Consider the following 40,945-nt stretch of genomic DNA (forward strand, 5'->3'; position numbering starts at 1 on the left):
TCAAGCGCGTGATGATCGCGGGCGGCGCCCAGATCGCCCGCGAGTTCTACTTCTCGGTGCTGCTCGACCGCGCCAACCGCTCGTACCTCTCGCTCTGCAGCGTCGAGGGCGGCATGGAGATCGAGCAGCTCGCCGTGGAGAAGCCCGACGCGCTCGCCCGCATCGAGGTCGACCCCCGCGCGGGCATCGACCTGGCGAAGGCCACCGAGATCGCGAAGGCCGGCGGGTTCCCCGACGAGCTGATCGACAAGGTCGCCCCCGTGCTGGTGAAGCTCTACGCCGTCTACGAGGGCGAGGACGCGACGCTCGTCGAGGTCAACCCGCTCGTGCTCACCGAGCAGGGCGACATCGTCGCCCTCGACGGCAAGGTCTCGATCGACGAGAACGCCGAGTTCCGTCACCCCGGTCACGCCGAACTCGAGGACGCCGACGCGGCGGACCCGCTCGAGGCGAAGGCCAAGGCCGCCGGCCTCAACTACGTGAAGCTCGACGGCGAGGTCGGCATCATCGGCAACGGTGCAGGGCTCGTCATGTCGACGCTCGACGTCGTCGCCTACGCCGGCGAGGCGCACGGCGGCGTGAAGCCCGCCAACTTCCTCGACATCGGCGGCGGAGCGAGCGCCGAGGTCATGGCGGCGGGGCTCGACGTGATCCTGGGCGACGCCCAGGTCAAGAGCGTCTTCGTCAACGTCTTCGGCGGCATCACCGCCTGCGACGCCGTCGCCAACGGCATCGTCGCCGCGCTCGGCATCCTCGGCGACGCGGCCACCAAGCCGCTCGTCGTGCGCCTCGACGGCAACAACGTCGACGAGGGTCGACGCATCCTGGCGGAGGCGGCGCACCCGCTGGTCACCGTCGTCGCGACCATGGACGAGGCTGCCGACAAGGCCGCCGAGCTGGCTTCGAAGTAAGGACTGCACAGAACAATGTCGATCTTCCTCAACAAGGACAGCAAGGTCATCGTCCAGGGCATCACCGGCGGCGAGGGCACCAAGCACACGGCCCTCATGCTCAAGGCCGGCACGCAGGTCGTGGGTGGCGTCAACGCCCGCAAGGCCGGCACGACCGTCACCCACGGTGACGTCGAGCTGCCCGTCTTCGGCACCGTGACCGAGGCCGTCGCCGAGACCGGCGCGGACGTCTCGATCGTCTTCGTGCCGCCGGCGTTCGCCAAGGACGCCGTCGTCGAGGCCATCGAGGCCGAGGTGCCGCTCGTCGTCGTCATCACCGAGGGCATCCCGGTGCAGGACAGCGCCGAGTTCTGGGCGCTCGCCAAGGCCAAGGGCGGAACGACCCGCATCATCGGCCCGAACTGCCCCGGCATCATCACGCCCGGCGAGTCGCTGGTCGGCATCACGCCCGCCTCGATCTCGGGCTCGGGCCCCATCGGGCTCGTCTCGAAGTCGGGCACCCTGACGTACCAGATGATGTTCGAGCTGCGCGACCTCGGCTTCTCGACCGCCATCGGCATCGGCGGCGACCCGGTCATCGGCACGACCCACATCGACGCCCTCGAGGCGTTCGAGGCCGACCCCGACACCAAGGCGATCGTCATGATCGGCGAGATCGGCGGCGACGCCGAAGAGCGTGCCGCCGACTACATCAAGGCACACGTCACCAAGCCCGTCGTCGGCTACGTCGCGGGCTTCACCGCCCCCGAGGGCAAGACGATGGGCCACGCCGGAGCGATCGTGTCCGGCTCGGCCGGCACCGCGCAGGCCAAGAAAGAGGCGCTCGAGGCCGCCGGCGTCAAGGTCGGCAAGACGCCGAGCGAGACCGCGGCGCTGCTCCGCGAGGTCTACGCCTCCCTGTAGGAGCTGACCCGCGCCTCCTCGACGGGCGTGTTCGTCACGGCCGGTCGTCCTCGGACGCCCGGTCACGACGGACACGCCCGTCGTCGTGCGCGCGTCCCTGCGTGCGTGCGGGGGAGCGGTGCCGGTGCCGAGCGGCGTCGTCGTCGCGGGCGGCGGGGCAGCAGGCCGGCCCCGGTCGGCACCGGTACAGTCGCTCGCGATGAACCGCCCAGTCACCGCTCTCTTCTCCGCGCTCGAAGCCCTGCTCGTCGTGGCCATCGGCGTCGGCATCCCCCTCGTCGTGCTGACCTCGCTCTGGGCGTTCCAGTACGGCCTGCAGATCGACTGGGTCGTCTTCTGGCGCGCAGCCGTCGACTCGTGGCTCGTCGGGCACGGCGCCGACCTGACCGTCCAGCTCAGCGCGGACGCGGCCGCGGCGACCGGCATCCCCGGAGCGTACGCCCCCATCGTCGTCTCGATCGCCGCGCTCGGCTTCGCCCTCCTCACGGTGCTCATGGGCATCCGTGCCGGCCGCGCCGCCGCCGAGACGGCCCACCGTGTGACCGGCGTGCTCGTCACCATCGGCACCTTCGCCCTGTTGTCCCTCGCCCTGGCGGCCTCCGCGCAGCACGAGCTCGCACGCCCGTCGTTGTGGCAGGGCACGCTGCTGCCCGCGCTCGTCTACGCCGTGCCCGTCGTGGCCATGGCCGAGGTGACGCGTCGTCGTCGGGGCGAGTCCGCCGACCCGGTCACCGGTGCCGTCATCGGTCTGCTGTCACGACTGCCCGGGCAGGTGACCGGCATCGCGGCCGCCGGGTTGCGTCTCGGCGCCGTGGCCGCGTCGACCGTGCTCGCCGCGTCGTCCGTGATCGTCTCGGTGCTGATCGTGGCGAACTACGCCGAGATCATCACCCTGTACGAAGGCGCGCACGGCGGGTTCCTCGGCGGGCTCGCGCTGACGATCGGGCAGCTCGCCCTGCTGCCCGACGTCGTCGTCTGGGCGGCGTCGTGGCTGGTCGGCCCCGGCTTCGCCATCGGCACCGGGTCGTCGATCTCGCCCCTGGGCACCGCCGTCGGCCCGATGCCCGCGATCCCCTTCCTCGGCGCCCTGCCCACGGCAGACCTGACGTTCGGCTTCGTCGGGCTGCTGGTCCCGGTCGTCGCCGCGTACGTCTGCGCGACGTTGCTGAGGCCGCGGCTGCAGCGCATGCTCGCCGGGCACGGGGTCGACGACCTGGTCCGTCGCCTCGTCGTCGCGGTCGTCGGCGGGCTCGTCGGGGGAGTGCTGTTCGGCCTGCTCGCCTGGGCGGCCTCGGGCTCGGCCGGGCCCGGACGCCTGACCGACGTCGGACCCGACCCGCTGCTGGTCGGCGGGTTCGCGGCGCTCGAGTTCGCCGTCGCCGGCGTGCTGGCGATGGTCGTGAGCCCGCCGAGGTTCGCGGGTGATCGGGCCGTGACGACCAGGGACGGCTCCGATGCGAAGCGGCACGACGACCCGGTCGTCGACGACACCGCGCCGACGGGCCCTGTGCCCGTGACCACCCTGCGGCGCGACGGCGACGACACCGAGCGCATCGAGGGCATCACGCGCTGACGCCGTCGTCCGACGGGCCGCCCCCCACCGCCCCCGGCGCGCGCGCCCGGCCCGCTAGGCTTGCCGGGTGCTGAAGCTCGTGGTGCTCATCTCCGGTGGCGGCTCGAACCTCCGGGCGCTGCTCGAGGCCGCGAGCGACGCCGAGTACCCGGCCCGGGTGGTCGCCGTCGGTGCCGACCGCGAGGCCGACGGCTTCGAGCACGCCGAGCACTTCGGGGTGCCGACCTTCTCGGTCGCCTTCTCGAACTTCGCCGACCGTGCCGCCTGGGGTGACGAGCTGCTGGCCCGGATCGAGCAGTGGCAGCCCGACCTCGTGGTGCTCAGCGGGTTCATGCGGCTCGTGCCGCCGCGGGTCGTCGCCGCCCTCGCCCCGAACCTGATCAACACGCACCCCGCCTACCTGCCCGAGTTCCCCGGGGCGCACGGCGTCCGCGACGCCCTCGCGGCCGGGGTCGACCAGACCGGCGCCAGCGTGATCGTCGTCGACGAGGGCGTCGACAGCGGCCCGATCCTCGCGCAACGCCGCATCCCGGTGCTGCCCGGCGACGACGAGTCGTCGCTGCACGACCGCATCAAGGTCGTCGAGCGCGAACTGCTCGTCCAGACCGTGCTCGACATCGCCAACGGAACGACCACCCTCGAACAGGAGCCCACCGCATGAGCGGCCACGCCATCGACCCCAGCCTCTACCGCGACCGTGACGCCGTGCCCGTGCGACGGGCGCTGATCAGCGTCAGCGACAAGACGGGCCTGCTCGACCTGGCCGCCGCCCTGTCGGCCTCCGGCGTCGAGATCGTGTCGACCGGCTCGACCGCCCAGACCATCCGCGACGCCGGCCACGCCGTCACCGACGTCAGCAGCGTCACCGGCTTCCCCGAGTCGCTCGACGGCCGCGTGAAGACCCTGCACCCCGCCGTGCACGCCGGCATCCTCGCCGACCTGCGGCTCGAGTCGCACGAGGCGCAGCTGGCCGAGCTCGACATCGCCGCGTTCGAGCTCGTCGTCGTCAACCTCTACCCGTTCGTCGAGACCGTCGCATCGGGTGCCGACGTGCCGACCGTCATCGAGAACGTCGACATCGGCGGGCCCGCCATGGTGCGGGCCGCCGCGAAGAACCACGCCAACGTCGCCATCGTGGTCTCGCCGACGAACTACCCGCAGGTCGCGAAGGCGCTCACGCTCGGTGGCACGACCCTGGCCCAACGTCAGCGCCTGGCCGGCGAGGCCTTCGCCCACACGGCGGCGTACGACACGGCAGTCGCGGCGTACTTCGCCGCACACGTGGGTGTGCGCGCCGAGGCCGACGCGTCCGCCGCGGCGACCCGCGCCTCCTCGTTCGTCGTCGACGAGCAGGAGGCGCGGGCCGGCTTCGAGCCCACGGCCACCGTCTCGGCCGACTTGCAGCACACCCTCCGCTACGGTGAGAACTCCCACCAGGCCGCCGCGATCTACGCGACGCCCGGGGCGCACGGCATCGCGCAGGCGACGCAGCTGCACGGCAAAGAGATGTCGTACAACAACTACGTCGACGCGGACGCGGCCCTGCGTGCCGCGTACGACTTCGACGAGCCCGCCGTCGCGATCATCAAGCACGCGAACCCGTGCGGCATCGCCGTCGCCTCGCCCGACGCCGTCGACGCCATCGCAGACGCGCACCAGCGGGCGCACGCCTGCGACCCCGTCTCCGCCTTCGGCGGCGTCATCGCGGCCAACCGCCCGGTGACCCGCGCCATGGCCGAGACCGTCGCGGACATCTTCACCGAGGTCGTCATCGCCCCCGCGTTCGACCCCGAGGCCGTCGAGATCCTCAGCGCGAAGAAGAACATCCGCCTGCTGACCCTGCCTTCCGACTTCACCCGCGACGTCCGCGAGGTCAAGCAGATCTCGGGCGGCCTGCTGGTCCAGGACGCCGACCGGTTCGACGGGTTCACGTCCGACGGCTGGACGCTCGTCGCCGGCGACGAGGCCGACGCCGCGACGCGGGCCGACCTCGAGTTCGCCTGGAAGGCCTCGCGCGCCGTCAAGTCGAACGCCATCCTGCTCGCCTCGGGCGGAGCCTCGGTCGGTGTCGGCATGGGCCAGGTCAACCGCGTCGACTCGTGCCACCTGGCCGTCGACCGCGCCGGTGCCCGCGCCACCGGGTCGGTCGCCGCGTCCGACGCGTTCTTCCCGTTCGCCGACGGCCTGCAGGTGCTGCTCGACGCCGGCGTGGCCGCGGTGGTGCAGCCCGGCGGGTCGATCCGCGACGACGAGGTCGTCGCCGCGGCGAAGGCCGCCGGCGTGACCATGTACTTCACGGGCGAGCGCCACTTCTTCCACTAGGTCGTCGTCGACGAGGTCCCGGAGGCGCGGGTCGCGTCGTCCATGATTCCGAACGATTCCGTCTTGCGGCGGAGTCGACGGCACGCATATCCTGTAAGGCTGCTCACAGCCGGTCGGACACGACCGCACGGACGGACGACGACACTCAGGAGGACATGATGACGACGACGACACTGACCACGGTGGGCACGGCCACCGACGGTGCTCGCGTGGGTCGCGCCTCCTCGGCGTCTCCGAGCCCGGCGCCGATCAGCTAGACGAGACGGCCCGCCGCCCACCGGCACCACTTCGACACCTCCGCCCGGCGACGTCCCGGGCGCGACCGCGCGACCATGCGTCCTCCCGGACGGTCGCCGCACCACCTTTCTCCACAACGGGTCACCGCTCTGCGTTGTCGCCTGTGCCAGATCACGACACTTGGATCACCCATGTCTCAGAAGTCCTCGTCCGCCCGTCCGCCCGACACCGCGAAGCGTCCCTCGACGGTGCAGTCGCTCACCCGGCTGTACCCCTACGTCAAGCCGGCCCTGCCCCGCATCGTGCTGGGCATGGTCGCGGCCCTGCTCGCCGCCGTCGTCGCCCTGCTGATCCCCCTCGTCCTGCAGCTGCTCGTCGACGGCCCCCTGTCGAGTGGCGACCGGTCGCAGGTGTGGCCCGCCTTCGCCGTCGTGCTGGGTCTCGGCGTCGCCGAGGCGATCATGATCGGTGCTCGCCGCCGGCTGGTGCTCACACCGAGCACGCACGTCGAGGCGACCATGCGCAACGCCCTGTACGCCAAGCTCCAAGACCTGCCGGTGGCGTTCCACGACCGGTGGCAGAGCGGTCAGCTGCTCAGCCGGTCGGTCAGCGACCTGAGCCTCATCCGTCGCTGGCTCGCGTTCGGCGTCGTGCTGCTCGTGGTCAACGTGCTCACCATCGTCGTCGGATTCGTCGTGCTGTTCTGGTACAGCTGGGTGCTCGGCCTCGTCTTCCTCGTCGCGTCGCTGCCCGTGTTCTTCGTCAGTTTCGCCTTCGAGAAGCGGTACTCGATCGTCGCCCGTCGGTCCCAGGACCAGGTCGGCGACCTGGCGACCAGCGTGGAGGAGAGCGTGCACGGCATCCGGGTCCTCAAGGCCTTCGGTCGTGGCAAGCACTCGTTGCGCGAGTTCGCCAAGCAGGCCGAAGACCTCCGCGGGACCGAGATCGAGAAAGCCAAGGCCATCTCGAAGCTGTGGCTCTGGCTGCTGCTCGTCCCCGACGTGGCCTTCGCGCTGTGTCTGCTGGGCGGCGTCTGGCTCGCCGCCGACGGTCAGCTGACCGTCGGTCAGCTGTTCGCCTTCTTCGCGACCGCGACCGTGCTGCGTTGGCCGGTCGAGTCGATCGGCTTCCTGCTGTCGATGACCTTCGACACCCGCACGGCCGTCGACCGCTACTTCGAGGTGATGGACAGCGAGAACACGGTGACCGACCCCGAGAACCCGTCGACGATCGCCGAGCCCCACGGTCGTCTCGAGTTCAAGGGAACGCACTTCCGCTACCAGGACTCGCCGGCCCAGTTCTCCGACCTCGTCAACGGGGTCGACCTGGTCGTCGAGCCCGGCGAGACGATGGCCCTGGTCGGCCTCACCGGCTCGGGCAAGACCACGCTCCTGTCTCTCGTGTCGCGGCTCTACGACGTGACCGGTGGGCAGGTCCTGATCGACGGCGTCGACGTCCGTGACCTCAGCCGCGAAGAGCTCCGCCGTCACATCGGCATGGCGTTCGAGGACGCGACGCTGTTCAGCGCGTCCGTGCGTGACAACGTGCTGCTCGGCCGCCCCGACCTCGCCGACGACCCCGACGAGGCCGACCGGGTGATGCGCGAGGCCCTCGAGATCGCCCAGGCCGACTTCGTCGAGCGGCTGCCCGAGGGCGTCGACACCCGCGTGGGTGAAGAGGGCCTCAGCCTGTCCGGCGGCCAGCGTCAGCGCCTCGCGCTGGCACGCGCCATCGCCGCGCGCCCGGCCGTGCTGGTGCTCGACGACCCGTTGTCGGCCCTCGACGTCGACACCGAGGCGCGGGTCGAGGCCGGTCTGCGACGCGTGCTCGCGTCGACGACGTCCCTGATCGTCGCCCACCGACCGTCGACGGTCACCCTGGCCGACCGGGTCGCGCTGCTCGAGAACGGCACGGTCACCGCGGTGGGGCGGCACTCCGACCTCATCGCGAGCAACGAGCACTACCGCTACGTCATCTCGTCGCTCGACGACGACTCCACCACCAGCCGAGAGGAGGTGCTCGCATGACCGACACGACACTCGAGGACGACCGTCCCGACCGTCCGGCAGTCGCCGACGGCCCCGTCGAGCGCGAGGCGCTCGACGGACGAACCCCCGCCGAGAAGCGCGCCGAGCAGGGCTCGACGACGCAGGGCGTCCGCGGCGAGGAGCGCGAGAACTTCACCAAGGACGAGAGCAAGAGGCTGCGCCGTCGTTCGCTGCGCCTCCTCGGCTCGCTCGTGCACCCGCTGCGGTGGCGTCTCGCCCTGATGGGTGTCGTCGTCGTGATCAGCACGGCCTCGCAGGTCGCGGGGCCGGCCCTGATCGCGATCGGCATCGACACCGCCCTGCCGGCCCTGATGGACGACCAGGACTGGGCACCGGCGATCCTCGTCGTGGTCGCCTACCTGGTGACCGGCGTGATCGGTGCGGTGCTGATGGCGCAGTACACGGTGCTGTCGGCGCGCATCAGCCAAGCGATCCTGTTCGACCTGCGCAAGCGGCTGTTCCTGCACACGCAGCGGCTCAGCCTCGAGTTCCACGAGACGTACACGTCGGGCCGGATCATCTCGCGCCAGACGAGCGACCTGGACTCGATCCGCGAGCTGCTCGACTCGGGCATCAACCAGCTCGTGTCGGGCCTGCTGTACATGGTCTTCACCGCCGTCGCCCTGGTCGCGCTCGACCCGCAGAGCGGCCTCGTCCTCGCCGTGGCCCTCGTGCCGCTCGTGGCGTTGACCCGGTGGTTCCAGGTGCGTTCGCAGAAGCTGTTCCGGGCCACCCGCGTCACGAGCGCCCGCGTCATCGTGCACTTCGTCGAGACGATGACGGGCATGCGCGCGGTGCAGGCCTTCCGCAAGGAGGCGCGCAACGAGAAGGAGTACGCCGGTCACGTCGAGGACTACCGGCAGGCCAACTCGAAGGTGTTCACGCTGTTCGGCACCTTCGACCCGGGCCTGGTGCTCATCGGCAACGCGACCCTAGCGGCGGTCGTGCTGTTCGGCGGCTTCCGGGTGATCGACGGCTCGCTCGAGATCGGCGCCCTGCTGGCGGTGGCGCTCTACGCGAAGCGGTTCTTCGACCCGGCCGAAGAGATGGCCATGTTCTACAACGGCTACCAGTCGGCGTCCGCCGCGCTCGAGAAGATCTCGGGCGTGCTCGAGGAGCAGCCCAGCGTGCCCGACCCGACGCGCCCGGTCGACCTGTGGGACGCCAAGGGGCAGGTGCACTTCGACGACGTCGAGTTCGCCTACAACGCCGACACGGTCGTCCTGCCCGGCTTCGACCTCCACGTGCCCGCGGGGCAGACCATCGCCCTCGTCGGGTCGACGGGGGCGGGCAAGTCGACGTTGGCGAAGCTCATCTCGCGCTTCTACGACCCGACGCGCGGAGCGGTGACGCTCGACGGCGTCGACCTGCGCGACCTGCACCCGAAAGACCTCCGCCGGGCGATCGTCATGGTCACGCAAGAGGCGTACCTCTTCTCGGGTTCGGTGGCCGACAACATCTCGCTCGGCAAGCCCGACGCGACGCGTGACGAGATCGTGCGCGCGGCGAAGGCGGTCGGGGCGCACGAGTTCATCGAGGCCCTGCCCGACGGATACGACACCGACGTGAACAAGCGCGGCGGCCGTGTGTCGGCCGGGCAACGCCAGTTGCTCTCGTTCGCCCGGGCGTTCATCGCGGACCCGAGCGTGCTGATCCTGGACGAGGCGACGGCGTCGCTCGACATCCCGTCCGAGCGCATGGTGCAGGAGGCGTTGCAGACCCTGCTCGCCGACCGCACCGCGGTCATCATCGCGCACCGCCTGTCGACGGTCGCGATCGCCGACCGGGTCCTCGTCATGGAGCACGGCAAGATCGTCGAGGACGGCACCCCCGACGACCTGATCGCGGGCACCGGCCGCTTCGCGCAGCTGCACGCCGCCTGGCGTGACTCGCTCGTGTGAGATCGCGGCTCGGCCGACGTGGTCCCGCTAGCGTGGCCCCGATGACCGACGCGACGAGCTACCTGCAGGCCTACGACGAGCAACTCCGCACCGACGCCGAGACGCCGAGCGCGCTCGCCGTGACCCGGCACGGTCCGCTGCGGCTCGTCACCTTCGCCGGTGGCCGCGGGTTCGTCACCTACCGTGACCTCGGCGGAGCGGACGCCGAGGCGGTGCGCGCGCTCGTGGCCGCCGCCGTCGAGCACTTCGACGCCGACGCCGAGATCACCCGGGTCGAATGGAAGACCCGGGGGCACGATCGGGCGCCCGGGTTGCACGACGCGCTCGTGGCCTCGGGCTTCGAGCCGGGCGAGCCCGAGTCGATCATGATCGGGCCGCTCACGGCGTTGGCGGGGCTCGGCGACGCGCCCGAGGGAGTGACGGTCCGTCGGGTCACCACCGAGGCGGACGTGCGGGCGATGAGCGCGATGGTCGACGAGGCGTTCGGCGAAGCGGTCGACGCACGGATGGCCGACGCGCTGCTCTCGCGACTTGCCCGCGGCGACGGCATGGAGCTCTGGGTCGCCGAGGTCGACGGCCGGATGGTCTGCGGTGGTCGACTCGAGCCCGTCCCCGGCACGGACTTCGTCGGCATCTGGGGCGGCGCCACCCTCGAGGCGTATCGTCACCGGGGCATCTACCGGGCGCTGACCGCGGCGCGGGCGCGCTCCGCCCTCGCGCAGGGCAAGACCCTCGTTCACAGCGACTCGACCGACGACTCGCGTCCGATCCTCGAACGGTCGGGCCTGGTCGCCGTGTCGACGACGACCCCGTACGACCGGACGCGCTGAGGCCACCGAGTCACGGCGGGCGAGTCCGGGGGAGTCGGGCGGTCGTGGCCGACCGTCTCCGACGAACTCGCCCGTTCCGGCCACAAGCCGTCGGCCCGGCCCGGCGCGGCCCGGGCAGCACCCGGTCAGGGACGGTGGGAGGCGCGCTCCAGATCGACACGGAAGCCACCCGACCGGCTCCACAGCAGAGGCGTGCCCTCGACGCGGTACTGCTCGAGGGCGCGCTGCTCGTGGTCGCGCGGGGCATGGCCCGAGGCGCGGATCACGCGCCACCAGGGCAGGTCGGCCCCAGCGTACGCCATCACCTGGCCGACGGCGCGGGAGGCCCGCGACCCGAGGGCAGCCGCGACCGATCCGTAGGTCATCACCTGGCCCGGCGGGATCGACTCGACCACGGCGATCACCCGCGAGGCGAAGTCGTCGGGGTGGGGCCCGGAGTCGAGCCCGGGCGCGGGGTCGTCACCGGCCGCGGGGACATCACCGGGGGTGGACGCGTCCGGCGTCACGACCTCGGCCTCACGTGGTGCCGACTCAGACCTGCGACGACGCCAGCGTCAGCCCCGCGACGTGCTCGCCGTAGGGCGTCTCGCCGATGACCTCGAAGCCGATGTGGTGGAAGAAGTCCTCGGGCCCGTCGTCGCCCGGCTCGTAGATGACGGTGACCCGGTCGAAGCCGCGGCTGCGGGCCTCGTCGGCGAGGGCGTGCACGGCGAACCGTCCGATGCCCCGGCCCTGGGCGTCGGCCTCGACGTTGATGCGCCAGATGCAGCTGCGCAGCGCCTCGTCGTCGGCCTCGGCGTCGAAGTTGCCCATGATGAAGCCGACGACCGTGTCGTCGTCGTCCACGACGACGCGGGGCCAGGCGGTGGTCGGGTTGACGTAGGCCTCGGCGATCGAGTGCGAGACGGGTGCGACGAACTGCTCTTGCCCCGGCTTCAGGGTGAGGTTGTTGGCCGCGACGACGGTGGCGGCGGACAGTTCTTCGAGGCGCAGTCCAGACATGGGTTCAGGGTAACGGGGCGTCCCGACGGGCACCACCGCCGGGCGGATGACGGGCTGCGGTGCGCGCGCGACCCCCGACGTCGTGGATGATGACGAGAATGAACCGCGGGACGAACCTGCCGGCGATCGGCGGCTACAACCGGTCGGTGGTGCTCGACGCCATCCGGCGGGAGGCGGCGGGCCTCAGCCGGACCGAGATCGCCGGGCGCACCGGACTCAGCCCCCAGGCGGTGACGAACGTCTCGCGCCGGCTGATCGAGGCGGGTCTCATCCGCGAGAGCGGCACCGTGATCAGCGGCCCCGGCAAGCCGCGCACCATGCTGCAGCTCGAGTCCCGGGGGCGCTTCGCGGTCGGCGTGCACGTCGACCCCGCCGTGTTGACGTTCGTGCTGCTCGACCTCGTCGGCACGGTCGTCGCCCACGCACGCGAGCTGACCCCGTCCGCCAGCGAACCCGACGAGGTGGTGGCCTTGATGGCGCGGGCCATCGACGGGCTGGTCGTCACGAGCGGCGTCGACCGCGAGCTGCTGCTCGGGGTCGGCATCGCGTCGCCGGGCCCGGTCGACATCGGGCCCGGCCTCGTGCTCGATCCGCCGATGATGCCGCTCTGGCGGCACGTGCCGCTGCGTCGGGCGCTCAGCGAGGCGACCGGTCTGCCGGTGCTGCTCGAGAAGGACGTCACGGCCTGCGCGGTCGCCGAGCTGTGGCTCAGCGACGGAGGCGCGGGTGAGCGCAGCGACTTCGCCTTCGTCTACTACGGCACCGGTTACGGCACCGGACTCGTGCTGGGCGGCGACGTGCTGCGCGGGGCCAGTGCGAACGCGGGGGACTCGGGGCACGTGATGGTCGACGACCACGGTCACCGCTGCACCTGCGGGCGCATCGGCTGCGTGGGCGAACTGATCACGCCGCACGCCCTCGTGCGCGAGGCCGTCGACGCGGGCGTGCTGGCCGAGGGGGACGTCTCGGACGAGGCGCTCGCCGAGGCGGCGCGCAGCGGGGACGACGTCGACATGCGCCGCATCGACGAGGCGTTCGGCGCCCTGGTCGGCAAGGCCGACCTGGGTGACGCCGGCGCCCTCGGGGTGCTGCACGGCGCGGGCCGGCACCTCGCGCGGGCCCTCGTGACCATCGTCAACCTGCTCGACCTCGACGAGGTCGTCTTCGGCGGCCCGTTCTGGGCGCCGCTGTCGCGGCACGTCCTCGCGGTGCTGCCGGCCGCGCTCCGCGACGACCCGGCGCTCATCCCGAAACACCCGATCCGGCTCGTCGAGTCGTCGATCGGCATCGACGTCGCGGCTGTCGGAGCCGCCTGCCTGGTGCTCGACCAGACGTTCTCGCCGCGACCGTCCGCCCTGCTGATCCGCGCCTGACGGGGCCGACCCGCGCCTCCTCGGGGGCCGACCCGCGCCTGACGGGGCCGACCCACGCCTCCTCGGAAGCCGACCCGCGCCTCCTCGGCTCGGCTGCCGTTACCGGACCGATGCCGTCCGGCGTCTTGACACGAGTTACTCCATACGATGTAGTAATCGAATCGCGGTCGGGCAGAGCAGCCCGACGCCGACGCGACTGGAGCAAAGGAGCACCATGTCACGCACGTTCACCTCGGCCCGGGGGCGCAAGCGCGCACTGGCCGTCGCCGCCGCGGCTGTCGCCACGGCCCTGCTGGCCTCGGGTTGCTCGGGGGGTGCCGGCAGCGGCGACTCCGACACGATCAAGGTCGCGTACCAGAAGTTCGGGACGTTCACCCAGATGGACGCCCACATGAAGGAGACCGCGAAGACCTTCGAGGCGGCCAACCCCGGCATGAAGGTCGAGTTCGTGCCCATCGCGGCGCAGAACGACGACTACTTCACCAAGCTCGCGCTGATGAACCGGTCGGCGGCCACCGCGCCCGACGTCATGTACGAGGACACCTTCAAGGTCAAGAGCGACGCGGCGGCCGGCTACCTGCTGCCGCTCGACGAGTACACCGACGCGTGGGAGGACTGGGACGCGTTCTACGACAACGCCAAAGAGGCCGGCGTCGGCGAGGACGGCAAGACCTACGGCATCCCGATGGGCACCGACACCCGGGCGCTCTGGTACAACAAGGACCTCTTCGCGCAGGCCGGCCTGCCCGTGCCGTGGGAGCCGAAGACCTGGCAGGACGTGCTCGACGCGGCCGAGACGGTCAAGGCGAAGGTGCCCGACGTGGTCCCGCTGAACGTCTACTCGGGCAAGCCGCAGGGTGAGGGCGCGACGATGCAGGGCTTCGAGATGCTGCTCTACGGCACGCCGACCGGCACCCTCTACGACGACGAGACCGGCAAGTGGCTCACCGACTCGCAGGGCTTCGTCGACTCGCTCGGCTTCATCCAGGACGTGTACCAGGGCGGCATCGGACCGAAACCCGAGGAGGCGCTGGACACCAACATCGCCACCATCGTCGGTGGGGAATGGCTCCCGCAGGGCAAGCTCGCGATCGCCCTCGACGGATCGTGGATGAGCGGCACCTGGCTCGAGACCGGCACCAACCCGTGGCCCGAGTGGAACGACGTGATGGGCCAGGCGCCCATGCCCACCCAGGACGGCGCGAAGCCGGGTGCGACGAGCATGTCGGGCGGCTGGACGCTGGCCGTCGGCTCGAAGACCAAGAACCCCGACAAGGCGTTCGAGTTCATCGCCGACGCCCTCGACAAGGACGGTTCGCAGAGCTACGACATCGCCGCCAGCCAGATCGCGGTGCGCAGCGACGTCGCGGAGGACCCCGAGTACGTCGGCAGCAACCCGACCTTCGAGTTCTTCTCGTCGATCGTGCCGGTGACGCACTTCCGTCCGGCGACCACCGACTACAGCCGCATCTCGAACGAGATCACGGTCGCGATGGAGGCCGTCATGACCGGGCAGCAGACGCCCGAGGAGGCGGCGGCCGCGTTCGACGACCAACTGGTCGGCATCGTCGGTGAGGACCAGACGCAGAAGGCGGGGGATTAGCCACATGGCGACCATCGCCCCCACCCCGGTCGGCCGCGAGAGCGGCCGACCGGGGGCCTCCGGGCCCGGCCCCGGGCCCCACGGCGAGAAGCCGGGTCGCCGGGCGGGGGCCTCGAAGGCGCGCGCCCTGCGCACCGGCGCCCGCACCCTGCCGCTCGTCCCGGCCTTCGTCCTGCTGGCCCTGTTCCTGCTGGGGCCCGTCATCTCGAGCTTCTACGGCTCGTTCACCGACGCCTCGCTGACCGGCTACGCCGCCGGCGGCTCGGAGTTCATCGGGTTCCGCAACTACACCGAGCTGTTCGCCGACCCGGACTTCCCGAAGTCGGTGCTGCTGACGCTCGCCTTCGTCTTCTTCTCGGCCGTGGTGGGCCAGAACGTCGTCGGTCTGGGGCTCGCGCTGCTGATGCGGAACGGCCACAAGGTCGTGCGCTCGATCGTCGGCACGTTCGTGATCGCCGCGTGGGTGCTGCCCGAGATCGTCGCCGCCTTCGCGGCGTACGCATTCTTCAACGACGCGGGCACGCTCAACACGGTCCTGTCGTGGTTCGGCATCACGGGCGCCAACTGGCTCTACGCGATGCCGATGCTCTCGGTGATCCTCGCCAACATCTGGCGCGGCGCCGCGTTCTCGATGCTCGTCTACTCGGCGGCGGTGCAGGAGGTGCCCCCCGAGATCACCGAGTCGGCGGAGGTCGACGGCGCCACCGGCTGGCAACGCCTGGTCTACATCACGCTGCCGGTGATCCGACGCAGCATCTCGACCAACCTCATGCTGACCACGTTGCAGACGCTCTCGGTCTTCACCCTGATCTACGTGATGACGGGCGGCGGGCCCGGCGTGAACAGCACGACCCTGCCGATCCTGGCCTACCAAGAGGCCTTCCAGTTCTCGCAGCTGGGCTTCGGCACGGCCATCGCCACGATCATGCTGCTCGTCGGCGCAGTCTTCTCGATCATCTACATCAGGGCCCTGAAACCGGAGGTCGACTGACCATGGCCATGACCTCACCCAGCGGCCGCAGCATGAAGGCCGTCTCGAACGCCGTGCTGATCGTCATCGCGATCTGCTTCGCCGTCCCGCTCGCCTGGCTGCTGCTGGCATCGTTCGACCCGTCGGCCACGCTGTCGGCGAAGGTGCCGTCGCAGTTCACGCTCGACAACTTCACCGCCGTGCTGACGCCCGAGATCTCGTTCGTCCCGCTCGCCAACAGCCTCATCGTGTCGGGCGGCTGCGCCCTCGTGACCGTCGTCGTCGCGATCCTCGCGGCGTACCCGCTCTCGCGCTACCGGATGCGCATCAACAAGCCGTTCCTCTACGGCATCCTGTTCGGCACCGGCCTGCCCATCACCGCGATGATGGTGCCGGTCTACAGCCTGTTCGTCTCGCTGAACCTGATCGACTCGATCGGCGGCACGGTGTTCTTCCTGGCCGCGACCAGCCTGCCGATGGCGATCTGGATGGCGAAGAACTTCATGGACTCGGTGCCGATCTCGCTCGAGGAAGCCGCGTGGACCGACGGGGCCTCGATGTTCTCGACCCTGACGCGCATCGTCGTGCCGCTCATGCGGCCGGGCATCGCCGTGGTGTTCATCTTCGTGTTCATCCAGGCGTGGGGGAACTTCTTCGTGCCGTTCGTGCTGCTGCTCAGCCCCGACAAGCAGCCCGCAGCGGTCAGCATCTTCAACTTCTTCGGGCAGTACGGCTCGGTGGCCTACGGCCAGCTCGCGGCGTTCTCGATCGTCTACTCGGTGCCCGTCATCGCGTTGTACGTGCTCGTCTCGCGGACCCTCGGCGGCTCGAACGCGCTGGCCGGCGCCGTGAAGGGGTGACGCGCCTCCTCACCAGTGCCCCCGTCGCCCTCTCGATCCACAGAACGACCGCCCCACCGTGCGCCTCGGCGCGCCCGTCAGGAGACTGATCCCATGCACGACAACACCGTCCTCGTCGAGGCCCGCATCGACCGCTTCGTCCGCGACCGCATCACCCCGGCGGTCTACCGTCGGGCCGTCCCGCTGACGATCACGGCCTGGGAGGCGCCGGGAGAGCCGGTCCCCTTCTCCGAGGCCGTCTCGCAGACGTACGAGCCGTTCGCCGTCGGCTCGCCGTGGAGCCGACCGTGGGGCACCACGTGGTTCCACGTCACGGGGACGGTGCCCGACGACTTCGGCACCGACGCGGCGACCGCCCTCGAACTCGTCGTCGACCTGGGCTTCAGCATCCGCCAGCCCGGGTTCCAGGCCGAAGGCCTCGTCTGGCGACCCGACGGCACCATCGTCAAGGCGATCGAGCCGTACAACGGCTACGTGCCGCTGACGGCGATCGGTGCGGGCGTGACCCCGGGCAGCACGATCGACGTCTACGTCGAGGCGGCGTCGAACCCGGACATCGGCGGCGACGACTTCCACGGCGAGACGCCGCTGGGCGACCCCGAGACCGCGGGTGACGCCCCGATCTACGCCCTGCGCAGCATCGTGCTCGCCGAACGCGACGAGGTCGTCGCCGAACTCGACCGAGACGTCTGGACGCTCGTCGGGCTGATGCGCACCCTCGAGCTGACCTCGCCGCGACGGCACGAGATCCTGCGGGCCCTCGACCGGATGTGCGACGTCGTCGACCACGCCGACGTCGCGGGGTCGGCGACGGCCGGTCGGGCCGCGCTCGCCGACGTGCTCGCCGCGCCGGCGAACGCGAGCGCCCACCGGGTCGTCGCGACCGGCCACGCCCACATCGACTCGGCCTGGCTCTGGCCGGTCCGCGAGACGCAGCGCAAGGTCGCGCGCACCTTCTCGAACGTGGTCGCCCTGATGGACGACGACCCCGACGTCGTGTTCGCCGCCTCGAGCGCGCAGCAGTACGCCTGGTTGAAGGAGCGGTACCCCGAGCTGTTCGAACGGGTGAAGCAGAAGGTCGCCGAGGGCCGCTTCGTGCCCGTCGGCGGCATGTGGGTCGAGTCCGACACCAACATGCCCGGTGGCGAGGCGCTCGCCCGTCAGTTCGTCGCGGGCAAGGGGTTCTTCCTCCGCGAGTTCGGCGTCGACGCCGACGAGGTCTGGCTGCCCGACTCGTTCGGCTACACGGGCGCCATGCCGCAGATCGCCCGCGCGGCCGGCGCCAGCTCGTTCTTCACCCAGAAGGAGTCCTGGAACGAGACGAACCGCATGCCGCACCACACCTTCCTATGGGAGGGCATCGACGGCAGCCGGGTGTTCACGCACTTCCCGCCCGTCGACACCTACAACTCCGACCTCTCGCCGGCCGAGCTCGCCCACGCCGAGCGCGGCTACGCCGAGAAGGGGTACTCGAACGTCTCGATCGTCCCGTTCGGCTGGGGCGACGGCGGTGGCGGCCCGACCCGCGAGATGATGGCGGCCGCGCGACGGGCCGGCGACCTCGAGGGCTCGCCACGCGTGACCGTCGGCACCCCCGCCTCCTTCTTCACGCAGGCACGGGCAGAGCTCGCGGACCCGGCCGTGTGGTCGGGCGAGATGTACCTCGAGTTCCACCGCGGGACGTACACGTCGCAGGCCCGCACCAAGCAGGGCAACCGGCGCAGCGAGCACCTGCTGCGCGAGGCCGAGCTGTGGAGCGCCACGGCGACCGCACGCGGCCTGCTCGACTACCCGTACGACGAGCTCGAAGAGATCTGGCACGTCGTGTTGCTGCAGCAGTTCCACGACATCCTGCCCGGGTCGTCGATCGCCTGGGTACACCACGAGGCCGAGCGGCACTACGCGCGGGTCGCCGAGCAGCTCGACACGATCATCGGCTCGGCCCAGCGGGCGCTCGCGGGGTCGGGGTCGGCGACGACCACCTTCAATGCCGGTCCTGTCCCGGCCGCGGGGGTCGACGCGTCGGCCGGCTCGGCAGCGGGTCAGGCGCAGGAGGCGGGGGTCGGGTCGGTCACGCCGGTCGCCTCCGACGGCGGTTGGATGCTCGACAACGGGCTCGTGCGCGCCGTGTTCGACGGGGACGGCCTGGTCGTCTCGCTCGTCGACGGCACGTCGAGGCGCGACCTCGTCGCCCCGGGCGCGCGGCTCGGGTTGCTGCAGCTCTTCCGCGACACCCCCAACCAGTGGGACGCGTGGGACGTCGACCAGGCCTACAAGAACGTCCGCACCGACCTGGTCGAGGCCGAGTCGGTCGTCGCCGACGGCGGGGCGCTCGTCGTGACGCGTCGTGTCGGCGACTCGACCATCGTGCAGCGTTGGTGGCTCGACGACGGCGAGGCCGAACTGCACGTGCAGACCGAGGTGGACTGGCACGAGCGGCAGAAGCTGCTCAAGCTGGCGTTCCCCCTCGACGTGCACGCCGACCGGGCTGCCTCCGAGGTGCAGTTCGGTCACGTGCAGCGCCCGACCCACCAGAACACGTCGTGGGACTTCGCCCGGTTCGAGACCGTCGCGCACCGCTGGGTGCACGTCACCGAGCCCGGCTTCGGCGTCGCCGTGGCGAACGACGCCACCTACGGCCACGACATCACGCGGAGCACCCGCGACACGGTCGAGGGCGGCGACGGCGGCACGACGACGCTCGTGCGGCAGTCGCTGCTGCGGGCCCCGACCTTCCCCGACCCCCACGCCGACCAGGGGCGGCACGTCCTGCGCTCGTCGGTGCGGGTCGCGCCCGACGTGCTGGACGCGGCGACCGCTGGCTACCGCCTCAACCTGCCCGTCCGGCGGGTCGCCGGGTCGTCCGGAGCGGCCGTGGCCCCGCTCGTCACGTCGTCGTCGGCCGCGGTGCTGGTCGAGGCGGTCAAGCTGGCCGAGGACCGCTCGGGTGACCTGATCGTGCGGCTGTACGAGGCACGCGGTGCGCGGGCGGCGACCACGATCACGGTCGACGCCGACAGCGGGTTCGGCGAGGCGTGGCGCACCGACCTGATCGAGCGCGAGCTCGAGCCGGGCACCGCCGGGGCGGGGCGATGGGCCGCGGGTTCGGCCGTCGAGTTGACGCTGCGCCCGTTCGAGATCGTGACGCTGCGGGTGGCCCGGGCGTAGCGCCGCACCTGTCGGCACTGCGCCACGAGATGGTCACAGCGCCAGGTTTACTCCTGGTGCTGTGACCATTTCATGGCGGTGTGGCAGCACGGCGGTCTGGCAGCACAGCGGTGTGGGGGCGGTCAGACGGCGGCTGCGGTCGCCGTGGCCGTCCCGCGGGCTCCGACCGTGGCCGCGCCGACGGCGGCCACGGGAAAGCCCGGCGGCAGCAACTCGATGCGCGACGAGAGCTCGAGCGAGGCGAGGAACGGCGACCCCGCCGCCCACCGGTCGAGCACCCCGGCGACGTCGTCGAGCAGAGGGCGGCCCAGGTTGCTGAGCCCGCCGCCGATCACGACGGAGTCCACGTCGGTCGTCAGGACGAGGAGGCGCACCGCGGCCGCCACCCCCGCCGCGAGGTCGGCACGCACGCGGACGGCCTCGGGGTCGCCGGCGTCGGCCGCCGCGAACAGCGCCACGGCCGGGTACGCCCCCTCGGTCGGCCAGTGGCGTGACACCGCGGCGCCGGCCGCGACGGTCTCGAGGCAACCGCGCTGCCCGCAGGGGCAGAGCTCGCCCCCGGGGTCGACGGGGACGTGCCCGATCTCGCCCGAGACGCCCCGCGAGCCGCGCCAGAGTTCGCCGTCGACGACGAGGCCGGCAGCGAGGCCGGTGCCGAGGTTGAGGTAGCCGACGGACCCCGACAACGACATGGCGAGGTACGCGCCGAGCGCGGCCGCGTTGACGTCGTTCTCGACCCGGACCGGGACCCCGAGCCGGGCGCTCAGCGTCGGCCCCACGGCGACGTCGTCGAAGCCGATGTTCACGGCGTGCCGCACGCGACCCGTCGTGCTGTCGACGAGGCCGGGGATGCCGACGCCGACCGACTCGAAGGTCTCGACGGCGACGCCGGAGCGGTCCGCCAACGAGGCGACCGCCGTGGCCGCGTTCGTCAGCACGGCATCAGGGCCGAACCCCGTGGGCAGGCGGAGGCGATGGACGGGGGCTCCGGACCCGTCGACGACGACCGCGTCGATCTTGGTGCCGCCGATGTCGAGGCCGACCCTCACGGCCACTCCGTCGACCCGGCTGCGGACGGTCCCGCCGGCGCACCGCCGAAGGCGCCGTGAGGCGCGGCGACGGACACGGTGGCGGGCGTGGACATGTTTGTTAGTAAAGCTTACGAACCAGGTCTCGGCAAGGGGATCGCAGGGGAGGAGCCCGATGTTTCGGGTGTTGACCGCCGGTGTTTCGTGTGCGTAAACTCGCCGCCACGCACCTTGACACGTGTTTGTAAGGCCCATTTACTAACGGCACGCCACCACGGCGACGCCACCCGGCACCGCTGCCGACGGGCCCTCTCACCGGGTCCGAGGTCGGCGACGATGCCGAGACGAGAGGACGCGCCCGTGACCACCACGACGATCACCCGGCAGCAGCAACCGCCCGTCCGCGCGCACAACCGCTCGCTCGTCCTCGAGGCGCTCTACCGCGACGGCTCGATGAGTCGGGCCGACCTGGCTCGCCGCTCGGGCCTGACGCGACCCACCGTCTCCGCGCTCGTCGCCGAACTGATCGACGACGGCATCGCTCGCGAGCTCGGCGTCCGCGACGACGCCCGGGTCGGCAAACCGGCGACGCTCGTCGGCATCGAGTCGGACGCCTTCCACATCGTCACGGTCGACCTGTCGAGCGCCGACCGTTTCGTGGGGGCCGTCGTCGACCTGCGGGGCGGAGTCGTCGAGCGGGCCGGCGTCGAGCTCGAGGGTGCCGTCGGTGAGGCCGCCGTGTCCCTGGTCGAGCGGCTCGTCGACGACCTCCGCTCGCGCACGACCCGCCCGCTGCTCGGTGTCGGGGTCGCGACCCCCGGCATCGTCGACCACGACGGCATCGTGCGCACGGCCGTCCACCTCGGCTGGTACGACCTGCCCCTTCGGTCCCGGCTCGCCGACCATGTCGGGTTGCCGGTCCACGTCGGCAACGACTCCAACGCCGCGGCCGTGGGCATCCGCACCTTCGGCGAGACGGCCGGTCAGACCGCGGCCGGGCAGACCGCGGCCGGGCAGACCGCGGCCGGGCAGACCGCGGCCGGTCAGGGCGCGGCCGGTCAGGGCGCGAGCGGGCGGGCCCCGGCCGGGCAGAGTCTCATGGTCGTGACCATCGACCACGGTGTCGGCGTCGGGCTGGTCGTGGCCGGCTCGCTCGTCGAGGGCGACCAGTTCTCGGCCGGTGAGATCGGGCACGTGACGGTCGACGAGAACGGCGACGTGTGCGCGTGCGGTCGACGCGGCTGCCTCGAGGAGGTGCTGGCCGCCCCGCAGCTGAGGGCGCGCCTCCTGCAGCACGACGAGGGGTCGCGCGGGGCGGTGCTGCACGACGCCGGCCGCGCGCTCGGCCTCGTGCTCGCCCCCATCATCAGTGCGCTCAACATCGACGAGGTCGTGCTGTCGGGCCCCGCCGACCTGGTCGAGGGCGCCCTGCTGCGGGCCGCCCGCGACACCGTGCGGCAGCGCACGCTGTCGGCCGTGAGCAACGGCCTGACCATGAGCATCGCGGGCAGCGGCACCGACCTCGCCCTGCGGGGTGCGGCGTCGTTCGTGCTGCAGGCCGAACTGGGGTTGACGTGACCCCGGCGAGCGGCTCGTCGGCCGCCCGGGGCGAACGCCCCACCACAGACCTCGGGGGCCCACCCCCGGAGGCGGCGAGGGCCCCGGCCCGTGCCGCATTCCCGACCCGACGCTTGTGCGAGCGCGGGCCGGGACCACAGCGATGCGGCATCCCCGCTTCGACGACGAGGAGATGAAATTGCGAATCCAACGCTACACGGCGGTCGGGGCCCTGGGCCTGGCCGCGGCACTCGCCTTGACCGCCTGCTCGAGCTCGGGCACGGGCGGCAGCTCGTCCGACGAGCCCCAGGCCGTGCCCACCACCAAGGGTGACGGCAAGACCCTGACGGTCTGGGTGATGACGGGCGACTACACGCCCGAGACCATCGATGCCGTCAACGAGGAGTTCACGAAGCAGACGGGCGCCGACGTCGACGTCCAGATCCAGCAGTGGGACGGCATCACCACCAAGATCAGCACGGCACTCGCCACGAGCACCCCACCCGACGTGCTCGACCTCGGCAACACGCAGGTCGCCAGCTACGCCGCCAACGGTGCACTCCTCGACCTGACGCCGTACCGGGACGACCTGAAGCAGGGGCAGACCTGGTTGACCGGGCTCGAGGAGCCCGCGACCGTCGACGACTCGCTCTACGCCGTGCCCGGCTTCGCCGGTGCCCGCGCCGTCATCTACAACAAGACGATGTGGGCCGAGGCGGGCGTCACCGAGGCCCCCACCACCTACGACGAGCTCACGGCCGACCTCGACAAGGTGAAGGCCGCCAACACGGCCTCGGACTTCTCGGCGTTCTACCTGCCCGGCCAGTACTGGTACGCGGGCATGCAGTTCGTCTGGGACGCCGGCGGCGACATCGCCACGTCGAGCGACGGAACCTGGACGGCCGGTCTCGAGAGCAAGGAGGCGCAGCAGGGCCTCGAGGACTTCACCGAGTTCCAGAACGCCTACTCGACGCCCGCGTCGCAGACCCTCGACACCGACGCCCCCGACCAGACGCAGGTCTTCGCCGACGGCAAGACGGCCACGATCCTGCACACCAACGGCTCGATCGACCTGATCCAGAAGGCCAACCCCGCCCTGACCGACGACGACTTCGGCACCTTCCCGATGCCGGGCAAGTCGGGTGAGACGCAGCCGGTCATGCTGGGCGGCTCGGACTGGGGCATCGCGGCCAAGAGCCAGAACTCCGACCTGGCCCTGCAGTGGACCAAGATCGCCACGAGCCCGGACATCCAGAGCGAGTGGGTCGTGGGCAACGACGGCTGGATCCCGAACAGCGAAGAGGGCATCGAGGCGGCCGGCAGCGTGGTCACGCCGATCCAGAAGGGCTTCTTCGACGCCGCGCTCAACTCGAAGGCCACCCCGGCCAGCGCGAACTGGGCGGCCCTCGAGGGCGACAAGAGCATCAACCAGCTCTTCTCCTCGGTGGTCTCGGGCTCGAAGACGCCCGAGGCGGCCGCGAAGTCCTTCGACGAGGCCACCGACGAGGCGCTGAACGAGTAGCGCCGAGCCCTCGGCAGCACCCCGGGGGCGTCGCGCGACCACCTGATCGCGCGACGCTCCCGCCCCCTCGACCCGCACCTCCTGGACTCGAACCGAAAGAGGAACCGTGGCCCTCTCGATCGCCCCCGGTCTCACCGAGACCCCGCCCGGCGCGGCGCCCGACCAGAAGGGCGGCGGCCGGCGCCCGAAGAGCGAGCGGAAGGCTCCGGTGCGGCCGGGTGGGAAGCGCCAGCTCGCCCCGCTCTGGCTGCTGTCGCCCGCGGGCATCGTGCTGCTCGCCGTGACCGTCGCACCCATCGTGTTCCTGGTCTTCACCTCGTTCACCGACTACGACCAGCGCTCGCTCTTCACCGGCGCCTACGACTCGGTCGGCGTGCAGCAGTACGCGACCCTGCTGGCCGACACCGGCTTCTGGTGGTCGCTCGTCCGCACCCTGGTCTTCACGGCCGCGATGGTCGGCGGCAGCGTCCTGATCGGCACGGGCGTCTCGCACCTGCTGACCCGGCTCGGCACGCCGATGCGCTACACGGTGACCGTCGTGCTGATCCTCGCCTGGGCGATGCCGAACGTGGCGTCGTCGATCGTCTGGAAGTGGCTGTTCCAGCCCGGCTACGGCGTCGTCAACTGGCTGCTCACCCAGACCGGCCTGATCGGCGACATGACCAACGTCGACTGGTCGAACGATGCAGCCCTCGCATACACGAGCATCTGGCTGCTGATCGTGTGGCAGGCCGTGCCGTTCATCGCGCTGACCATGTACGCCGCCGAGACGCAGATCCCGCTCGAGTACAAAGAGGCCGCGCGGCTCGACGGTGCGAGCGAGTGGCGCGTGTACCGGACCGTCACCCTGGTCTTCCTCAAGCCGACGCTGCTGCTGATCACGATCCTGTCGATCATCTGGGACTTCAACGTCTTCAACCAGATCTGGCTCGTCTCGGCCGGCGGCCCCGACGACGCCACCTCGACCCTCGGCGTCTTCACCTACGTCACCGCGTTCGTCGGCTTCGACATCGGGCAGGGCGCCGCCATCTCGGTGGTCACCACCCTGCTGCTCGTCGTGTTGACGGCGTTCTACGTCCGCAACCTCGTCCGATCCGGAGAAGACCTGTGACCACGACCGCACCCGCCGGCGTCGGCACCACGACGACCGAGACCGTCGCGCGCGACGAGAAGACCAAGGAGGCGCGCACGGGCCACCGCACCGGCCGCCCGTCGCCCGCCCGCCCGACCCGTCGCCGCCGGAAGCCCCGCTGGGTCAGCAACGCGATCGCGATCGTCTTCAGCCTCGTCTGGCTGTTCCCCGTCTACTGGATGGTCAACACGGCGTTCAAGCCGCGCCCCGAGGTGATGACGGCGACCCCGCTGTTCTGGCCGCAGAACCCGACCCTCGACAACTTCGTCGTCGCGGTCACGCAGTCCGACTTCTTCACGAACCTGCGCAACAGCGTGATCGTCGTGGTCGGCGCCGTCGTCTTCTCGATCGTTCTCGGCCTGTTCGCCTCGGCCGCCCTGTCGCGGTTCCGGTTCCGCGGGCGGCGCACGATCATGGTGTTCATCCTGATCGTGCAGATGCTGCCGGCGACGGCCCTGCTGATCCCGCAGTTCCTCATCTTCAACAGCCTCGGGCTGCTCGGCACCTACGGCGGGCTCATCCTGGCGTACGTCGCGTCGACGCTGCCGTTCTCGATCTGGGTGATGCGCGGGTTCTTCCTGGCGATCCCGGTCGAGGTCGAAGAGGCCGCGCAGCTCGACGGCGCGAGCACCTGGCAGGTGCTGACGCGCATCATGTTCCCGCTCGTGCTGCCCGGCATGATCGCGACCAGCATCTTCGCCTTCATCGCGGCGTGGAACGACTACCTCGTGGCCTACACGTTCATGAAGGACCAGTCGATGTACACGCTGCCGGTCTGGCTGGCCTCGTTCAGCACGCCGACCAGCGGCACCGACTTCGGCGGACAGATGGCGGCCTCGGTGCTGTTCTCGCTGCCGGTCGTCGTCTTCTTCATGATCATCCAACGCAACCTGGTGACCGGCATGTCCGCCGGCGCCGTGAAGGGCTGACCCCGTGTTGAACGCACCCTCGACCCCCTCGACCCCCGCGCCGGCCGGCACCGGGACGCCCGAGACCGCACCGGTCGCGATCGTGCCCCGCCCGGCGAGGCTGACCCGCGCCTCCGGGGCGTTCCGGCTCGACTCGGCGACGCGCGTCTCGGCGCCCGACGAGCTGGCGGGCGTCGTCGCCTGGCTGCAGCAGGCGCTGCGCCCGGCGACCGGGTTGCCACTGCGCGAGGGCAGCGCCGACGGCACCGGCATCTCGTTCGACCTGGACGCCTCGCTCGGAGCCGAGGCCTACCGGCTGGAGGCGCGACCCGCCGGGGTGCGCATCACCGGCGGCGACGCGGCCGGCGCGTTCCACGGGGCGCAGGTGCTGCGTCAGCTGCTGCCCGCGGCCGCGTACCGTTCGGCTCTCGTGCCCGGCGTCGACTGGGTCGTTCCCGCCGTCGACGTCGAGGACCGGCCGCGCTTCGGCTGGCGGGGGACTCACCTCGACGTCGCCCGCCACTTCCTGCCGAAGCACGACGTGCTGCGCTTCGTCGACCTGATGGCGCTGCACCGGCTGAACACGCTGCACTGGCACCTCACCGAGGACCAGGGCTGGCGCATCGAGATCACGAAGTACCCGCGCCTCACCTCGGTCGGTGCCTGGCGGGAGTCGTCCCAGGTGGGGGCCGGGCCGGACGCGACCCAGGACGGCCGACCACACGGCGGCTTCTACACGCAGGACGACATCCGCGAGGTCGTGGCCTACGCCGCGGCCCGCCACATCACGGTCGTGCCCGAGGTCGACGTGCCGGGCCACTCGATGGCGGCGATCACGGCGTACCCGCACCTGGGCGTCGGCGCCGTCGAGGTCGGCGGCAGGCCCGTCGCGGAGCCGCGACGGATCGCCGTCGGCACCGAGTGGGGCATCTTCGAGGACGTCCTCAACACCGAGCAGTCGACGGTCGACCTCTACACCGACGTGCTCGACGAGGTGATGGAGCTCTTCCCGGGCACCTGGATCGGCATCGGCGGCGACGAGTGCCCCAAGGCCCAGTGGCGGGCCGACCCGCGCACGCAGGAGCTCATGCGCGAACGCGGCCTCGCCGACGAGGAAGAGCTGCAGGCGTGGTTCATCGGTCGGCTCGACGCGCATCTCACGGCCGCCGGGCGACGCACCTTCGGCTGGGACGAGATCCTCGAGGGGAACTCGACGATGTCGCCCGGCGCCACGGTCGCGTCGTGGCGGGGCATGACCGGGGCCGTCACGGCCGCGCGACGCGGGTACGACGTCGTCGCCTGCCCGGACGACCAGGTCTACCTCGACTACCGGCAGTCCGACGGCCCGGACGAGCCGATCCCGGTGTCGATCCCGTTGACCCTCGCCGACGTGTACGCGTTCGAGCCGGTGCCGGCCGTCCTCGACGAGGCCGAGGCCCGCCACGTGCTCGGCGGCCAGGCCAACATCTGGACCGAGCACATGGACTCGCCCCGCACCGTCGACTTCTTCGCCTTCCCGCGGTTGTGTGCCGTCGCCGAGGCCCTGTGGACGACCGAGCCCCGCGACTTCGACGACTTCTCCACACGCCTCGCCGTGCACCTCGGACGCCTCGACGCGATCGGCGTCGAGTACCGGCACGAGTCGGGGCCGCTACCGTGGCAGCAGCGTCCGGGCGTGCCCGGACGGCCGGCCTCGCGGGAAGAACGCGAGGCGTACATCGCGTCGGTCGTGGCGAACATCACCTGACGCCGCGTCAGCAAGGAGCCCCCATGGAGATCGTCATCGTCCGCGACGCCGACGAGGTCGGCCGCGTCGCCGCCCTCAAGATCGCGTCCGTCGTCCAGCGCGACCCCGAGGCCGTGCTGGGGCTCGCGACCGGGTCGTCGCCCACCGGCATCTACGCCTCGCTCGCGGCCCGGGTCGCGGCCGGCGAGCTCGACTTCTCCCGCGCCTCCGGGTTCGCGCTCGACGAGTACGTCGGCATCCCGCTCGAGCACCCCGAGAGCTACGCGTCGGTGATCGAGCGCGACGTCGTCGTGCCCCTGGGCATGGACGCGTCGAAGGTGCGCGTGCCCGACGGGCGAGCGAGCGAGATCGAGGCCGCGGTCGTCGACTACGAGCAGGCCATCGCCGACGCGGGCGGCATCGACATCCAGATCCTCGGCATCGGCGCGAACGGGCACATCGGCTTCAACGAGCCCACCTCGTCCTTCGCCTCGCGCACCCGCATCAAGACGCTCGCGCCGCAGACCCGAGCCGACAACGCGCGCTTCTTCGACGACCCGTCGCAGGTGCCCACGCACTGCCTGACCCAGGGGCTCGGCACGATCCTGGACGCGCACGAGGTCGTGCTCGTGGCGCAGGGGTCGGCCAAGGCATCGGCCGTCGCCGGCATGGTCGAGGGTCCGCTCGGCGCGATGTGCCCGGGCAGCGCGTTGCAGCTGCACCGGCACGCGACGATCGTCGTCGACGAAGCCGCGGCGTCGTCGCTGCAGCTGGCGGACTACTACCGCTACACCTACGCGAACAAGCCCGTGTGGCAGCGCTTCGAGTAGCTCGGCCCTCCTTCCGATGGCCGTGGCGCTCCCGTGACGGCGGCGGTGGCCCCGTGACGACGGCGGTGGCCCCGTGACGACGCTGGTGCTCGCGGGCGGGACGGTCTGGGACGGGTCCGGAGGCGCGGGTCGCGTCGCGGACGTGGTCGTGCGCGACGGCGTGGTCGCGGCCGTGGGGCCCGGGGCCGCGGCGTCCGTGGGTGACGGGCGCCGCGCCTCCTCGTCCGGGGTGCCGGACGGTGTCGAGGTGGTCGACGCGAGCGGGCTCGACGTGCTGCCGGGGTTCGTCGACGTGCACGCGCACGACGACGCCGCGCTGTTCCGTCCGGGAGGGGTCGCGCCCAAGACCGGGCAAGGCGTCACCACCACGATCGTCGGCAACTGCGGCCAGGGCGTCGCGCCGTCGCCGACCGACCCGCGGGACCGTTCGCTCGAGGACTACTCGCGGCCGGTGCTCGGCGGGTTCCCCGCGCGACGATGGGCGACGTTCGCCGACTACGTGCGGACGCTGGCCGAGGGCGACGTCGACGGGACGTTCGGCCTGCACGCCGCGACCCTCGTCCCGCACGCCCCGCTGCGGGCGGGCGTGCTCGGCTTCGAGCGACGTCCGGCCGACGCCGCCGAGCGGTCGCTCATCGCGGCGTCGGTGGGCGAGGCACTCGACGCCGGGGCGCTCGGCGTCTCGCTCGGCCTCATGTACGCACCCGGCGACGCCGCCGACCGGCCCGAGTTCGTCGCCCTGGCCAGGGAGTGCGCGGTGCGGGGCGCGCTGCTGGTCGCCCACGTCCGCAACGAGGCCGACGGGCTCCGCGACTCGATCGACGAGCTGGCCTCGCTGGGACGCGAGACCGGGGCCGCCGTCCACGTCAGCCACCTCAAGGTGACCGGGCCGCGGAACGTCGGCGGCATGCCCGCGATCGTCGACCACCTCGACGCCCTGCGGGACGACGGCGTCGACGTCAGCGCGGACGTCTACCCCTACGACGCGGGCAGCACGACGGTCGCGTCGCTGTTCCCGCCGGCCACGGCCGACCGCGGGGTCGAGAGCCTGCTCGAGGCGCTCCGACCCGGCACGCGCTCGCGGAGGGATGTGCTCGACGGGCTGCTCGAGCCCTGGGCCGGATCGACGCTCGAGAACCAGTACGCCGCGATCGGCCCCGCACGGATCTCGCTGGCGGGGTTCACGCGACCCGAGCACGCGGGCTTCGAGGGGTGGTCGTTGTCCGACATCGCCGCGTCGGTCGGGGCCGACCCGCGCGAGGTGCTCGCCGACCTCGTCCTCGCCGAGCGGGGCGCCCTGACCGTCATCGAGTTCCACACCGACCTCGAGGGCATGCGGACGGCCCTGGCCTGGCCGCACACCCTGGTCGGGTCGGACGGTCTGCCGCGCGAGACCGGCACCGTGCACCCCCGCCTGTACGGGACGTTCTCGCGCGTGCTCGACGAGTACGCCGGGTCGGGGCCGCAGGCCGTGCTGTCGAGGGGCGAGGCGATCGCGCGCCTGTCGACCCGCGCCTCCTCGCGGTTCGGGCTGGAGGGCAGGGGTGCCGGTGCCGGTGTCGGTGCGGGTGCTGGTGCTGGTGCGGGCGGCGTCGCGGGAGGCGGCGGGGCCGTGCGCCGGGCAGGAGGCGCGCTCGGCATCGCCCCCGGGGCCGTCGCCGACCTCCAGCTGGTCGACCCCGGGGCCTATGCCGACCGGGCCACCTACGCGACGCCCCGACTGGGCCCCTCGGGGTTGGTCGGCCTCTGGGCCGCCGGCCGCCGCCTCCGCTGACCCGCCCCCGCCCGACCCGCCCGCCCGCCCCGCACCCCGGGTTCGCCGCCGACGTGTGCAAATCGCGACAGTCGACGGGCGACATGCCGCCTCGGGGGGAAGATGAGCGGCGTGCCGGCCCGAAGATGTCGGGATTTGCACACATCCGGGGTGCCCGGAGGTCGGGTTCGGCGCGCATCCAGGGTGCCCCGGGTCGGGTTCGGCGCGCATCCGGGGTGCCCGGAGGTCGGGCTGGGCGGTAGAGCTCTCGGCCCGCTCTCGGTCTGCTCTTGGTCGGACGGTGTTCGCTTCGATGAACGACAGGAGGCGCGATGAAGGTTCTGGTGCTGGGAGCGACCGGGGGCACGGGCTCCCACGTCCTGCGGGTCGCCCTGTCGGCGGGGCACGAGGTGACGGTGCTCGTCCGGGACGCGTCCGCCCTCGACGTGACCGACGGCGTCCGGGTGCTCACCGGCGACGCGACCTCGGCCGAGGACGTCCGCGCCGCGGTCGTCGGTCAGGACGCCGTGCTCAACGCGATCGGCTCGAGGAACATCCGGCACCCGGTCGAGGTCGAGGTCGGTCGCGCCCTGCTGCCGGCGATGCGTGACTCGGCGGTCGACCGCCTCGTCGTCTGTTCGGCCTTCGGCGTCGGCGACAGCCAGGCCGACGCGAACACCTTGCAGAAGATGTTCTTCCACACCGTGCTCGGCAAGGTCTACGCCGCCAAGGACGTCGCCGACGCCGAGGTGCGCGAGAGCGGCCTCGACTGGACGCTCGTCTACCCGACGCGCCTCACCGACGACCCGGCGACCGGGTCGCTCGCCATGGGGGAGCGACTGCCCCAGGGGGCGGGCATCCACGTGACCCGGGCCGACGTGGCGCGCTTCATGCTCGCCCAGCTGACCGACGCGACGTGGTCACGGAAGACCGTGGTCGTGACGGGCGCGGCCGACTGACCCCGCGCCTCCGGCCTGGGTGCCGCCTGGACACCGCACGACCCTGAACACGGGCGTGTTCGGGGCGGGCGGGCGATCGTGCCGGCCCGGAGAGTACGAACTCGCCCGCTTTCGACGAGCGGCAGCTCGGCCGGGCCGCCGGGCCGCCGGGGCCGGGCCGCCGGGCCGCAGCGCGTCAGCTGAGGACGGCGAGCGCGTCGATCTCGACGAGCATGGCCTCGTTCGGCAGCTCGACGAAGACCGTCGTGCGGGTGGGGAACACTCCGCTCGGGACGTTCTGCAGCAGGTAGGTCTCGTACGCGGCGTTCATCTCGGCGAAGTCGTCGCGCGTGGTCAGGAAGACGCGCAGCGAGACGACGTCGTCGAACGTGCCGCCGGCGCCTTCGACGATCGCCTTGACGTTGTCGAGCGTGCGGACGGTCTGCGACGTCAGGTCACCGGGGTGCAGGTACTCGCTCGTGGCGGGGTCTTGCGGGCCCTGGCCCGACACGCTGAGGAAGCCGTTCTTGAGCACGCCCTGCGAGAAGGTCGAGATGGGGGTGGGGGCGCCGCCGGTGCGGACTTCGGTCTTCTCGCTCACAGGTCTGCTCTTCTCTGATCGATGGTCTGTGGACCCGACGTGATGTGTCGCGTGTCGGGGGTGACTGCAAAACTACCGTCAGGCACCGACACACGGCCTGACCGCAGCACCACCCCACCCGCCCCGTCGGAAGGCACCATGACCACGTCACCCTCGACCCCGTCCGCCCCCGCCGTCACGTCGATCACCAAGGTCGGCTTCGGCCGCGAACCGCGGCCCGTCCCGCTGATCGACCTCGCCACCCCGCTGCTCACGATCGACCTCGACGCCCTCGACCACAACGTCGTGACCATGGCGGCCTGGTGCCGCGAGGCCGGGGTCGACCTGGCGCCGCACGGCAAGACGACCATGGCGCCCGAGATCTGGCGGCGGCAGCTCGACGCCGGGGCGTGGGGCATCACGCTCGCGACGGCGTTCCAGGTCGCCGTCGCCCGCGAGGCCGGGGTTCCGACCGTCGTCCTGGCCGGCACCGCCTTCGCGCCCGCGACCCTCGCGGCGCTCGCCGCACCCGGCACGGACGTGCTCATGTGGGTCGACTCGGTCGAGACCGTACGCCTCGTCGACGCCGCCCTGGCGCGGGCCGAGGCCGAGCGTCCGCTCGCGGTGCTGGTCGAGTTCGGGTCGCCACTCGGTCGGACCGGGGCCCGTTCGGTGCGCGAGGCCCTGCTCGTCGCCGAGGCCGTGGCGGCCTCGCCGCATCTCGTCCTGGCCGGGGTGGCCGGGTACGAGGGCGCCCTCACGCACGACGTCGACGCGGCCGGCATCGCCGTGGTCGACGACTACCTGCGGGGGCTCCTCGACGTGCTCGACGGCATCGGCGCCCCCGCCTTCGACCCGTGGCTGTCGTCCGGTCACGACGTGGTGCTCACCGCCGGCGGCAGCGTGTACTTCGACCGCGTCGTCGCCGTGCTCGGCGACCGCCACGACCCGTCGGGGCTGCAGGGGCCGCGCACACGCGTCGTGCTGCGGTCGGGTTCGTACGTCGCCCACGACCACGACCTCTACCGGCGGTTGACGCCGTTCGCCCGTGACTCCGGGCCCACGACCGCAGGAGGCGCGGGTGGCGTCGACGCGGACGTCACGGTGGCCGTCGGCGACGGTTCCGCGGGGTCGCAGGCCGACCGCGAGATGGGCGGGCCGACCGACGGCGAGCTCACCGGGTTCGACGGAGCGGCCGAGGGGTTCGGAGCCGAGCGCTCCGAGGAGCCGCACGCCGTGCCCGCCGGTTCGTCCCAGACCAGGCCCGGCGCCGAGGCCTCGACCGGACTCTCGTTCCTGCCGACCCTCGAGCTCTGGGCGTCCGTGGTGTCCCGTCCCGAGCCCGGGCTCGCCCTGCTCAACGTCGGGCGGCGCGACACGTCGGACGACGAGGGGTTCCCGGTGCCGCTCGAGGCGTGGCGTCCGCAGGCGGCCGACCGGCGCCTCCCCGGGGTGCTCGACGGGTCGCACGTGTCGGGCCTCAACGACCAGCACGCCTTCCTGCGGCTCGACCCGGCGTCGGGGCTGCAGGTCGGCGACCTGGTGCGGCTCGGCGTCTCGCACCCCTGCACCACGATCGACAAGTGGAACGAGATCGCCACGGTGCGGGGCTCGGCCAGCCGCCGCGGTGTGCCACCCGTCGTCGAGGGCAGCATCACCACGCGGTTCTGACGGAGCCTGGTGTTCTGACGGGCGCCGGCTGTGCTGACCGGTGCCGGCGGTTCCGAGCGGCCGGCGCCCTGACGGCCGGTGCGGCCGGCGGCCTACGAGCCCGAGCCCTCGTCGGTGCCGGGGGGCGGCGTCGGCGCATCCGCGGGAGGGGTGGGCGCGTCCGTCGGCGGGGTGGGGCGCTCGGAGTCGTCCTCGGTGTCGCCGGAGTCCGTCTTCGGGCCGCCCTTCTCGCCGGGGCCGTGGCCCGGGCCGCGCTTCTCTCCGGGGCCCTGCGGTCCGCCAGCCATCGGGCCGCCGGCGGCGGGGCCGCCCTCCGGTGCCTCCGGCAGGGACTTCCCGTCGGGGCCGGTGCCGGGGGTCGGCAGGGCCTTCCCGTCGGGGCCGGTGCCGGGGGCCGGCAGGGCTTCGCCGTCGGGCCCGGTGCCCTCGGCCGGAGCGCTCTCGTCCGAATCGTCACCCGCAGCAGGCGCGGTCGGTGCGTCGGTGGGTGCATCGGTGGCGTCGTCGGAGCCTCGTTCTCCCGACCCCTGGCGTGAACCGTCGGCCTGGTCCGTCGCGTCGTCCCGACCCGGCGTCGCGCTCGAGGAGGCGCTGGTCGAGCTCCCGGCGTTCGACACCGCGACGGCGGTGCTGGTCCCGACCAGGGCGAGGCCGGCCGCCGCGATGCCGATGCCCACGAGCAGGCCCTTCCTCGGGCGCCGTCGCGGGGTCGACTCGGCGCGGAACGCGCTGCCGTCCGTGGGCAGTTCGCGGGTGCGCTGGTCGTCGGCGACGATCGGGGTGGTCGGGGCCGTGGGCTGGCCCGACGGCCGGGCCGGCAGCTCGGTCGTCGCACGGGCGTCCTCGTCCTCGTCCTCACGACGCAGTCGCTCGGCCCACGCGTCGTCCTGCGTGGGGGTGTTCTCGTCGCGACGGTCGTCGTCGCGGCCGTCGGGGGTGGTGTCCTTCGCCATGGTGTCTCCAGATGTCGGGCGCCGGGCGAGCCGCGGTGCGGCTGGCGGTCGGGGCGTTCCCTCCGGCAGACACCACTCTCGGAACCGAATCTGAAGCGGGGCTTAAGTCGCGCCGCCACCGACTGCTACCGTCACGGCATGTCCGAGCGACGCGTCCTGGCACCCGAACCGCCCGCCGACGGCCAGACCGTGAAAGGGCCGGCGTCGTACTTCCCGAGCATCGAGCGCACCTACGGGCGGCCGGTCCAGGAGTGGATCGACCTGGTCGACGAGCGTCTCGACGAGCACGCGCACATGCAGGTGGTGTCGTGGCTCAAAGACGAACACGGCCTCGGCCACGGGCACGCCAACGCGCTCGTCGCGTACGTGCGCCACGCCCGCGACTGACGCGACGTCGCGACGTCGGGACGCGGTCAGCGACCCCCGGTCGACTGGCGTCCCCTGAGCTCGACGACGACCTGGTCGAGGAAGTCGTCGACCTCGTCCTGGTCGTACCCCTCCCGGAACCTCGTCGGCTGGAACCGGGCGGCCACGACGTCGACGTCCGCGAGGACTCCGACGGCCGTCCCCTGCTCATAGGCCGCGAGGGTCGCCCGGACGCGCTCGAGGAACGCGTCCACGTCCTCCATCGCGTAGCCGTCGCGGAAGCGGGTCGGGGTGAATCTCTTCTCGGTCACGTCTCGTGCGAGCACGTCGCTCCTCGGGGTCCGGTGTCGACAGGTCTGTACTGAGCCTTCCACGCCGGTCGTCATCCGGACGCCCGGAGGTGCGACGATGAGCCCATGCCCGTCGTCGAGTCCCGGTGTGTCGTTCCTGTCGACCTGCACGTCGCCTTCGCGGTGTCGCAGACCCAGGGGGAGGCGCGCAAGCGGTGGGACCCGTTCATCCGGCGGCAGTACCTCGTCGGCGGGGCGACCCGGGCCGCCAAGGGGGTCCGCACGTTCACCGTGCAGCGTTTCGGGTTCCGGATGGAGAGCGAGTACGTCTCGTACAACCCACCGACGAACGTCGGCATGAAGATGACGAAGGGGTCGTGGTTCTTCGCGCGCATGGGCGGGGGATGGCGGTTCAGCGAGGTCGACGGCGACCCGAGTTCGACCGAGGCCGTCTGGCGCTACAACTTCTCGTGCAAGCCGGCCTGGCTGGCGCCCGTGGCCGAGCGCATCGGCGTCGTCCTCCTGCAGCGCGACATCGACCGACGCATCCGCGGTTTCGCCCGGGGCTGCGTCGATCCGTTCGTCCTCGCCCACCTCGACCCCGACCTCGGCGGCGACGGTGACCCCACCCACACCGCGCCCCCAGCCCGTCCGTAGATCCCGCTCACCGACGATCCAGCGGCGCTTGGTCGCACCGATCCGCCTCGGTGGCTCGGCACGGGCGACTAGGAGTCGGCGGGTCCGAACGTCGGTTCGGGGTCGGACTCGTGCGCATGACGGAGGACGTCGCGAAGGCGTCGCACCAGCTCTGCGGCCGCCGAGCGTTCGTCGTGCCCGTCCTCGCCGCCGACGGCCCCAGGGCCGTCGGGCTGATGGGCACCGGGTCGGTAGGGAGGACCGAGCTCGACATCGATGGTGCCCGCCGCCACCTCGAGGAGGGTGGCCAGCACGGCCTCGAGCTGGTCGAGGGGCATGGCGAACCACGGATCCGAGGCCCCGTCGACGTCGCCACCTCCTGTGTCCTGCTCGAGCGCCCAGGCGGTCCACGCGATGCGTCGTGCTCCGACGGCAACGGTGCTCGGCGGGCCGGGCTGGGGGGCAGGCGCATCGCGGGCGGCCCGGGCGGCCCGACGCGACCAGGCGAGAGCGTCCCGCGCGTCGAAGCCGGTGTCCCTGGCTGGGTAGCGGGCGCCGGAGTCGTGGGCGGCCTCTCGCAGCGCGGCCGACATGAGCATGAGGTCCTGGGTGGAGAACGCCACGACGATCTCCCTCTTCGTGCCGATCGGGCCTTCGCCTCGATCATCGACGAGCAACAGCTCGAGGGTCTCGTCGGCGTCGACGCGACGGAGGACCGGGACGACCCGGTCGGTCCAGGCAGGGTGGCGCCAGGACGCGACGTGGGCGGCGTGCGGGTCCCGGGCGACCGGAGTCTGCCGCCGTCGGAACGGCCAGAGGCTCGGAGACGCAAAACCGCCCGGGGTGTCTCCGGATGGATCGTCGCGCTCGGCGACGACGAGCAGGAACAACCACAAGGCGACCAGGAAGCATCCGAACGCGACGAACCCGACGGTCAGGTAGGCCGACGGCCACCAGGCCGCGACGGGCACGCCGAGCCAGAACGCCGACAGGGACAGGCCCACCAGGACGCCGCCCGCGACGAGTTGGCGTCGTCGGCGCTGTCTCCCCATGGGCCGACACTAGCGGGATGCATCCAAGGGACGACCCACACCGCACCCCCAGCCCGTCCATAGCCTCCGCCCACCGACCGGCCCTACCGTTCGGAGGATGCTCAGCCCTGCCCGCGTCCTCGTGATCGACGACGACGAGACCATCCGCACCGCCGTCGTCACCGCCCTGGGCGCCGAGGGATTCGCCGTGCACGGTCTGGCCGACGGCGCGGACCTGCCCGAGCAACTCCGGTCGTTCGTGCCCGACCTCGTCGTGCTCGACTGGATGCTGCCCGGGGCGAGCGGCATCCGCCTGGCGAGCACCATCCGCACCTCCTCCGACGCGGCGGTCGTCATGCTGACCGCCCGCGACGAGGTCGACGATCGACTGCGCGGCTTCGCCGAGGGCGTCGACGACTACGTGGTCAAGCCGTTCGCCGTCGCCGAACTGATCGCCCGGGTCACGGCCGTGCTCCGACGCCGCGGTCGCATCCCCTCGGTGATCGAGATCGGCGACCTCGTCGTCGACCCCGAGGCGGCCCGCATCACGCGCGGCGGCGAACCGCTCGACCTCACCGCGACCGAGTTCCGCCTGCTCGGCTTCCTCGCCGAGAGCCGCGGACGCACCGTCTCGAAGACCCAGATCCTCACCCAGGTCTGGGGCTACGACGACTACGACCCCAACCTCGTCGAGGTGCACCTCAGCGCCCTGCGCCGCAAGATGGAGACCCGCGGCCCCCGCCTCATCCACACCGTCCGCGGCCTCGGCTACCGAATGAGCGCGTGACGCGCCCCCGCCGTCCCGCTGCGCTCTCGACGGGACACCACCCCCGAGGAGGCGCGGCGTCGGCCCCCGACACCGCCGCCCCCGGGCTGCGCACCGGTTCGTTGCGCGCCCGCACGGTCGTCGCCGTGCTCCTGCTGCTGGCCGTCCTGCTGGCGGCGCTCGCCGTGACGGTCGAGCTCACGCTCGGCCAGCGGCTCCGCGCCCAGGTCGTCGACCGGCTGTCCGACCGCGCCGCGGCCGCTGCCGCCCTGGTCGGCACGGTCGACGGCGACGAACTCGCCGACCGGCTCTCGGCCCAGGGGCTCTCGGTCGTCATCCGCGACGCGAACGGCGACGCCATCGTCGCCGGCCCGAGCCCCGACCAGCTGCGCGACGGTCCGCCCTCGCTCGGCGAGGGCGGCCCCGGTCGCGGCGGCCCGGCCTCGGGCCTCGACGACGGACCAGGAGGCGCGGGCACCGACGCCCAGGAGGGCACCGACACCGGCGGGACCGGCTCGGACACGGGCTCGACCGGCACCGACGCCGGGGACGCGGGCAGCGCCTCCTCGTCCGACGCGGTCACGGTCACCTCGTCCGAGGTGCGGAGCGACGACGAGGTGACCACGCTCGTCTCGCAGCTCAGCGACGGGTCGACGATCACCCTGACCACGGACTCGCGGTCGGTGGGCGAGACCCTGGTGCAGCTGCGCTGGGTGATGATCGGCGCCTCCGCGGCCTTCCTGCTGATCGCGGCGATCGGCCTCGCCCTCGTCGTGCGGGCCACCCTGCGGCCGCTCGACCGGATGACCGGCGTCGCCCGGTCGATCGCTCACGGCGACCGGGGCCGACGCCTGCGGCCGGCCCGACGCGACACCGAGATCGGCCGGGTCGCCGTCGCCTTCGACGAGATGCTCGACGGCGTCGAGGGGGCCGAGCGGGCCGCACTCGACGCCGAGACGCGGGTGCGGGCGTTCGTGTCCGACGCCGCCCACGAACTGCGCACCCCCGTCGCCGGCATGCGCGCCGCGGCCGACACCCTCGTGCGGTCGCCCGGCACGGCCGACGAACGCGAGCGGCTGGCGACGCACGTGGTGCGCGAGGCCGAACGCGCCTCCCGGTTGATCGACGACATGCTGCTGATGGCCCGCGTCGACCAGGGGATCTCGCTCGACGTCGCCCCCGTCGACCTCGGGGCGTCGCTGCTCGCCGACGTCGAGCGTCAGCGGCTACGACGGCCGTCGCTCGACCTGCGCGTCGTGCTGCCCGACGGGCCCGTCGTGGTCGCGGCCGACGCGGGGCGCGTCTCGCAGATCGTCGGCAACCTGGTCGACAACGCCGCCCGGGCGACGGGGGGCACGGGTCAGGTGACGCTCTGGCTCGACGCGTCGAGGGCCGACGAGGTCGCCGTGCTCGTGTCCGACGACGGCCCGGGCGTGCCCGACACCGATCGCGAGCGGGTGTTCGACCGGCTGGTGCGGCTCGACGAGGCCCGACGGTCCGGGGACGGAGGCGCGGGCCTGGGGCTGCCCATCGCCCGCGGCCTGGCGCGCGCCCACGGCGGCGACCTGGTCTGCGAGCCGCCCGGGGTCGGCCGGCCCGGCGCGGTGTTCCGGCTGACGCTGCCGGGCGCGGTGCCTGCGGCGCAGGCCGGCTCGGAGCCGGCTGCCGCGGCCGGCGCCCCGACCGCCGCGGCGCCCGCGCCTGCGGCCGCGGCCGCGCTGCGTCGCACCGCCGACTGAACATCGCAACGCCTACATCGGCGGTGCGACGTTCAGTCGGCGGTGCGACGGCGGGGCTGGTCGCCCGGGACGGTGGCCCGGGACGCAGGTCGAGCGGGTGCGGTGCGCGACGGACCCCGGGGCCGAGGTCGCACCACGCTCGTGTCGACGAACCACGCTCGTGGGTGGTTCGACGACGCGACGGTGGTGCGACGTCGACCAGAAGCTCCTGCGGGCCTCGGGCTACAGCGCGACGAGCCGCTCGTAGGCGTCGTCGACCCAGGGGTCGACCGTGCGACGTGAGGCGTCGGCGTCGTGCCAGGCGACGATCTGGCGGGCTCCCTCGGCGAAGGGGACCCGCGCCTCCCAACCGGGCACCAACGCGCGGATCTTCGACGTGTCGAACACGGCCGGGTGGCTGCGGTCGCCGCAGAGGTCGGCCGTCCACTCGGGCACCTCGTCGGTCAGCACCTGCGTCGTGCGGTGGACGACGTGCAGCGACGCCCCCGCGGCGTCGGCGAGGTCGCGGGCGATCATGTTCCAGGTGAGCAGCTCGGGCGACATGATGTGGAACGCCTCGCCCAGGGCGCCGGGGTGCCCGAGCAACCCCACGAAGGCGCGGGCGAAGTCGGCCGAGTGCGTCAGCGCCCAGAGCGAGGTGCCGTCGCCGTGCAGGACGACCGGGTCGCCGCGTCGCATGCGCTCGATCGTGGTCCAGCCGCCGAGCAACGGCACGGCCGTCTCGTCGTAGGTGTGCGAGGGGCGCACGACCGTCGCCTGCACCCGCCCGGCGAGGTGCTCGTCGCGCAGCAGGCGCTCGCAGGCGATCTTGTCGCGCGAGTACGACCACCACGGGTTGAACAGCGGCGTCGCCTCGGTGATCGGCAACGACACCGGGGGCTTCTGGTACGCCGACGCCGAGCCGATGAACACGTACTGATCGGTCAGCGGCGCCACCACCCGCAGCATCGAGGCGAGCTGGTCGGGCGTGAAGGTCAGGAAGTCGGCCACCGAGTCGAAGCGACGTCCGTCCAGGGCGGCGACCAGCGCCTCCTCGTCCCGGACGTCGGCGACGAGCTGCTCGACGCCCGCGGGCACGGGCCGGATCGTGGTGCTGCCGCGGTTGAGGACGGTGACGGCCAGGCCGTCGCGCAGGGCCTGCCGCACGACCGAGGCGCTGATCTGCCCGGTGCCGCCGATCACGAGGAGGGACGTCGATGTCATCGCTCCACTGTGCACCCCCGCGACCGGGGGCGGTCGCCGCGGTGGGCAGGAGTCGGGCAGGAGGCGCGGGTCGGGACCCTGGGGAGGAGGCGCGGGTCGGGACCCCGGGACGCGTCGCGTCGCCGGTGCGCGGCGGTGTCGCGGTCGGCCGCGGCCTCAGGCCTGGTCGAGGGCGTGACGGGCGGCGCGGACCAGCTCGGGGTCGGTCTCGAACCACGAGTCCGTCGTCGCCTCGGTGCCGAGCGACACGGTCGTCCCCGACCGGGACGAGGAGGCGCGCACGGCCCGCGCCCTCTTCGCCGACAGGTGCACGGCGTCGACCCCCGCGGCCACGAGCGCCGGGACGTCGCCGAGCTGCACCCCGCCCCCTGCCATCACCTGCACGTCGCCCGCGACCTCGACCAGGCGCGGCAGCACCCCCGACGCCAGACCCGCCCCGACCGTGGACGCCCCGCCCGACGTCAGCACGCGCGTGACGCCCAGCCCCACCAGTGCCGCCACCGCCACGACCGGGTCCGACGCCCGATCCACGGCCCGGTGCACGGTGATCTCGAGCGATGAGACCCCGGGAACCCGCCGAGACCCCAGGGCGCGAGCTGGGGTCTCGGCGAGTTC

34 protein-coding genes and 2 pseudogenes are annotated in these 40,945 nt (G+C 72.3%); 26 read left to right on the plus strand and 10 right to left on the minus strand.

The features are described from left to right. From sucC to ASE87_RS11655, 8 genes are all read left to right on the plus strand, one after another. A partial coding sequence (gene sucC / locus ASE87_RS11620; protein ID WP_235472288.1) for an ADP-forming succinate--CoA ligase subunit beta occupies nt 1-911 on the plus strand: 911 nt, incomplete at its 5' end. Nucleotides 912-926: 15 nt separating this feature from the next. Continuing rightward, nucleotides 927-1,814, plus strand: coding sequence for a succinate--CoA ligase subunit alpha (sucD, locus tag ASE87_RS11625; protein WP_043594275.1), 888 nt, complete (start codon nt 927-929; stop codon nt 1,812-1,814). A 199-nt stretch (nt 1,815-2,013) separates the two neighbouring features. Then, nucleotides 2,014-3,387, plus strand: a complete 1,374-nt coding sequence (locus ASE87_RS11630) for a DUF6350 family protein (RefSeq protein ID WP_235472289.1) — start codon at nt 2,014-2,016, stop codon at nt 3,385-3,387. Nucleotides 3,388-3,454: 67 nt separating this feature from the next. Further along, nucleotides 3,455-4,048: a phosphoribosylglycinamide formyltransferase gene (gene purN / locus ASE87_RS11635; protein WP_043594273.1), complete on the plus strand. Its 594-nt coding sequence runs from the start codon at nt 3,455-3,457 to the stop codon at nt 4,046-4,048. Then, complete coding sequence (gene purH, locus ASE87_RS11640; RefSeq protein ID WP_056228639.1) at nt 4,045-5,709, plus strand: bifunctional phosphoribosylaminoimidazolecarboxamide formyltransferase/IMP cyclohydrolase; 1,665 nt, start codon at nt 4,045-4,047, stop codon at nt 5,707-5,709. The genes purN and purH overlap by 4 nt, the downstream gene beginning before the upstream one ends. Nucleotides 5,710-6,137: 428 nt before the next feature. Then, entirely contained in the window at nt 6,138-7,973 is a 1,836-nt protein-coding gene (locus ASE87_RS11645; RefSeq protein WP_056228642.1) for an ABC transporter ATP-binding protein, read from the plus strand. After that, nucleotides 7,970-9,895 carry an ABC transporter ATP-binding protein gene (locus ASE87_RS11650; RefSeq protein WP_082452572.1) on the plus strand — a complete coding sequence of 642 codons (1,926 nt, stop codon included), beginning with the start codon at nt 7,970-7,972 and terminating at the stop codon, nt 9,893-9,895. The genes ASE87_RS11645 and ASE87_RS11650 overlap by 4 nt, the downstream gene beginning before the upstream one ends. A gap of 41 nt (nt 9,896-9,936) precedes the next feature. After that, nucleotides 9,937-10,725: a GNAT family N-acetyltransferase gene (locus ASE87_RS11655; protein ID WP_056228645.1), complete on the plus strand. Its 789-nt coding sequence runs from the start codon at nt 9,937-9,939 to the stop codon at nt 10,723-10,725. Between the two features lie 125 nt (nt 10,726-10,850). Here the strand turns inward: ASE87_RS11655 and ASE87_RS11660 are convergent, their stop codons facing one another. Both ASE87_RS11660 and ASE87_RS11665 read right to left on the minus strand, forming a co-directional pair. After that, on the minus strand, nt 10,851-11,231 hold the full coding sequence (locus tag ASE87_RS11660; RefSeq protein WP_082059889.1) for an MGMT family protein: 381 nt from the start codon (nt 11,229-11,231) through the stop codon (nt 10,851-10,853). 25 nt (nt 11,232-11,256) lie between these two features. Beyond that, the gene (locus tag ASE87_RS11665) at nt 11,257-11,727 is read right to left on the minus strand and encodes an N-acetyltransferase (RefSeq protein WP_043594266.1); all 471 of its coding nucleotides are present in this window, start codon (nt 11,725-11,727) and stop codon (nt 11,257-11,259) included. Nucleotides 11,728-11,825: 98 nt separating this feature from the next. On the opposite strand from ASE87_RS11665, the gene ASE87_RS11670 reads away from it, so the two are divergent. From ASE87_RS11670 to ASE87_RS11690, 5 genes are all read left to right on the plus strand, one after another. Next, a complete protein-coding gene (locus ASE87_RS11670; protein ID WP_056228648.1) occupies nt 11,826-13,100 on the plus strand; it encodes an ROK family transcriptional regulator in 1,275 nt (424 codons plus the stop codon). Nucleotides 13,101-13,314: 214 nt separating this feature from the next. Then, nucleotides 13,315-14,703: an extracellular solute-binding protein gene (locus tag ASE87_RS11675; protein ID WP_056228650.1), complete on the plus strand. Its 1,389-nt coding sequence runs from the start codon at nt 13,315-13,317 to the stop codon at nt 14,701-14,703. Between the two features lie 4 nt (nt 14,704-14,707). Continuing rightward, complete coding sequence (locus ASE87_RS11680; RefSeq protein ID WP_043594261.1) at nt 14,708-15,694, plus strand: carbohydrate ABC transporter permease; 987 nt, start codon at nt 14,708-14,710, stop codon at nt 15,692-15,694. A gap of 2 nt (nt 15,695-15,696) precedes the next feature. Further along, complete coding sequence (locus tag ASE87_RS11685; RefSeq protein ID WP_043594260.1) at nt 15,697-16,533, plus strand: carbohydrate ABC transporter permease; 837 nt, start codon at nt 15,697-15,699, stop codon at nt 16,531-16,533. A gap of 93 nt (nt 16,534-16,626) precedes the next feature. Continuing rightward, on the plus strand, nt 16,627-19,701 hold the full coding sequence (locus tag ASE87_RS11690; RefSeq protein WP_056228652.1) for a glycoside hydrolase family 38 C-terminal domain-containing protein: 3,075 nt from the start codon (nt 16,627-16,629) through the stop codon (nt 19,699-19,701). 122 nt (nt 19,702-19,823) lie between these two features. On the opposite strand, the gene ASE87_RS11695 is transcribed toward ASE87_RS11690, so the two are convergent. Next, on the minus strand, nt 19,824-20,750 hold the full coding sequence (locus ASE87_RS11695) for an ROK family protein (RefSeq protein ID WP_056229561.1): 927 nt from the start codon (nt 20,748-20,750) through the stop codon (nt 19,824-19,826). A 339-nt stretch (nt 20,751-21,089) separates the two neighbouring features. Here ASE87_RS11695 and ASE87_RS11700 point away from each other — a divergent pair, with 339 nt between their 5' ends. From ASE87_RS11700 to ASE87_RS11735, 8 genes are all read left to right on the plus strand, one after another. Further along, entirely contained in the window at nt 21,090-22,307 is a 1,218-nt protein-coding gene (locus tag ASE87_RS11700) for an ROK family transcriptional regulator (protein ID WP_056228655.1), read from the plus strand. Between the two features lie 178 nt (nt 22,308-22,485). Further along, complete coding sequence (locus ASE87_RS11705) at nt 22,486-23,808, plus strand: sugar ABC transporter substrate-binding protein (protein WP_157489844.1); 1,323 nt, start codon at nt 22,486-22,488, stop codon at nt 23,806-23,808. A 106-nt stretch (nt 23,809-23,914) separates the two neighbouring features. Then, nucleotides 23,915-24,919 carry a carbohydrate ABC transporter permease gene (locus ASE87_RS11710; RefSeq protein WP_200925471.1) on the plus strand — a complete coding sequence of 335 codons (1,005 nt, stop codon included), beginning with the start codon at nt 23,915-23,917 and terminating at the stop codon, nt 24,917-24,919. Next, entirely contained in the window at nt 24,916-25,869 is a 954-nt protein-coding gene (locus ASE87_RS11715) for a carbohydrate ABC transporter permease (RefSeq protein WP_200925472.1), read from the plus strand. Before ASE87_RS11710 ends, ASE87_RS11715 begins: the two co-directional genes overlap by 4 nt. A 4-nt stretch (nt 25,870-25,873) precedes the next feature. Beyond that, complete coding sequence (locus tag ASE87_RS11720; RefSeq protein ID WP_200925473.1) at nt 25,874-27,595, plus strand: beta-N-acetylhexosaminidase; 1,722 nt, start codon at nt 25,874-25,876, stop codon at nt 27,593-27,595. Nucleotides 27,596-27,618: 23 nt separating this feature from the next. Then, complete coding sequence (nagB, locus tag ASE87_RS11725) at nt 27,619-28,404, plus strand: glucosamine-6-phosphate deaminase (RefSeq protein ID WP_056228658.1); 786 nt, start codon at nt 27,619-27,621, stop codon at nt 28,402-28,404. A gap of 73 nt (nt 28,405-28,477) precedes the next feature. After that, entirely contained in the window at nt 28,478-30,178 is a 1,701-nt protein-coding gene (locus tag ASE87_RS11730) for an amidohydrolase family protein (RefSeq protein ID WP_056228661.1), read from the plus strand. A gap of 311 nt (nt 30,179-30,489) precedes the next feature. Next, nucleotides 30,490-31,116: an NAD(P)-dependent oxidoreductase gene (locus ASE87_RS11735; protein WP_056228664.1), complete on the plus strand. Its 627-nt coding sequence runs from the start codon at nt 30,490-30,492 to the stop codon at nt 31,114-31,116. Between the two features lie 175 nt (nt 31,117-31,291). On the opposite strand, the gene ASE87_RS11740 is transcribed toward ASE87_RS11735, so the two are convergent. After that, entirely contained in the window at nt 31,292-31,696 is a 405-nt protein-coding gene (locus tag ASE87_RS11740; RefSeq protein WP_043593406.1) for a RidA family protein, read from the minus strand. A 138-nt stretch (nt 31,697-31,834) separates the two neighbouring features. Here ASE87_RS11740 and ASE87_RS11745 point away from each other — a divergent pair, with 138 nt between their 5' ends. Then, on the plus strand, nt 31,835-33,346 hold the full coding sequence (locus tag ASE87_RS11745; RefSeq protein ID WP_056228667.1) for an alanine racemase: 1,512 nt from the start codon (nt 31,835-31,837) through the stop codon (nt 33,344-33,346). A gap of 92 nt (nt 33,347-33,438) precedes the next feature. Here ASE87_RS11745 and ASE87_RS11750 read toward each other — a convergent pair whose 3' ends face one another. Then, entirely contained in the window at nt 33,439-34,299 is an 861-nt protein-coding gene (locus tag ASE87_RS11750) for a hypothetical protein (RefSeq protein ID WP_056228670.1), read from the minus strand. A 138-nt stretch (nt 34,300-34,437) separates the two neighbouring features. Between ASE87_RS11750 and ASE87_RS11755 the strand changes: the two genes are divergently transcribed. Further along, nucleotides 34,438-34,686, plus strand: a complete 249-nt coding sequence (locus tag ASE87_RS11755) for a DUF4287 domain-containing protein (protein ID WP_056228671.1) — start codon at nt 34,438-34,440, stop codon at nt 34,684-34,686. Between the two features lie 53 nt (nt 34,687-34,739). On the opposite strand, the pseudogene ASE87_RS16770 reads toward ASE87_RS11755, so the two are convergent. Both ASE87_RS16770 and ASE87_RS16775 read right to left on the minus strand, forming a co-directional pair. Next, nucleotides 34,740-34,832, minus strand: a pseudogene (locus ASE87_RS16770) (DivIVA domain-containing protein); the annotation flags it as partial. Between the two features lie 63 nt (nt 34,833-34,895). Further along, nucleotides 34,896-35,051: pseudogene (locus tag ASE87_RS16775) on the minus strand (DivIVA domain-containing protein); the annotation flags it as partial. Nucleotides 35,052-35,081: 30 nt separating this feature from the next. Between ASE87_RS16775 and ASE87_RS11765 the strand changes: the two are divergent. Beyond that, nucleotides 35,082-35,612 (plus strand): SRPBCC family protein, encoded by a 531-nt coding sequence (locus ASE87_RS11765; RefSeq protein ID WP_056228678.1) that lies wholly within the window; start codon nt 35,082-35,084, stop codon nt 35,610-35,612. Between the two features lie 68 nt (nt 35,613-35,680). Here ASE87_RS11765 and ASE87_RS11770 read toward each other — a convergent pair whose 3' ends face one another. Continuing rightward, nucleotides 35,681-36,643: a hypothetical protein gene (locus ASE87_RS11770; RefSeq protein ID WP_157489846.1), complete on the minus strand. Its 963-nt coding sequence runs from the start codon at nt 36,641-36,643 to the stop codon at nt 35,681-35,683. 97 nt (nt 36,644-36,740) lie between these two features. Between ASE87_RS11770 and ASE87_RS11775 the strand changes: the two genes are divergently transcribed. Together ASE87_RS11775 and ASE87_RS11780 are read left to right on the plus strand one after the other, a co-directional pair. Further along, nucleotides 36,741-37,409: a response regulator transcription factor gene (locus tag ASE87_RS11775; protein ID WP_056228685.1), complete on the plus strand. Its 669-nt coding sequence runs from the start codon at nt 36,741-36,743 to the stop codon at nt 37,407-37,409. Continuing rightward, the gene (locus tag ASE87_RS11780; protein ID WP_082452576.1) at nt 37,406-39,127 is read left to right on the plus strand and encodes a cell wall metabolism sensor histidine kinase WalK; all 1,722 of its coding nucleotides are present in this window, start codon (nt 37,406-37,408) and stop codon (nt 39,125-39,127) included. Before ASE87_RS11775 ends, ASE87_RS11780 begins: the two co-directional genes overlap by 4 nt. A 222-nt stretch (nt 39,128-39,349) precedes the next feature. On the opposite strand, the gene ASE87_RS11785 is transcribed toward ASE87_RS11780, so the two are convergent. Continuing rightward, nucleotides 39,350-40,330, minus strand: a complete 981-nt coding sequence (locus ASE87_RS11785; protein ID WP_043593424.1) for an NAD-dependent epimerase/dehydratase family protein — start codon at nt 40,328-40,330, stop codon at nt 39,350-39,352. A gap of 156 nt (nt 40,331-40,486) precedes the next feature. Beyond that, a partial coding sequence (locus tag ASE87_RS16780; RefSeq protein WP_304437696.1) for a copper homeostasis protein CutC occupies nt 40,487-40,945 on the minus strand: 459 nt, incomplete at its 5' end.

Source organism: Frigoribacterium sp. Leaf44 (genome assembly GCF_001421865.1).
Classification (GTDB): Bacteria; Actinomycetota; Actinomycetes; order Actinomycetales; family Microbacteriaceae; genus Frigoribacterium.

What these genes read in the sequence shown, in the direction of transcription:
- sucD (WP_043594275.1), top strand. Translation starts at nt 927, where the DNA reads ATGTCGATCTTCCTCAACAAGGACAGCAAGGTCATCGTCCAGGGCATC.
- ASE87_RS11630 (WP_235472289.1), top strand. Translation starts at nt 2,014, where the DNA reads ATGAACCGCCCAGTCACCGCTCTCTTCTCCGCGCTCGAAGCCCTGCTC.
- purH (WP_056228639.1), top strand. Translation starts at nt 4,045, where the DNA reads ATGAGCGGCCACGCCATCGACCCCAGCCTCTACCGCGACCGTGACGCC.
- ASE87_RS11645 (WP_056228642.1), top strand. Translation starts at nt 6,138, where the DNA reads ATGTCTCAGAAGTCCTCGTCCGCCCGTCCGCCCGACACCGCGAAGCGT.
- ASE87_RS11650 (WP_082452572.1), top strand. Translation starts at nt 7,970, where the DNA reads ATGACCGACACGACACTCGAGGACGACCGTCCCGACCGTCCGGCAGTC.
- ASE87_RS11655 (WP_056228645.1), top strand. Translation starts at nt 9,937, where the DNA reads ATGACCGACGCGACGAGCTACCTGCAGGCCTACGACGAGCAACTCCGC.
- ASE87_RS11665 (WP_043594266.1), bottom strand. Translation starts at nt 11,727, where the DNA reads ATGTCTGGACTGCGCCTCGAAGAACTGTCCGCCGCCACCGTCGTCGCG.
- ASE87_RS11670 (WP_056228648.1), top strand. Translation starts at nt 11,826, where the DNA reads ATGAACCGCGGGACGAACCTGCCGGCGATCGGCGGCTACAACCGGTCG.
- ASE87_RS11675 (WP_056228650.1), top strand. Translation starts at nt 13,315, where the DNA reads ATGTCACGCACGTTCACCTCGGCCCGGGGGCGCAAGCGCGCACTGGCC.
- ASE87_RS11680 (WP_043594261.1), top strand. Translation starts at nt 14,708, where the DNA reads ATGGCGACCATCGCCCCCACCCCGGTCGGCCGCGAGAGCGGCCGACCG.
- ASE87_RS11685 (WP_043594260.1), top strand. Translation starts at nt 15,697, where the DNA reads ATGGCCATGACCTCACCCAGCGGCCGCAGCATGAAGGCCGTCTCGAAC.
- ASE87_RS11690 (WP_056228652.1), top strand. Translation starts at nt 16,627, where the DNA reads ATGCACGACAACACCGTCCTCGTCGAGGCCCGCATCGACCGCTTCGTC.
- nagB (WP_056228658.1), top strand. Translation starts at nt 27,619, where the DNA reads ATGGAGATCGTCATCGTCCGCGACGCCGACGAGGTCGGCCGCGTCGCC.
- ASE87_RS11735 (WP_056228664.1), top strand. Translation starts at nt 30,490, where the DNA reads ATGAAGGTTCTGGTGCTGGGAGCGACCGGGGGCACGGGCTCCCACGTC.
- ASE87_RS11745 (WP_056228667.1), top strand. Translation starts at nt 31,835, where the DNA reads ATGACCACGTCACCCTCGACCCCGTCCGCCCCCGCCGTCACGTCGATC.
- ASE87_RS11750 (WP_056228670.1), bottom strand. Translation starts at nt 34,299, where the DNA reads ATGGCGAAGGACACCACCCCCGACGGCCGCGACGACGACCGTCGCGAC.
- ASE87_RS11755 (WP_056228671.1), top strand. Translation starts at nt 34,438, where the DNA reads ATGTCCGAGCGACGCGTCCTGGCACCCGAACCGCCCGCCGACGGCCAG.
- ASE87_RS11765 (WP_056228678.1), top strand. Translation starts at nt 35,082, where the DNA reads ATGCCCGTCGTCGAGTCCCGGTGTGTCGTTCCTGTCGACCTGCACGTC.
- ASE87_RS11770 (WP_157489846.1), bottom strand. Translation starts at nt 36,643, where the DNA reads ATGGGGAGACAGCGCCGACGACGCCAACTCGTCGCGGGCGGCGTCCTG.
- ASE87_RS11775 (WP_056228685.1), top strand. Translation starts at nt 36,741, where the DNA reads ATGCTCAGCCCTGCCCGCGTCCTCGTGATCGACGACGACGAGACCATC.
- ASE87_RS11785 (WP_043593424.1), bottom strand. Translation starts at nt 40,330, where the DNA reads ATGACATCGACGTCCCTCCTCGTGATCGGCGGCACCGGGCAGATCAGC.